The following is a 57,671-nucleotide window of genomic DNA, read 5'->3' on the forward strand; positions in this document are numbered from 1 at the left end:
TCGGAAATTTCTAGTGTGCAAGCACTTGCCACGATTGGAGCTCCAAGTAACCCTGTGCATGTGAAGAAACAATTTGGTACCCAAGCCGAAATTATCGAAAACGACGGACAAGCAAACGTAACACTTGCTGGACGTGATTTTACATTCAAAAAGCAATTTTTTGATGACCTCGACAAACAAAGTTGCGAAGCTGCCGCAGCAAAACTTGACGGAAAAGCATTGCTCATTTTACACTCCCCGCAAGACGCAACGGTTTCTATAAAAAATGCAGAGGAAATTTATCACGCGGCAAAACATCCCAAAAGTTTTGTAACGCTTGATGGCTCAGAGCACTTATTGATTGACAAAAAAAATGCCGCGTATGTAGGTAAAGTGATTGCAGGCTGGGCAGCCCGCTACATCCAAGTTCCTTTACCCGAAGTAATAAAATCAACGCATCAAGTAGTGGCAAGTCTAGATGACGAAGATGGATTCACCACATTACTCAAATTGGGATCCCATTACATTAAGGCAGATGAGCCCGTTCGAGTGGGTGGAAACGATTATGGCCCTACACCTTATGAATTAATGGCAGGAAGTCTTTCTGCATGTACTGCAATGACAATACAGATGTACGCAAAACGAAAAGGGTGGCTTATTGAAAATGTAGAAGTACACACAAGTTATTCCAGAGATTATGCAGTAGACTGTGAAAATTGCGAGGCAAATGAAACGAGTAAAATTGACACTTTTCACCGTGAAATAAAATTTATTGGTAACCTCGATGAAAAACAACGCAAACGTTTATTACAAATAGCCGACAAATGTCCCGTGCATAAAACACTAAATACCGAAACCCAAATTATTACCGCAATTATCTAAAGTTGCCTATGCTCAAATCAAAAAAATATGAAGTCACAAAAGATGGTAAATATTATCTTACCCTTCCAGAAGAGTTGGCTGAACAATTTTTAAATGCTGGACATAAACGTGCAAAAGTAGTAGTATCATTTAATGGTGAAGAAATTTATTTTCATGCCGCTATTAGAAAAATAAAAGGGTTGTACCGAATGATGTTTAGTAAGCAACATCAAAAACAGCTTGGTATGTATCCATCTGATTATTTTACGATTCAATTTTTTGAAGATACAACAAAATACGGTGTCGAAATGCCCGAAGAACTTGATGCTGTTTTAGAAAGCGACCCAGAATTTATGGACATTTTTAAATCGTTAACCGATGGCAAAAAAAGAAATTTGATTTACACCATTAAACGTTATAAAAATTCGCAGACTAAAATAGACAAGGCAATTCTTATTTCTGAAAATTTAAAGAGAGGGATTAAAGACCAAAGACAATGGTTGAAGGTTCATTAAATTGATTTAAAAAGTTTAATAAACACCCACTTATTCTCATTTGGGAGGTGGTAAAAACTTGTTATGTTTGTTGTTTATAATATATAACTATTTATGAAACATAAAATTATTGCCCTTGCACTTCTTTTGGGGATGACCCTAATTCAGGGATGTTGCTTTAGTGGCTGCCCAGATGATATTGGCGGTGAGCCAATTTTTGAATCACAGTACGAACCTATTTATTTAGAACGTTCGGTTTTTGAACAAAGCATCGCGAAGGAGTCAGCGAGACCTATTGAAAATTCGGGGAAGATTTATGTTTTTGGTGACTTACTTTTTGTGAATGAAAAGTATAAAGGCTTTCATATTTTCTCAAATACAAACCCAAGCAATCCGCAAGCTGTAGCATTTTTAAAAATTCCCGGAGTGACTGATATGGCAATTAGAAACAATGTCTATTTTTTTAACCAAGCAGTAGATTTAGTCGCTGTGGATTTCAATCCATTAACGACAACTCCACCCGCAGTTACAAAAAGAGTGATTGAAACCTTCCCTCCTATCCAATCGCCAGATGGCTTTCTGCCTTATGATATTCCAGAAAATAATATTGTCGTTGGATGGCAATTAAGAAATTAAAGAGATGAAAAAGTTATTATACATAGTATTTGCCATGATGCTCATTGTGGGATGTGATTCAGATAGTTCGAATGACAGTTTTATTGAATCCAATGGCAGCGACGGGCAAGGTGGCTCACTCGCTATCTTTGCGTTGGTAGGCGATTACTTATACGGAGTGGATTATGAAGGGTTGAATGTTTTTAATATTTCTGCACCCAATGACCCTGTAAAAGTGAACGAGGTGAATATCAGTTTTGATATTGAAACCCTCTTTAGCTATGGGGAATATTTGTACATAGGTTCGCAAAACGGAATGTATATCTATTCCATCGAAAACCCCGAATTTCCACAATTCGTGGCAGAGGCAACACATTTAACGGGATGCGACCCCGTTGTAGCTTCTCAAAATACTGCTTACGTTATTTTATGGTCAGATTTGGGCTGCGGAAATAATGCAAACCAATTAGAAATTTATGATGTTACCGAAATTACAAATCCAATACTCCTAAGTACAAGGGGATTAACATTTCCGAAGGGAATGGGACTTTATGGTGACTATCTTTTTGTTTGCGACGATGAAATCAAGGTTTTTAACGTGAGCGACCCAACAAACACGATATTGGTTCATAACATTAGCAGGCTTGCATTTGATGTTATAATAAGAGATAATCTTTTAATTGCAATAGGTGACAATGGTTTGTATCAGTACCGTCTTGATGCTTCAAACATTGAGAATACTACTTTTTTAAGCAGTCTCGAGTTTTAAACTTTTCATAATTTTTTGTCTGCGGAAATGTTAAACAGTATCTTAGTAGAACTATTAACCGAAATAAAAATTAAGACATGAAAAAAATAGCAATAGTTACACTTAGTATATTGGCAATATCATTTACTAGTTGTAAAAATGACAAGAAAGATTCAGAAAATTCTGAAATGGATAATACTAATGAAGAAATGGTTTCTTCAAACGAAGTTTCAAAAAAGGTAAGTTTTAAACTCGAATCAAAAAGCGACAGCCAAGCAACGGGTGACGTGGCTTTTTCACAAAAGGGAGATATGGTAATGTTTGAAGCTTCACTTTCAGGTTTAAAACCTGGAATGCACGCAATACACATTCATGAAAATGCAGACTGTTCTGCGGCTGACGGTAAATCGGCTGGTGGACACTGGAACCCAACCATGCAAGACCACGGTAAATGGGGAAGTCAATCTGGGTATCACAAGGGTGATATTGGAAATTTTAGAGTAGATGAAGATGGAACAGGAAGCGTGAGCATGCAAACCAATGAGTGGTGCATTGGCTGCGGTGACAACACAAAAGATATTTTAGGTAAATCGATTATCGTTCACGAAGGACAAGATGATTTTAAATCACAACCTTCTGGAGATGCTGGCGCAAGAATGAGCTGTGGTGGTATCATTGAATAATCACAATTTTATATATAGCAAAAACCGATTGAAATCTCAATCGGTTTTTTTACTATGGGGCTTTTTAGCGGCACTACAATCATCGTGCTTAAGTTTTGTTTCATAGCTACTTACTATATTCAAAAACAATACCATTATTTTAATAATGTATAATATTTCCGTAAGGGACGATTTAATTTTTTATTATCTTTCAAAAAAATCTCACAAATGCGACAACCAGATGAACTAATTCTTGAAATGCAAAACGGAAACGAAAAAGCATTTGCAAGAATTTACACTTTATACTCTGAAGCTCTTTATGGTATAATTTATAGCGTAGTGCGCGATAGCGACCTTGCTGAAGAAACTTTACAAGACGTTTTTATTAAAATATGGAGCAATTCTAAATCATACGACATAGAAAAAGGACGCTTTTTTACATGGGCATTGAACATTGCCAGAAACACTTCTATTGATGCCACACGGTCTAAAGCCTATAAAAATTCAAAGAAAAACCTATCTACAACAAATTTCGTAGATATTATATCGAGTACTGATAGCTTAAACAAAAAAACGAACGCCATTGGCATAACCAAATTTGTAGAACGGTTAAAACCCGTTTGTATCAAAATAATAGACTTGCTCTATTTTAAAGGATACACACAAGTTGATGCAGCCAAAGAACTGGAAATGCCTTTAGGAACTGTTAAAACAAGGAATAGAAATTGCATAAAAGAATTACAGATGCAAGTTTTAGGTTAATTCGATAATACACAAAAATGACAACAACGGAATTAATAGAATCAGGAACTTTAGAACTTTATGTTTGTGGCGCATTGCCAGAAGATGAAGCGCAAGAAGTGTTTGAAGAAATTCAAAAAAATAGCGACGTTCGCGGAGAGGTTCAAAGAATCGAGAACACATTGATGAATCTTTCATCAGAAATTGCTCCCGCACTTTCAGTAATGAATTGGAGTAGTATTTTAAATGCTATTTCTGGAACAAGAAGTATAGGAAATACAAACAACACAACAAATTGGGGTGCCATAACAGGTTGGGCAGCAGCTCTGGCTTGTGTGGGAGGTATTTTCTGGATGCTTAATCAAAACAATGAACTTGAAAACCAAGTTACTGAAGCTACGGAACAAAGAAATATATTGGAGGAAGAGTTGGATATCTCGACTGAAATGCTCGTTGCAAACGAGGAACTTCTTGACGTGATACGCTCAAAAGATTACAATGCATATACATTGCCGGGTAATCAAGCAGTTGCGCCTACGGCCTACAGTAAGGTGTATTTTAACGATGATACTAACGTTGCGTATATTGACGTCAAAGGACTTCCAAAAGCACCAGAAGGAAAAGTATATCAAGTATGGTCGCTCATGTTAGAGCCACTAACGCCTACCAGCGTAGGATTGATTGATGACAGTACGTTAGCTTCAAACGGAGTGTATAAATTTGAAAATTTGAAAGATGCTCCGCAAGCATTTGGAATCACGCTCGAGCCAGCTGGCGGAAGCGAATCCCCTACCCTTTCTCAATTATACACCTTAGGAACGACAGCTCCTTAAAAAATTTAAGAAAACTAATTCATATAAAAATGCCTCAGAAATTTCTGAGGCATTTTTTATTCTTCGGAAATGTGGCGGGGGTTAGATTATTAACCCCTAATTATCAGTTCTTCAATTCCTGTTCTTTTTGAAAACCTTAAACAGTATAAATATTCCAACGAAAAATCCAATTATAAAGATGATAAATGTATTGCTCATAACTAGCTTTTAGAAAATTTGTTAGTGCAGTAATGTCCTAATTCTATTTAAGTATTGGTTGCACGATTTAAACAAATTTAATAAATACAAAAATCAATAGAAAATTAGAGAGTTTTTTTCCTCTGTAATGTAACTGTATAAAAAACTGGATTATGCATTATTATTTCTTAAGATATTTTTCGGGGTTTAGTTCAAAACATAGAAAAGTTTTTAAAATATGTTCTAAATTTTAATGAAATTTAAGTAGGAATTAGTGAGTAATATCAGGTGTTAGTTGCTGGCTAATCTTTTAATAAAATAATTCAAATTAAGAATCTCTAGAATAAAATTTCCGTTTTCATCTAATTCGATAGATATGTTATGCTCAATAATTGTTCGTCCTCTCCACACCCCACTTAAGATTCTCATGTAATCAACACCAGTCCAATAATCATCTTTAATTTGGCAAATTTGCATGGCTGAATTTGTTACAAGTTTCATTTGGCTTTCATCTAATAAGTCAGAATGAGTACTGAATCTGGCCCTAATTATTTTAACGTCATTATCATCATCCAACACATATTCTCCATTATTTATTGCAATTTGAAAATTCAACAATTCAAAGGTGTCCAAGAACAAAGGATCTAAGTTAATTGTAAAATGAACTGACTCTACTCCTTTGTCAATTTTTCTAGTATCGATGTCGGCTAATTTTATTAGTGACGAAATATTTAAATCCGAATAGTTTGAATTCATTATTTTATTTTCAGAATTTATGTAAAGCTTGCACCTAACAAGTTATAAAATGCAATTTATGCATTATATACGGATATAAAATCCTGTTATCAACAGTTTGTTTTGCGCGTTTACAGTTTTTTTTATGAGCTAATTTGAGCTAGACCTCAACCTTATAAGTAGATAAAACAACAATTGAATAATTTATATCTCTTACAGATAAAATAAATAAACGGGGGAAATTTCTATTCGATTTACTTTTTTGAAGATTGAAACCCTTGACTTTCGGGTACAAAAAATGGCAAGCTACCTACATCACACCGCTACGACCGTCTACCCTTGCTGTGTTCCCACCCTGGGGGATTCAACAGGAGCTGGTTGTGTAGGACTTGCCGGTGCAAAGATACTTCTTTTCACATCTTTTCCAATAATTTTTTCAACTCATTTTTAATAAATATCTTGCATAAAAAATAGACCCGATATGAAATATGCTAACCTACTAATTACCTTTGTCTTACTACTTTTAATCACCAGCTGCGACGAGGAAATTAAAAACGCCAACCAGCATTTCTCTATAGAAATTAAAGACAACAAAAAGAGTTTTACAACTGCTGAAACGGTAGCTATAACACTAAAAAGTAAGCAAGGGAAACCCATTGATAATGTATCCTATTCGCTCAACGGAAAACCTTTTGATGGAAACACGAGTGGCGCAACCCTTAACATTTCCGCAGAAAAACTGGGAGAACGTACCATTGACGCTAAGATAACTTCCGGCGGAAATGAGTACACCGTTTCAAAATCGTTCGTTATTTTAGCTTCGGAAAAGCCAAAACTCTACGGCTACAAAATTCTCGAAGTATATCCGCATGATCAAAGCGCCTACACCCAAGGACTGGAATTTAACGGTGAAGATTTATATGAAAGTACCGGGCAACGCGGATTTTCAGATTTAAGAAAAACGGATTACAAAACGGGCGAAGTGCTCATGGACCAAGATTTACAACCGCAATTTTTTGGTGAAGGTTTAACGATTTTAAATGATAAATTATATCAACTTACATGGCAATCTGGGCAAGGTATAATTTATGATTTTCCTTCGTTGAAACAAGAAACTACCTTTAAATATAACCAAAGCAAAGAAGGTTGGGGACTTGCCAACGACGGTAAAAAGATTTACAAAAGCGACGGTACAGAGAAAATCTGGACACTCAATCCCACTACCCTAGCAGAAGAAGAGTATATTGAAATCTACACAAACACAAGCAAAGTAAAGAGTGTGAACGAACTGGAATGGATCGAAGGCAGACTCTTTGCAAATGTGTATCAAAGTGAGGCGATTGCTATCGTAAACCCTAATAATGGCGCGGTAACTGGAATTATAAACATGAAAGGTCTCAAAGAAAAAGTAAGTCAACACAACGAACTCGATGTTCTAAACGGAATTGCCTACAAAGGAGAACCCAACATCATTTATGTAACTGGAAAAAAATGGGACAAGCTTTTTAAGATTGAAATTTTTGAAAAATAAGAAATCTAGATTTTTTAAATTCTTTACCAAATATGCCGCAAATAGAAAAGACTGCCAAAATATATACTTTAGGCAGTCTTTTTTTTTGAAAATGGTATTTACAATTCTACGGCGGTATTTGCCATCGTCAATAAATCTTTCATGGTAAAAACACCATTGGTGCCCAACGAAGGTGACCAGTCTCTATTACTACCTAAGTAAGAGCGCTCATCTTTTTCTAGAATACCGATGATGGTTTCGGCAACTATGGTTGCTCCAACGGGACCCAAACCTTCTCCCGGAAGATTGTTGAGCGTATCCATTCTGCCTATTTTTTCTGCTTCGGCCAAAATATAAAACCATAATGGCGTACCACTGCCCATGTCCAGATTATGCGTTGATGATAAATTTTCAATCAAATCTTTAACGCTGTCAATTTCGCCAGCATCTCTTCCCATAAAAGTAGCGATACTTTCGCCAGAAGGTAATAAAAAGCTCTGCCCACGTCTTAAATTTCGAGTAGCTAACGATTTATCTCCTGGATTGCTGGAATTTATAAAGGGTAATTCTAATAGAATAGACGCCATTTTTGTGTTTAACTTTTCAGCTCTTTGGTAGTTTCCGTCAAAATCAAATAAACTTTCCCATTCAATAATCTGACCTACATTTTTAATCTTTTCAAATCCACGACCAAATTGCGGTGAAAATATATTATGCACGGGCCCCGAAGGTTGCAATTTAAATTCTTGATTGATCATGGAATGCCCAAAACGATACGCAGCTACAGAAAATTCAACTGGAATAAAAGGCTCGTTGCAAGGTTTATAAAAACGTCTTCCCGAACCCAAAACAGAATTTACAATCTTTGAACCACACATAAGCGGTAAGAACTCATTGACAACAATCCACTGATAATGCATGGTTGCATCATGCCTTGCTTCTTCATATAATTCTCCAGCACTTTTATGTGGATCATCTGTTTTCTTTTTGTGATAGAGCGCATTATAAAACCGAATAAATGCCAGTTGCATTTGTGAAATCACCCTATTTTCATCATTTCTTGGATCTCCTATTATTGCAGTTTCGGTTCCAGTTCTGGCTAAATCGTACTTTTCTAAAGCCGCACCTTGTCCTTGGTTTTGGTTTGTCTTTCCTGTTAACAAATAAAGACCTCTTCCATTTGGCTTATCATACAAAAAAGGCTCATCCTCGGGTCCGCCACCAAAAATACTGTCTAAATCCAATGTGGCTGTTCTTGTATTATCGATACTGTTGGGATTGTTAATACTGCTGAAACTTGAGCTCGTATCAAAAGTAATATCGTGATCAATAAATTGACCAAAAAATATCATCCCCAAGGGAACATTGGCAGTAAATTTTGGCGCCCCGTTGATATCCATTGCTCCTCCCTTTTCCCCAAGTTTATTTAATACTTGCGGATTATTATAAAGCGGTGAGACATTTCTGAACATCCTTCCAAATTTCCCGATCGACTCAACGTTGTAGGATTCTATTGTACACAGTAGATTTTTTCCAAAAAAACTGTGCATTCCATGGTTGCTTTTCATAATTAAAATATTTAGTTAGTAAAATGATTACAAAGTAATTCTGGGGAATCTATGATAAGGGGAAGTTTAGCGTAAAATGCTGATATAAAGATATTTATAAAAAACGAATTATTAGTGCTTTCGCTTTTAAAAAAATGGAAGAATTTTCCTAATGCTTTTTGAAACATTTACTTAATGTATTACACACATTATTTGAATGGTTGCGGTTTCTATTGTTTCAAAACGCCTGTTCCCTCACTCAAAACGTCTGTTCCCTCAAAAGTCATTTTATATATGGTATGCGGAATCCATCTTTGTGGTAATAAAACCATCAAAGATGAAAAAAGCGATACACGTACAGATTCCCGAACCTTGCCATGAAGATTGGGCAAAAATGACTCCAACTCAAAAAGGAAGACACTGCGCTTCTTGTGAAAAAGAGGTAACAGATTTCACTCAAAAAAGCGATGAGCAAATCGTAAAAATGCTCACGGCAAACCCCAATAGTTGTGGGAGATTCAAAAAAACGCAGTTGAAACGAGAGATTAAACTGGAGCGAAAATCTACAGCATCACTTGCTCCGTATGCTGCCAGTTTATTGTTGCCTTTGACGTTGCTTAGCAGTCTCAACACTAAAGCCTCTTCAAAGGAGACAAAGACCGAAAAGGTTTATAAATCTATAGGAGTTGGCAGATATAGCGAGGTAAATAATCTTTTAAAAGTGCGAACGATTACAATAGGTGTGGTTACAGATTCCCACGGAAATGTGCTGAACAAGGTAAAAATTACTTCGAATGAAACTGGCGTTGTAACTTATACAAACATTAAAGGCGAATATGAAATTAAATGCTTTCACGGTGAAACGCTCTGCTTCGAAAAACCCGATTATGAGCCTTTTGAATTTATGACAACTAGAAGTAAGAATGTAAAAAACATTTCGCTTTCAAAAATAGAGTTGCAAATTGAAAGAACAACAGGTAAAATAAAAATTGCTCCCCAAGAAACTCGAGAAGAAATCGGCGACGTCATTGTTGAAGAAGAAACAAAAGAAGAAATAGAGGAAAAGGTTGAAGAAAAAACAGACCAAGATAATACCCTGAAAAAAATTTCTGGTACAGTCACAGATAGCAGCGGATTACCATTACCGGGTGTAAATATCATTGTAAAAGGAACCACAAACGGGACACAAAGCGATTTTGACGGATTGTATAGTTTAACTGTTGAGGAAGGACAGACTTTAGTTTATAGTTATGTTGGATTTGATACAATTGAGAAACAAATAAACGAGTATAGTAATATATTAAATGTTTTTATGGAAGAAGGAGGAACTCTTGGAGGATTAATGGCTATTGGCGGATATTGGGCCAGTGAACCAAATCGAGTAACCGCAACAAGACCATTCGGCAATGTATCTTTTGCTAATGATTGGGAAAGAGAAGCTGAAAAAAGCAAACAAAGAAAAGCATATCAAAATGGTTTAAAATTTCAGTATAAAAAATTAAGAGAGCGAAGAGAAGCGCGACAGTTAAAGAGACAACAGAGAAAAGAAGAAAGAGCGCAAAGAAAATTAGAAAGACAGAAGTCAAAATAGAGATTAAAGCGCAATATCTTTTAAAATATAATTCTTAACGAGACCGCAGGGATTTGATATAAATTTCAAATCCCTGCGGTCTCACAATATTAGAGACAAATAAAAGTTATATTTTTACCTAAAATTTTCTTTGATGAAATATATCTATGGCTTGGCATTATTCTGCTGCATTATTCTTTGGAGCTCCTGCCGAAACGATTTTGAAACCGTTGCGAACACAGGAAATCTTGAATTTTCAAGAGATACTGTTTATTTGGACACCGTTTTTACAAACATTGGTTCAAGTACCTATAATTTAAAAGTGTACAATCGCAGTGATGAGGATATTACGATTCCCACCATTTCTCTTGGCGAAGGGCAATCTTCTAACTACAGATTAAATGTTGACGGGCTGCCGGGAAAAGTTTTTAATGACATCAATATCCTCGCAAACGATAGTATTTTCGTATTCGTGGAGACTACATTGGACATCGAAAATCTTCCGGGTAATGATTTGCAATTTTTATATACCGACCAAATTTTATTTGACACGGGCGCACTTCAGCAAAAGGTAGAATTGGTTACACTAGTGCAGGATGCAGTATTTCTATTTCCAGCAGACTTGGGCAATGGAATGATTGAAACCCTCAATTTAGGGCAAGATGCTGATGGAAACGATATTTTAATAGAGGGATTTTTCTTGGATGATACAGAGCTAAATTGGACCAACGAAAAACCTTATGTAATCTATGGCTATGCAGCCGTAAATTCAGGAAAAACATTAACTGTAGATGCAGGAGCACGCATTCATTTTCACAACAGTAGCGGACTTTTAATCAATGAAGGTGGTGTTATGAATGTCAATGGAGCACCTAGTACAGACCCCGAGTTATTAGAAAACGAAGTCATCTTTCAAGGTGACCGTTTAGAACCAGACTTTGAAAATGTACCGGGACAATGGGGTACCATTTGGTTTACAAATAACAGTGTGGGAAACACTTGGACAAATACGACGATAAAAAATTCGTTGATAGGATTACGAGTTGCAAATAGTCAAATTGATTTGGAAAACGTTCAAATTTACAACGCCGCGGTAAGCGGTTTGCAAACTTTTACAGGAAATGTAACGGGTCAAAACATGGTAATCAATAACTGTGGAAATTCCAGCTTGGAATTAAATCTTGGTGGTGATTATACATTTAATCAAAGTACGTTTGCAAATTATTGGAGCAATAGTTTTAGGTCATCACCTACGGTTTCCATTAATAATGCGATTGATACTGGTACCGAAATTTTAGCGTCATCATTGATTCAAGCAACGTTCAACAACTGTATTATATACGGAAGCGAAAATCTCGAACTCGGGCTTTTTGCAGTCGATGACGCATCGGTTTTATTTAACTACGAATTGAACAACACCCTACTCCGTTTCAATGATACGGGAGGAGATTTTACAGATAACCCTTTGTATCAATTTGGACAACCACCGTATAACAACGTAACGCTAAATGTTGATCCGGCGTTCTTTGATCCACAATTAAATGACTTTAATATTGAGATGAATGTTTCGGGAGCTGAAAATATTGGAGATTCTGCAATTAATAGTATTGTTCCAGTTGACCTTAACGGCACAACTCGCGCAACACCTCCAGATGCTGGAGCTTATGAAAGTATTATTTTTCCAGAAGGTTAGAAAACACATTTAAAAAGGTAAGGGTTAAAAGTGAATCATGATTTCGATTTACTTTTAACCCTTTTTATTTTGGAAAATACATTTTCCACTAAGATTTACAAAAACATCACTATTTCTGGTTGAGCCTTACTATAAAGCACAAAAAAAACCCATCCGTTGGGATGGGTTTTCTGTAAATTCAAAAAAGTATATATTAAAGTACTCTTACGTTTACTGCGTTTAGACCTTTGTTACCTTCTTTAAGGTCAAATTCTACTTCGTCTCCTTCTCTAATCTCGTCGATTAAACCTGAGATGTGTACGAAATGGTCTTTTTCTACTCCTTCTTCTGTGATAAATCCGAAACCTTTAGTGTCGTTGAAGAATTTTACTGTTCCTTTGTTCATTGTAATGAATTAAATTATTAAGCCACAAAGGTAAACTTAGTTATTGACTATACAATGCAAAACAGCTTTTATTTATAAATTACCCAAAATTCAACTATAGAGGGGCTTAACATTGTTTTTACCACTCATTCTTTCTTCTTCGGAAATATTAATCATTTAAAACAAGTCTTATTTCGGCAGATTCGGCAAGTATATCATCTCCAGTATGTTTGAGGCGATGGAAGTATTTTTCTCAATTCAGTATTGAAGTATTTAACAGAGAATAAAAGAAGTTCTTCTTCACTACCTTCATGTTGGTATGTCCCATTTTCGTCGAAATCTAATTTATCTAATAAATTGATGGACCGCGGATTTGTCCTCAAGGTAAAAGCGTAAAATTCCTTTACCTCAAAATTTAAAATAACATAATCCAACACAGCTCTGCTAGATTCGAAGCCATACCCCTTCCCCGTCTCGCTATCCAAAAATGCAAATCCTAAATCTGGATGTTCAAGATTTGGTCTCTTATAAACACCACAAGTGCCAATAGGCTTTTGACTATTTTTCTCTAAAACAATATAAAAGCCAAAACCATTTTCAGAATAACTAGGCAGATATTTTTCCTTTAATATTTTCTCAGCATCTTCAACCGATTTAATATTTCGGTCTCCGATAAACTCAATCCACCCTTTCGAATTAAAAAGCTCGACAAAAAATGGCGCATCGCTCATTTCTATCTTACGGATTATTAGTCGTTGTGTTTCTATTGGTAAAATCGTTCTCATTGGCCGAAAATAAAAAGGCTTCAAAAAAATTATTGAAGCCTTATAAAAATAAATTTAAAACTACATCTTAAATAAAGGCTTCCCTTCCATCATAGCATTCACTTTAACTGCAATTACTTCCAACTTTGCTTCATCTTCGTGGTTCATGATTACCTCATCAATTAAATCTACAATGCCCTGCATTTCATCTTCTCTCATTCCTCTTGTTGTGATTGCCGCAGTTCCTATTCTTATTCCGCTAGTAACAAAAGGAGATTTATCATCAAACGGAACCATATTTTTATTTACGGTAATATCTGCTTTTCCTAAGGCTTCTTCGGCTTGTTTACCTGTGATGTTTTTATTTCGAAGGTCTATAAGCATCATGTGATTGTCTGTCCCGCCGCTAATTATTTTATAATCTTTAGCTACAAAAGCCTGCGCCATTACTGATGCATTTTTTTTCACCTGAATCATATAATGTAAAAACTCATCTGTCAACGCTTCGCCAAAAGCAATTGCCTTTGCTGCGATAATGTGCTCCAAAGGCCCGCCTTGATTTCCAGGGAAAATACCGCTATCCAAAAGCGAAGACATCATTCTCTTCTTTCCGTTTTTTAAGGTTATTCCAAATGGATTCTCAAAATCTTTACCCATTAAAATCATTCCACCACGAGGTCCGCGTAACGTTTTGTGCGTTGTAGTAGTTACCACATGACAATGCGGAATTGGGTCTGCAATAATTCCTTTGGCTATTAAACCTGCTGGATGCGCGATATCTGCCAATAAAATAGCCCCCACTTTATCTGCAATTTCCCTAAAACGTTTATAATCAATTTCTCGAGAATAGGCAGAAGCACCAGCGATAATCATTTTAGGTTGTTCCTTGATTGCGATGGCTTCAATTTTATCATAATCGAGCATTCCTGTTGCTTCCTCTACACCGTAAAATACGGGCGAGTATAAACGCCCACTAAAGTTAACGGGCGATCCGTGCGTTAAATGACCTCCGTGCGATAAATCAAAACCTAAAAATTTATCCCCAGGCTTTAAACAAGCATGAAACACTGCTGTGTTTGCTTGCGAACCACTGTGAGGCTGTACGTTTGCATACGCTGCACCAAAAAGCGCCTTCGCTCTATCAATCGCAATTTGCTCTACCTCATCCACAATCTCGCAACCACCGTAGTAGCGCTTTCCCGGGTATCCTTCGGCATATTTATTTGTCAAGACTGAGCCTGCCGCTTCCATTACTTGGTCGCTCACAAAATTTTCGGAAGCGATTAATTCTAGTCCGTCGAGTTGGCGTTCGTGCTCTGCTTGGATTAATTCAAATATTTGTTCGTCACGTTTCATAGGGTGCGATAATTTTTAATTGTTCGATTTATTTTTGGGCACTTCGGAAATTTTAAGGTTCCAAGAATGTGCTTTTGCTTTATTTTTATGTTTCAGAAAAGCTTCGGAAATTCTAAAATTTAAAAATCCGTTGTCTCAAATTTTTCATGGTTTTTAATATCTCAAATGTTTAAAATTTCCGAAGAAAAACCCTTTGAATTTAAAATTTCAGAAACCAAAAAACGGTATAAAATTATGATACTGTTAATTTCTTCCAAAAATACCAAATCCATACGTGACCTATTCTTAAAATTATATATTTGATGTGTATTTTACTAACAGAAAATAAACACTATGCCCTTAATCGCTAACAACCCAAAAAGAGAAACGTGGATCGATGTTCCTGAGAACAGCGACTTCCCGATACAAAATATTCCGTTTGGTGTATTTTTAACCCGTGACGATATCATTACCATTGGTACCCGAATAGGCGATACTGCAATAGACCTTGCAGCGTTGCACCAATTGGGCTACTTCAAAGGAATTGATTTGACAGATGATATTTTTCTGCAAGACAGCCTCAACGACTTTATTGCAGATGGCCGTAAAACTTGGCGTTTGGTGAGAAATAGAATTAGTGATATTTTCCTAAAAGGAAATCATGAGCTACAAACCAATAGAGCGCATTGCAGTAAAATACTTTTTAAGCTCAATGAAATTGAAATGCAACTCCCTGTGGATGTTGGTGATTATACAGATTTTTATGCCAGTAAAGAACACGCAACCAACGTGGGGTCACTTTTTAGAGATCCAGAAAATGCATTGTTGCCCAATTGGCTTCGAATACCAATAGGGTATCACGGTAGAAGTTCATCGATAATCCCTAGTGGAACACCAGTTCGCAGACCAGTGGGACAGATGAAACCTGGAGATGATGGTGTGCCTGGATTTGGGCCTTCAAAATTGTTGGACTTTGAATTGGAAATGGCTTTTATCACAACGGCTGCCAATGACCTTGGAAAACGTGTTGACATTAGTGAAGCTGAGGATTATATTTTTGGATTGGTTCAATTTAACGACTGGAGTGCTAGAGACATACAAGCATGGGAATATGTACCATTAGGACCCTTTTTAGGAAAGAGTTTTGCATCCACGATTTCGCCTTGGATTGTAACACTGGATGCTCTTGAGCCTTTTAGAACGGAAGGTCCTGCGCAAGACCCAGCACCTTTACAGTATCTTGAACAACACGGAAAGATGAATTTTGATATTAATTTACAAGTTGGAATCAAACCTGAAGGCGGCGAAGAAACCGTGGTGGCAAATTCAAACTTTAAATATATGTATTGGTCGATGGCGCAACAATTAACACATCACACGGTAAATGGTTGCAACGTGCGCAGTGGCGATATGATGGGGAGCGGAACAATCTCGGGCCCCACAAAAGACAGCTACGGCTCAATGTTAGAATTAACTTGGAGAGGTCAAAATCCAATTAAACTTAGTGATGGCTCTGATCGCAAATTTGTAAATGATGGCGACACTGTTATCATGAGAGCATATTGTGAAAAAGACGGCTTGAGAATAGGTTTTGGAGAATGTGACGGAAAAGTTTTATCGGCATTGATGTAACATAAAGAAGCATTTTAAGCTGAAATATTTAGCACACAAAAATCTTGTTCTTTGTGTGCTATTTTTTTTGGCACACCAATTGAAATGTTAAAAACATAACCAATACCTTTGAGTTATGAGAAATTTTACGACAATAGTTATTGTTGCCTTTCTATTCGCTAGTTGCAATAGTACAAAGCGAAACATGCGATTACTTAATGAGGGTGAATACGAACAGGCCATAGAGCTTGCCGTAAAGAAACTTCAAAAAGATAGATCTGCTGAAAAAAACGACGCTCGTATTATTTTACTTGAACAAGCATTTGCAAAAGCCATTGATGAGGATACCCGAAGCATTTCTTTCCTAAAAAAACAAAACACGCCTCAAGCAGCAAGAAAGATTTATTACACCTATCAAAACATGGAGTATTATCAAAATACGATACGGCCATTACTTCCACTATACAGTTCTTCTTTAAATAGGAATGCCAACTTTAAAATGAAGGACTATAGCAACGATATACTACTTGCTAAAGAAAATTATTTAAAAGCTCTCTATCAAGAGGCTGACATTTACATGAACCGACAAACTATAGATGATTATAGAACGGCCTATAATATTTATTGTGATATCGCTGAAATTCAGTCCAATTATAAAGACGTTGCTCAATTAAGAGGCGATGCTCGTTTTTATGGAACCGATTTTGTCCACGTGCGACTCAATAATAGAAGCGGTCAAATAATCCCATTGCGATTAGAACGTGATTTGCTTGATTTCAACACCTACGGATTGGATGATTTCTGGACGCAATATCACGCTGTAAAGGAAAGAGATATTGATTATAATTTTGGGGTTGATTTTGATATTAGAGAAATTTCAGTCGCTCCAGAACGATTGAGTGAAGTTGAAGAACGAAGAAGCAAGCGCATAAAAGATGGATGGGAATATCTGTATGACCGAAACGGAAATGTTAGAAAAGACAGCCTTGGCAATGATATTAAAGTTGACAAATATATCACTGTAAATGCACGAGTGACTTATACCACACAAACTAAAGCTGCACTAATTGGCGGTGATGTAGTCTATAATGATTTGGTTAGCAATAGAATTTTGAATAGATACCCAATGGCAAGCGAATTTGTTTTTGAAAACTTATTCGCAAAATTTAGAGGCGATAAACGCGCCTTGACTTCAGAAGACCGAAAGTTTTTAAACAATAACTACATTCCGTTCCCATCGAGCGAACAAATGGTTTTTGATGTGGGTGAAGATTTAAAATTAAGATTGAAAGATATTTTGAAAAGCAATGGATTTCGATAAAAAAGCTCACATAAAAAAAAGACTCCAAGAAGGAGTCTTTTTTTATGCTTTCAAATATTAGACAAATCGTTCTAAATCTGCCGCTTGAATGGAATGGTGGGACTCATTAAAAACCGCTGTCTCATTTTTTATCACTATAAGTTGTGGGCTTTGATGAATCACTTGAAACCTAGAAGCCACTTCGTTCGAGACATCTCGGTTTGCTTTTAAATCCAAGAAATACAACTTAATTTGGTTATCATTTAAAGTATATCCTCTCTCAAAATTTCGTAAGACCATTCTGCTTATTCCGCAGGTGGTCGAATGTTTAAAAATGGCTACGGGAGTGGATTTTGATTCTTCTGTTATTTCATCAAGTTGTTTCATTTCAGAAAGAACATGCCACGGCACCTCAACGATTTCTTCTTTTGCGATGTCGCTTGCCGTCTTTTTAAATTTATCTAATAATCCCATTTTTCTTTTTTTACAAATATACAATCTACTGTCTTGATTTTTCTGAATGTTATATTAAAGTATCAATCCGTCATTTTGTCGGTTAAAAACAAAGTTTTTACAGACATTTTGTCTTTTTAATGGATTGGCTTGCCTTTTGAAAAATACCTTCTGAAATTAACAAGAACAAACACTGAGAGGGATTGAATCTGTTTCAGAAAAATATATAAAATATGAATTTTAACAATTATACCATAAAAAGTCAAGAGGCCATACAGCAGGCGCAACAGCTTGCGCAAGGGTATGGTCATCAGCAAATAGAAAATGAACACATTTTAAAAGCCATTTTTGAAGTGGACGAAAATGTAATTCCGTTTTTATTGAAAAAGCTAAATGTAAACGTACCAATATTGCAACAAATCTTGGACAAGCAACTAGAGAGTTTCCCAAAAGTTTCGGGTGGCGATATTATGCTATCACGTTCGGCTTCAAGTACTGTGAATGATGCGAGTATCATCGCTAAGAAAATGAATGATGAATACGTTTCCGTAGAACATTTATTGCTGGCAATTTTTAATTCAAAAAGTAACATAGCCCAGACATTAAAGGATCAGGGCGTCACTGAAAAAGGATTAAAAGCTGCTATTGAAGAACTTCGGAAAGGTGACCGCGTGACTTCTCAGAGTGCTGAAGAAACATACAACGCACTTAACAAATACGCAAGAAATTTAAACCAATTGGCGCGCGATGGAAAACTTGACCCTGTAATTGGTCGTGACGAAGAAATACGCAGAATCCTTCAAATTTTAACAAGACGAACCAAAAATAACCCAATGCTCGTAGGTGAACCTGGTACTGGTAAAACTGCCATCGCCGAAGGACTTGCGCACCGGATTGTGGATGGTGACGTGCCTGAAAATTTAAAGACAAAAGAAGTGTATTCTCTAGACATGGGAGCATTGATTGCCGGAGCAAAATACAAAGGAGAATTTGAAGAAAGATTAAAAGCGGTCATTAAAGAAGTGACTTCAAGCGATGGGGATATCGTATTATTTATTGACGAGATTCACACACTTGTAGGCGCAGGTGGCGGACAAGGAGCAATGGATGCAGCAAATATTTTAAAGCCTGCATTGGCGCGTGGAGAGTTGCGCGCAATAGGTGCGACTACACTTGATGAGTATCAAAAATATTTTGAAAAAGACAAAGCTTTGGAACGTCGTTTTCAAAAAGTAATTGTGGACGAACCCGATACAGAAAGCGCCATTTCAATTCTACGCGGAATCAAAGAAAAATATGAAGCGCACCACAAAGTACGCATCAAAGACGAAGCAATTATAGCTGCAGTTGAGTTGTCGCAACGTTATATTACCAATCGCTTTTTACCGGATAAGGCTATTGATTTGATGGATGAAGCCGCTAGTAAAATGCGAATGGAAATAAACAGTAAGCCAGAAGAATTAGATGTACTTGACCGCAAGGTAATGCAACTAGAAATTGAAATTGAGGCCATCAAACGTGAGAATGATGAAACAAAGTTGAAAAGTTTAAGAAGCGACCTAGCGAATCTAAAAGAAGAGCGTAATGAACTGAACGCAAAATGGAAAAGTGAAAAGGAAGTCGTTGAAAATGTTCAGAATTTAAAAACCGAAATTGAAAATTACAAACTCGAAGCAGAACGTGCGGAGCGTGATGGAGATTTTGGTAAAGTAGCCGAAATTAGATACGGAAAAATTAAAGAGACGCAAGAAAAACTTTCAGCTTTAGAAGAACAGCTTGCTGAAAAACAAACTGGGAACTCTTTAATCAAGGAAGAAGTTACCTACGAAGACATCGCCGAAGTTGTTGCAAAATGGACTGGAATACCAGTAACTAAAATGTTACAAAGTGACCGTGAAAAACTACTTAAACTTGAAACAGAACTTCACAAAAGAGTTGTGGGACAAGAAGAAGCTATAGTCGCTGTTAGTGACGCTGTACGAAGAAGCAGAGCTGGATTGCAAGACCCTAAAAAACCGTTGGGTAGTTTCCTGTTTTTAGGTACAACGGGAGTAGGTAAAACCGAACTCGCAAAAGCGCTGGCCGCTTATTTATTTGATGATGATAGTGCCATGACAAGGATAGATATGAGCGAATACCAAGAACGCCATAGCGTGAGTCGTTTGGTGGGCGCACCTCCAGGATATGTGGGGTATGATGAAGGCGGACAATTGACGGAAGCCGTTCGGAGAAAACCGTATTCAGTGGTCTTGTTAGATGAGATTGAAAAGGCGCATCCAGATACTTTTAATATTCTATTACAAGTACTTGATGAAGGTAGATTGACAGATAATAAAGGTCGTATTGCCGATTTCAAAAACACGATTATAATCATGACCAGTAACATGGGTAGTGAAATAATCCAGCAAAAATTTGAAACCATCAAAGACCCTGACATGGCAATGGAGGGTGCAAAAGTAGAAGTCCTCGGATTACTTAAACAAATGGTAAGACCAGAATTTTTAAACCGAATCGATGACATCATTATGTTTACTCCTTTAACCAAAGAAGACATTAAGAAAATCGTGGGACTTCAATTAAAAGGAGTTTCAAAAATGCTTTCAAAACAAGGAATTACACTGGATGCGACTGAGGAAGCTGTTAAGTATCTTTCTGAAAAAGGGTTTGACCCACAATTTGGCGCAAGACCTGTAAAAAGAGTGATTCAAAAAGAAGTTCTGAATGAACTTTCAAAGGAAATTCTTTCGGGAAAGGTGACTACAGATAGTATCATTCTACTGGATAGTTTTGATTCAAAGTTAGTTTTCAGAAATCAAAACGACCTAGTTAATAGTTAATAAAATGAGGTTTTGGGTGTACCTCTTTTCTGAAGCATGTCTCGACGTGCAAAGGAAAAAAAAACACTCGGTTTCATATTTGGTTGGTTGACCTCCAGTATTTTAAAATACTGGAGGTTTTTTATAGTAAATAAAAAAAGCCACTAAAATTATAATTTTAGTGGCTTTTCTAAATAGCATTTGGATTATTACCAACTTGCTATTTCTTTTTCAATGTCTTCTTTTACTTTTCCAGTTTTTTCTTGCATTTTTCCTACAAGCTTGTCATATTGACCTTCAGAAAATTCTTCATCATCATTAAAAGTCATACCATATTGTTCTTTGGCTTTTCCTTTAATTTGGTTCCATTTACCTTTTAATTCTAACTTATTCATAGCTATATTGTTTTAAATTATTAATAATATAAAGATATGATTGCTTGTATCGAAACTGTATTAACCAAATGCTAATAAATACTCTCCAATTGTTATAATTTTATTAAAACCTTTAGTCAACCTATTTATTGACTTCGACAAAAAATTTCTTGTATTTTTGAATTTCAGAAATTACAAATTCTGAAATATGAATCAAAAAATCTCACACATGAAAAATTGGGCATATATTTTATTATTAGCTTTTGTTAGCGTGTCTTGCCAAGAAAAAAAAGCGAATCAAAATGAGGGTGACGTAACTGCGGAAGCCATAAAAGAGGATTTAAAAATCCCAGAATCAACTGTTACCACATTTTACCTAATGAGACATGCAGATAAAGACACAATTAACGGTGATAAAAATGACCCACCTCTAACTGAAGAAGGAAAAAAACGTGCTGAAAATTGGGCAGAATACTTTAGTAATGAAACTGTTAACGCTATCTACACAACAAATTACGATAGAACGATGCACACCATATTTTATCTCGCACGTGATAAGGATATTTCAGCAGAAATCTATTATCCCGGCCAGCTTTTTGACAATGATTTTCTAAAAAAAGTACAAGGGCAAAATGTTGTTATTGTGGGTCACAGTAATACCATTCCGCAAATGGTAAATAAAATGATTGGAGAAGAAAAATATAGCGATATTGATGATGACGATTACAACAATTTATACGTCGTTACCTTCAAAGGAACAAAAGCCACGGCAGAAGTAAAAGAAGTTAACTAGAGGTTAATTAAGCGTTACACGCACATTTTCGGTTTCTATTTTTGAGAGGAGTTTGAGTTTGTTTTGCTCAAATAATGTATCAAGTTGCGTAAGCGAAACTTCAAGGCTTTCAGGTTTGTAATTATTGTAATCGACAAATCTAATTCCTTCAATGAAACGTGGATTATAGGCTTCTCTAAATCTAATTCCACCACCATTTACGGCGTAGCGGTACGCTAAATAATCGACCGTAAAATTTGTTTTGTGCACCCAGAACATAAACTCATCATCAAAATCTGTCCCGCCCCCTTCTTCCTTAAAAGTTACTTCAATTTTATAATACGGTGCACCTTTTATAACAACTTCTCCCACTAATTTTTTATTTACCGCTGGCGCATTTAAGCCATACGGCAACTGGGAAAAATAATGTACCGAGTTCACACCATCTGCTACTTTAACAACAGTATCGTTTATCGTTCTTCGGAAATTTGTATTTGTTAATACATCTTTTATTACCGAAACACTATCTTGGACAACTCTGCTATAGGTATAATTTCCTCCATCTCGAATACTTTGATATTTATTGTTTCTGAATTCAAAATCTACGGTGGCGCGCTCGCAATTTCCGTTGCAAGCAGTTTCAATTGCTTTGTCGATAATTTGTTGTGCGGTGAGTTTTTCTTCGGTAGTTGCACAAGATATAATGCCTGTAAAAAGGATAATGGATAAAAGGTATTTCATTGTTTTATATTTCGGCTAACATTTCAGCAGCCTAAAGTTATGTTAGTTTTTTAGCATTATAAACTATTAGTTCTATTTTTGTGCTATGGCATTACAGAAAAATGTAAAGATAAAAAATAGGAAAGCTCGTTTTGAGTATGAAATACTCGATAAATACGTCGCAGGTATTGTGCTTGCTGGAACTGAAATAAAAGCTATTCGCGAAGGAAAAGCTTCTATTGCTGAGAGTTTTTGCGAATTTAATGAAAAAGGCGAACTGTTCGTCATTAATATGACTGTGCAGGAATACTCGCACGCTACGCATTTTAACCATAATCCAAAAAGCGAACGCAAATTGTTGCTCAATCGCTCCGAACTTAAAAAACTTGAAAAATCTGTAAAGGCATCTGGACTTACGATTGTGCCTTTGCTCCTTTTCACAAACGATAAAGGACTTGCCAAAGTGCAAATCGCGCTCTGCCGTGGTAAACGTGAATTTGATAAAAGAGATTCCATAAAAGATAGAGATAGCAAGCGTAATCTGGATAGAATTAAAAAGAGTTTTAATAATTAAAAGTTAGATGTAAGACCGCTGCGCTGAAGGACGTAGAATTAGACTAAGATTTTGTTTTAATAATCCCACTAGTTAAAACTATTTTAAAAATTTTTCAAAAGCAACTTGCTGTGTGTATCTTCGTTATGCCATAGATATGCTTATGAAAAGATTATTTTTTGTTTTACTGTTTCTCGTTAGTCTCGTTTCCGAAGCCCAAATCGTTGGTAAGGTGACCGACACTTCAAAAGCACCGCTAGCCAACGTTAATGTCTATGTGCAAAATACATACACCGGCACAACTACAAACGATGACGGAAATTTTGAACTCAACGTGGGACGCGAAGGCAAGTACATTATAATTGTTCAATATCTTGGCTATACAAAAGTGACCAAAGAGGTCAACATAGAGTCTTTTCCATATATTTTAAACATTACGCTGAAAGAAGAAACCACAAGCCTTGACGAGGTTGTAATAAACAGCAGTGAAGACCCTGCGTATCGTATTATTAGAGCAACCATTGCACAACGAAAAGAGAATCTTGAAAAAATAAGCGAATACACAGCAGATTTCTATTCGCGAGGATTATGGAAAGTAAAAGATGTCCCCGAAAAAATTCTTGGACAGGAAGTGGGCAATCTCGAAGGCGCGCTCGATTCTACACGTAGTGGGATTATTTATCTTTCTGAAACGATTTCAAAAATATCCTACCAGCAACCCAATGACTTCAACGAGAGAATCATTGCCAGTAAAGTAAGCGGAAGGGATAATGGTTTCAGTTTTAATAGTGCACAGGAATCTACATTTTCGTTTTACGAAAACACCATTGATTTAAGAGCAGCTATTGTATCTCCTATTGCCAATAATGCACTGAGTTATTATGATTACAAGTTGGATGGCGTTTTTTACGAAAATGGGAAGCTCATCAATAAAATTATCGTTATCCCAAAAAGACCAAAAGACCGCGTTTTTAGTGGGCAAATTTATATCGTGGAAGATGATTGGCAGCTCTATGGTGTGGAAATAAAAACTACCGGAAGCGCTATTCAAGTCCCCTTTATTAAAGAGATTGTCTTTAAACAGAATTTTAAATACGATAAGGATTATGACTTTTGGGTAAAATTATCGCAAACGATTGATTTTGGTTTTGGATTTATGGGTCTCAATGGCGAAGGCCACTACATCTGTAATTACAGCAATTACGATTTCGAACCCAATTTTGATAAAGACAGTTTTAGCAACGAAGTACTTTCGTTTGAACCTGAAGCCAATAAAAAAGATAGCCTTTTCTGGAAAGGAACGCGCCCTGTCCCTTTGACAAATGAGGAATTGAATGACTATATTAAAAAAGACAGTCTGCAAACCCTGCGACGCTCAAAACCTTATTTAGATTCGATAGATAATATGTCGAATAAATTTAGTTTCACTGCGCCTTTATTGGGATATACCTATACAGAAAGTTACGAAAAATGGAGATTGAGCTATGAAGGCCCTGTTCCGGGAATTGCCTTTAATACTGTTCAAGGATACAATAGTAACGCTGGATTGAGTTTCTTTAAATGGTACAATGAAAACCAAACCAATTGGATTGCAGCATCATTAAATGCAACCTACGGAATTGATGAAGACAAATTGAGGTTTCAAGGCCGAATCACAAAAAACTTTAATCGAAAAAACAATCTTCGATTTTCACTTTCCGGCGGAAGTAAATTAGAACAGTTTAATTCCAGTGAACCCATTTCGCCTTTAATCAACAGTATTTCTACGCTATTTTTTGAACGTAATTATATGAAACTATACAAACTTGATTTTGCTCGCTTAGAGTATCAGCAAGAATTATTTAACGGACTTGAAACACGTGTGCGCGTAGGCCATGAAAACAGAAGTCCCGTATTCAACAATTCAGACCACTATTATATAAACAATGGCAGCGACGTGAGTTACACCTCAAATAACCCGCTGGCACCTACAGATTTCACAAATCCCGCGATTGAGGAGCACTCAATATTAAAAAGTGACATTGCATTTCGGATTACATTTGGACAAAAGTATTTTTCAAATCCAGATATGAAATTTAATATAGGCAACGAATTGTATCCAAGACTCACAATACGATTTGAAAATGGATTAGGCGCTTCAGATAGCGATTATAATTTCAGTCAGTTGAGCGGCGAATTGTATCAGGATTTTGGCCTCGGAAATAAAGGAGAATTTTACTATCGCGTTAAAGGAGGAACTTTTTTTAATGGCGATGATATATCTTTTGTGGATTATCAACATTTCAACGGAAACCAAACTAGAGTTGGAACTTCACCGAATTACACAAACACTTTCAACCTCTTGCCCTATTATGATTTAAGTACCAACAAAAGCTATTTAGAAGGACACATGGAGCACGATTTTAGAGGTTGGATTTTAGGAAAAATTCCTGGCATCAATCAGCTAAACTTTAATCTTGTTGTAGGCGCTCATGTTCTAGCAACACAAGACAGAAAACCCTACTCCGAATTTTCGGTAGGTGTTGACAATCTAGGTTTTGGGGTGTATCGCTTACTACGTGTGGACTATGTGCGCTCCAACTACAACGGAGTGCAAGACGGCGCATTTGTTTTTGGTTTGAAATTTTTGGATTTGTTGGGATTGTAAATTGAAACTTTAAAAATCGTCTGGTTGAGCGCAATCGAAACCTCCGCTACGGAGAAAACCCTCAATTCTTATTCTCCAATAAAGGCACAAACCTAAACTCACCAAATTCCTCTTTACTAAACTCAGTGGGTGATGTACGTGTGTAAACTTCCATGATTTGTACTTTATCTCCCACGGGAATAACAAGTTTCGCTCCCACTTTTAATTGGGACAACAAAGGTTTTGGAACAAAAGGGGCTCCCGCAGTTACAATGATTCCGTCAAAAGGAGCTTGGCTCTCTAACCCTTTGTAGCCATCTCCAAAGATTAATTTTTTAGGCCGATAGCCCAATTTTGGGAGGAACAGTTTTGTTTTTTTGAAGAGTTCATTTTGGCGTTCTATGCTATACACGGTCGCTCCTACTTCCAATAATACAGCTGTTTGATAGCCACTCCCCGTGCCTATTTCAAGAATTTTATCACCTCTTTTTACTTCCAGTAATTCTGTTTGTCGTGCTACGGTATAGGGTTGTGAGATAGTTTGGTCTGCTGCAATGGGGAACGCTTTATCCACATACGCGTGACCAATAAAACTACTATCCATAAATAAATGACGGGGAATTTTATTTACCGCAGCCAGCACATCTGGATTGGTAATTCCTTTCTTCTTAAGTGTTTCCACCAGCCGCTTTCGCATGCCTTGATGAGTAAAAGTGTCTTTCAATTTGGGAGGTTTTGAGTGATTGCAAAATAATAGAAAAAACAAACTAATTCAAGATTTTTTCTAAATTGTAAAATAGAAAATATAAAATCCTAGATAATATAAATCTTTAATTAAATAAAAAAACTTCAAACATCAACCATTACTTTCAGTCTTAAAAGTTCCGAAGAAAGAACTCATCTCTACTTTTCACTCTTTAAAATAAATGCATTATGGAATTGTAATATTTCTAACAAATCCTCCTTTTAAACTCCCTCGCATTCTCGTACATTTGTAGAAAACACGAGCGCATGTTAAAAGCAGGAGTCTTGGGTGCAGGGCACTTAGGCAAAATTCATTTAAAGTTATTAAAGCAGTCCACGAACTACGAATTGGTGGGCTTTTATGATGCAAATCAAGAGGCAGCGAAAATCATTGAGGCCGAGTTGGGTTACAAAAGTTTCCCCACTATGGAAGCGCTCATCGATGCCTGCAATATGGTGGATGTTGTAACCCCCACTATACAGCACTTTAAGTGTGCCGAAAAGGTCATAAAAGCCGGTAAACATCTCTTTATAGAAAAGCCGATAACAAACACGGTTGCCGAGGCAGATGCTATTAGAGATTTAGCTAAAAAGCACGGCGTGCGCGGACAAGTGGGACAGGTGGAACGCTTTAATCCTGCGTTTATGGCGGTAAATCATATGATTGAAAACCCCATGTTTATTGAGGCACACCGGTTGTCAGATTTTAATCCTCGCGGAACAGATGTTTCGGTAGTTTTGGATTTGATGATTCACGATATTGATGCCATTTTAAGCGTAGTAAAAAGCAAGGTTAAAAATGTGCATGCGAGTGGTGTTTCGGTCATTAGCGATACGCCAGATATTGCAAACGCACGTATTGAGTTTGAAAACGGTTGTGTTGCGAATTTAACGGCGAGCAGAATTTCGATGAAGAAAATGCGCAAGGCACGTTTCTTTCAAAAGGATGCCTATATTTCGGTGGACTTTTTAGAGAAGAAATGTGAAGTGGTGAAGATGAAAGATGCCCCCAAAAATCCAGACGATTTTGCAATGGTGCTCACCAATGCCGAAGGTATAAAAAAACAAATCTATTTTGATAATCCGGAAGTTGCCGGAAACAATGCTATTCTTGACGAACTTGACAGTTTTGCCGAAGCAATTAAACATAATAGAGTTCCAGAAGTTTCATTAACACAAGGTGCTGAAGCTTTACGCGTAGCAATGTTGGTGATTGAGAATTTTAGTGAGATTTAACACCCTCACCCTTGAGAGAGAGGGGTTAAAAAATTAATAATTTAAAAATATCCCGATTCAAAAATCGGGAGAATGAATATGAAAAACATTGCAGTTATAGGTGCGGGAACAATGGGTAACGGGATTGCTCACACATTTGCACAAAAAGGATATAAAGTTAATTTGATTGATATTTCGCAAGCATCACTTGACAGAGGATTGGACACTGTAGCCAAAAATCTAGACAGAATGGTAGCAAAAGAAAAAATAACCGAAGCTGGCAAAGCCGAAACGTTACAAAACATTTCAACGTTTACAGATATGAAAGCTGGCGTGGAAAAAGCCGATTTAGTCGTAGAAGCTGCCACCGAAAATCTTGACCTTAAATTAAAAATATTTAGAAGTCTTGAAGAATTTTGCCCAGCAGAAACAATTCTTGCGAGTAATACATCGTCAATATCCATTACACAAATTGCTGCAGTTACGTCACGTCCAGAAATGGTGATTGGAATGCATTTTATGAATCCAGTGCCGATTATGAAATTGGTTGAAATCATTAAGGGCTATAGCACCAGTGACAAAACGTACAAAACAGTTGAGGAACTTTCTAAGAAATTAGACAAAGTCCCTGTTGAAGTAAACGACTACCCCGGCTTTGTTGCCAATCGTATTTTGATGCCCATGATCAATGAAGCTATCGAAACGTTATACAATGGTGTTGCAGGCGTAAAGGAAATTGACACAGTAATGATGCTAGGAATGGCACACCCAATGGGCCCACTCGCTTTGGCAGATTTTATAGGACTTGACGTATGTCTTTCTATTTTGAACGTGATGTACGATGGTTTTAAAAACCCAAAATATGCTCCTTGCCCTCTCCTTGTAAATATGGTAATGGCAGGAAAAAAAGGAGCTAAAAGTGGTAAAGGTTTTTATGATTACTCAGAAAACAGAAAAGCAGAAGTTGTTGCTAAGATGTTTATTTGATAGTCTTTAGCTTTACAATTATAGGCGCATAAGTCGTACATTTACCTATAATTATAAACTCTAAAAACCTAATTATGAACAAGTTAAAATTACTACTCGTATTTGCTATAGGATTAATATTTCAGCAATCAATTGCATGTACTTGTGCTGAAGAATCTAATTCTTTGAAAGAAAAAGTTGCCGAGAGTTTTGAAAGAGGCTCTTATATTTTTTCTGGTCTCGTTGTCAACATAGAAAAGGAAAATAATTCTGAAATACGCTCTTCATTTGAAGAAATCAATTACACATTTGAGGTTGTAAAACAATATAAAGGTGTGCCTGATACAAAAACGATTAAGGTAAAATCTTATGCAGATAGTGCGAGCTGTGGTTATGAGTTTACTTTAGGGCAAACATACCTCGTATATGCAAACGGATTAGGAGATAACATCTCAACAACTTTATGCAACAGAAATAATCCAATCGCTGGCGTTGAAAAAAAAGAACTTAAATATTTAAAAAAGTATTATAGAAAACATAAAAAGAAATAACAACATTTGGCAAAAATAATTCCATTTAGAGCAGTACGTCCCACGCGAGATAAGGTAAGTCTTATTGCTGCGAGGTCTTATGACAGCTATAGGCCAGAACAAGTAGAAGCTAGGCTCCGGGACAATCCGTTTTCATTTTTGCACATTGTGAATCCGGGATATAAATATCAGCAAGTAACAAGTGGTGCGCAGCGTTATAAGTTGGTTCGTAATCGATATCAAGAATTTAAAGAGGACGAATATTTCATACAAGATGAAACACCTTGCTTTTATATTTATAAAATTGTCAATCGCGACGGACTCGAATTCAACGGTATTGTTGCCGCGGCGAGCGCGCAGGATTATGAAGATGACATCATTAAAAAACACGAAGACACTTTAGAATATAAAGAGACTATTTTTGTGGAGTATCTCAAAACAGTGGGATTTAATGCTGAACCCGTACTCCTCACCTATCCCGATAATGACACGTTGGAAAAGATTATCTCAAAAGTGATGGAAACAAGAGCTGAGTACGAATTCACTACCACCTACCGCGACACCCACTATTTATGGCCCGTAGCAGATAAAGGTTTGATTTCTGAAATTTCTGCCCTTTTTTCTGAAATGAAAATATTATACATCGCAGATGGCCATCACCGCAGTTCATCATCTTATTTGTTGGCGAAAAAATTAAAAGAAGAAAATAAAAAACACACAGGCGAAGAAGCATATAACTTTTTTATGAGTTATTTAATTCCCGAAAGTGATTTAAAAATCTATGAATTTAACAGACTCATTTCAGATTTAAACGGACTTAAAAAAGAAGAATTTTTAATACAGTTGGACACGATTTTCCGAATTGAAAATAGAGGTCAGGAATATTACAAACCTTCAAAAAAACATCATTTCAGCATGTATCTTGACGGCGATTTTTATTCGTTGTATCTCAGGAAAGATTCGTATAAAATAGACAATGCCCTGGACGCGCTGGACACACACATTTTATACACTACCGTCCTAAAACCCATTTTGGGTATCCACGATGTTCGCAACGACAAACGCATTGATTATGCACATGGAAAAAACGATTTGGCTTTCATAAAAAGTGCTGTTGACAAGGGAGAATTTGCCGTCGGATTTGGATTACTCCCCGTCACAACTTCGGAAATGAGACAGATTGCAGACCAAGGATTAAAAATGCCACCAAAAAGCACCTACATAGAACCAAAACTAAGAAGCGGCGTGACTATTTATGAGTTTTGAGTGAAATAGTTGGTAGTCTTTAAACGGTAGCAAAGTATAAAATTGATTAAAAAAAGAGCGTGCTTTCCCATTAGATTTGGGCAATGTGCGGAACAATAAAACAAAAACTTAATGTCTGAAATTTCAGAAAACATAAAAAAATACAACACTGAATTGCCTGAAGATGTAACGCTTGTTGCAGTTTCAAAAACCAAACCCATTGAAGACTTGATGGAAGCTTATAAAGCTGGACAGAGGGTATTTGGTGAGAATAAGATTCAGGAAATGGAATCGAAATGGGAGCAAATGCCCAAGGATATTGAGTGGCACATGATTGGCCACGTGCAACGTAACAAGGTAAAATATATGGCGCCTTTTGTAAGTTTAATTCATGCCGTGGATAGTTTAAAACTGCTCAAAGAAATCAATAAACAAGCAAAGAAAAACGACCGCACCATTGCGTGTTTACTTCAAATAAAAATTGCCGAAGAGGATAGCAAGTTTGGAATGGAATCTTCCATGGCTTCGGAAATATTAGCTTCGGAAGAATTTAAGAAATTAGAAAATGTTTCGGTCGTAGGACTCATGGGAATGGCTACATTTACAGATGATGAAAGTCAGGTAGCTTCAGAATTTAAAAGATTAAAAACATTTTTTGATAATTTCCGAAGTGAATATCCAGCATTAAAAATATTGAGCATGGGAATGAGCGGCGATTATAAGCTCGCCATTGAAAACGGAAGTACGATGGTGCGTATAGGAAGTTCCATTTTTGGAGAACGAAATTAAAATTTAGATTAGGAGGAATACTATTGGAATACGCAATTTTAGATATAGAAACCACGGGAGGGAAATTTAATGAAGAGGGCATTACCGAAATCGCCATTTATCGTTTTGACGGTACAAAAGTGGTCGACCAATTTGCAAGTTTGATAAACCCAGAGCGGTCCATACAACCTTTTGTGGTCAATCTCACAGGAATCAATAGTGAGATGCTACGCAATGCACCCAAGTTTTATGAAGTTGCAAAACGCATAATTGAAATTACGGATGGTGCTGTTCTTGTTGCACACAACGCCAAATTTGACAACCGTATTTTAACGACAGAGTTTGACAGATTGGGTTACAATTTTGAAAAAGACACGCTGTGTACGGTAGAGTTGGCAAAAAATTTAATTCCAGATATGCCGTCCTATAGTTTAGGTAAATTAGTACGGTCGTTGGGAATACCATTGAGCGATAGACATCGCGCCCAAGGCGATGCAAAGGCTACTGTTGAGTTATTTAAAATGCTCTTGGTAAAAGACACGAATAAAGAAATCGTGAAGCAATTTGTAAAGAAAGACCCCAAGAAACAGATTGACACAAAACTTTTAGACATTATCCAAAAAACCCCTTCTGAAATTGGTGTGTATTATATGCACAATGATGAGGGAGATATCATCTACATAGGCAAGAGTAAAAATATAAAGAAAAGACTAACGCAGCATTTTACCAGCGATAATAGAAAGTCAAAAGCCATGCAACTGGCCGTGAGTGCTGTTACTTTTGAAAAAACGGGAAACGAACTTATTGCACTATTACAAGAAAGTGACGAAATAAAAAAACACAGACCAAAGTACAACCGTGCGTTACGGAAGACGGTATTTAATTATCAGTTGGGGTCTTTTGTGGATGAATTGGGCTATATAAATTTAAAGATTGAAAAGGCAGACGCTCGTAAAAAAGCAATCACTACATTTTCTAATTATCAATCTGCGAAAAACAATCTTGAAAATATTATCAACAAATACAGGCTTTGCCAAAGACTCGGTGGTTTTCATTCTACCACTGGAAGTTGTTTTAACTACGGAATCAAAGAATGCGAAGGGGCTTGTGTTCAAGAAGAGTCTCCAGAGCATTACAATGTACGCGTTCAAGAATTTCTTGATGAATACAGTTATGCTGATAAGCACATGCTCATTATTGATAGAGGGCGTGATATTGAGGAACGTTCTGTAATCTTAATAGAGGATGGAAAGTTTAAAGGTTTTGGTTTTTATAATCTGAATTATCAAATAAACAACCCTGAAATCTTGAAATCTATCATCCGCCCTATGCAAAATAATCGCGACTCACAGCATATTATTCAAACGTATCTAAGAAAAAATAAGGTGATAAAAACTGTAAATTTGAAACCTGACACTGCCAAATAGTATTAACTTGAGTACATTTAACTCTAAATAAATTTTGTGGGTAAAAGAATAAATAACGGTTGGCGTAATAAACTATACACCATCATCTATGAGGCTGACACTCCGTTGGGCAAATTATTTGATGTTGTATTGCTTATACTCATTGTTGTTAGCGTTATTTTTGTGATGGTCGAAAGCGTCAAAGGCCTCCCACCCTATTTATACGATTGGCTATATTATGGCGAGTGGGTAATCACTATCTTTTTCACTTTTGAATATATTGCACGTATCATTACCGTTAAAAAACCGTCGATTTATATTTTTAGTTTTTACGGTATTATAGATTTCCTATCTACAATTCCTTTGTATTTATCGTTCATTTTAGTTGGTTCAAACGTATTATTAGCTGTGCGAGCTTTGCGATTGCTTAGAGTTTTTAGGATTTTAAAAATTACGCGTTACATAGGTGAAGCCAATAAATTAACCAAAGCGTTAAAGGATAGTCGCCCAAAAATACTTGTTTTCTTATTTGCCGTATTAATTATTGCTATCATCGCGGGTACACTCATGTATCTGGTTGAAGGAGAAGAAAGCGGTTTTGTAAGCATTCCCGTTAGCGTTTATTGGTGTATTGTTACCCTAACCACCGTAGGTTTTGGAGACATCGCACCTATTACTCCCTTAGGCCAATTTATCGCTGCAGTTATTATGATTATGGGGTACGGCATTATCGCGGTTCCAACGGGAATAGTGAGTGCCGAATATGTAAAAAGCACAAAGAAAGAGGATTTAAATGATCCAAACTATGTGCATGTAAACACCCAACTTTGTAGAAATTGTGGCGCACAAAAGCACAGAGACGATGCAGATTACTGTCATCGCTGCGGAAATCATTTGCACCCGGAAGATATTACTGAGGAATGAAAAAAAGACCATTATTAGTCTGCGTTGTGGGTGCGACAGCAATAGGTAAAACAGCACTCGCCATTGAGATTGCAAAGGCTTTTTCTACTGAAATTTTAAGTGCCGATTCCAGGCAATTTTATAAAGAAATGAGAATTGGAACAGCAGTTCCTTCTACCGAAGAGCTTAGCGAAGTGCCGCACCATTTCATTCAACATAAAAGTATTTTTGAAACCTATACCGTAGGTGATTTTGAAAGAGAGGCATTGCTCAAACTATCCGAATTATTTAAAGAGCATTCCGTCGTAGTAATGGTAGGAGGCTCAGGTTTGTATGTAGATGCATTGGTGAAAGGTCTTGATACATTTCCGAAGATAAATAAAGAAGTACGAGACGCGCTCAATGCAGAGCTCACAGAGAATGGCCTTAAAAAATTACAAACCGAATTAGAACACGTTGACCCCTCCCAATTTAACTCCATCGATATTCATAATCCTAGACGTGTTATTAGAGCTTTAGAAGTCTACAGAAGCTCTGGAAAACCCTACTCGTCATTTTTAAATCAAAATAAAAATAATAGAGATTTCGATACTATTTTTATCGGTTTAAATGCTGAAAGATCTATAATATATGACCGTATCAATCGCAGGGTAGATTTGATGATTGATGGTGGATTGATTGATGAAGCAAAAAGTCTATTAGAGCATAAAGACTTGAATGCGCTACAAACTGTTGGTTATAGAGAGTTGTTTCAGTTTTTCGACGGAAATTTAACAAAAGAAAAAGCCATTGAAGAAATCAAAAAAAACACGCGCAGATTCGCCAAACGGCAAGGTACTTGGTTTAAAAAAAATCAAGAAATAGAATGGTTTGATTATGAGGTAGATATTTCAGAAGTAATTGCAACAATACATAAAAAAACGCCCTAAAAAGGGCGTTATCTACACTAAATATCTTCGCTTTTAGTTATCTACCTCGCTCTTCACGACGAGACGGAATCCTTCACCATGAATATTGATAATCTCAACATCATCATCAAGGCTCAAATATTTTCTTAGTTTGGCGATATAAACGTCCATACTACGTGATGTAAAATAGTTGTCATCTCTCCAAATTTTGGTAAGTGCCAACTCTCTTGGCATTAAATCGTTTTTATGAAGTGCAAGTAAACGTAATAATTCGTTTTCTTTTGGTGATAATTTTACCGGATCTTCTTTTTTGTAAGACAAGAAACGTAGCTTAGAATTCAAGAAGAAATTACCCACTTCAAATTCAAATTGCTTGCTATCAGCTATTGAATCTGTTGCTTTTCTTTGAATAATTGCTTTAATTTTCATCAATAGCACTTCGCTGTCAAATGGTTTATTTAGGTAATCATCTGCACCTACTTTATAGCCCTTTAATACATCTTCTTTCATTGCTTTTGCAGTTAAGAAAATGATAGGAACTTCTTCGTTTTTTTCTCGTATTTCCTTAGCGAGCGTGAAACCATCTTTGTAAGGCATCATTACATCAAGAATACACAAGTCATAATCGTCTTTCTTGAATTTTTCAAAACCTTCCATACCATTTTTTGCATGCGTGACATTGTAGTCGTTCATAGCAAGGTAATCTTTTAGGACAGTTCCAAAATTGGGATCATCTTCTACTAACAGAATTTTTTTGTTTTCAGTTTCCATATATTATGATATTAAGTGTAATTTAATTATAAATGTGCTTCCTTTTCCTTGATCGCTTTCAACGCTCACTTGGGCGTCGTGGTCATCAAGAATTCTTTTAACGTAAGATAACCCTAATCCGTGACCTTTTACGTTATGAATATCCCCTGTGGGTACTCTATAAAATTTTTCAAATATTTTCTTTACCGCAGATTTTGACATTCCCATTCCTTGATCTCTTATTTTGAGAACTACAAAATTATTAACATTTTCAGTATAAATATCAATCTTTGGTGCATCCTCTGAATATTTCACTGCGTTATCAAGTATATTCACAATCACATTTGTCATGTGCGATTCATTCACAAGAATATTTGTCTGCAACGCCCCTAAATGAGAATTTATATACCCTCCCCTATCTTCAACAATCAATTCAATATGAGATATTGAATCTTCAATCAAATCGTGTAGGTCGTATCGCTCTTTAGGCAAATCAAGCTCATTTTTATCAAGCTTAGATATTCTTAGAACATTTTCAACCTGCTCATGCATTCTCTGATTTTCATCACGTATCATTCTCAAATACTTACTCGTAAACTCTTCACTAGCCTTAACTTTAGGATTGTTTATCGCATCTAAAGCTAAATTAATCGTGGCTATAGGCGTTTTAAACTCATGAGTCATATTATTAATGAAATCATTTTTAATCTGCGAAATCTGTCTCTGCTTAAACAATTGTGAAAGCGCTGAATAAAATGCCACAAAAATAACACCTGTAAAAAGAAGCGATAAAATTGTCATCCCTATTAAAGAACCAAAAATATCTTTTTCCTGCTCGTAAAAATTAACGTAAAGTTGATACCCTACATTTAAATCTTCATTTTCGAAAAGCGAAACCTTAAATGTCGTTTCTGGATTCAAGTCAAAACGCTGTGTTCTTACTTTAGTAGCTAAATCATTACTATAAACTGCAAATTGAAAATCTGAATTTATGCCTCTCAGTGCTAATTCGTCCTTTATAATAGATTTTATGTCGTTAGCAGTAACTCTCCTATGAATAGGGATTTTTGCTGAAATATTTGAAAAAGCATTCTCAAAACGAGCTCTTTCATAAGGCTTTAAGCGACTAAATGTTTCAGTCTTTGCAATTTTATTCTTTACTCCATCAATCCCTTTGGTAACTCTGGTTTTAATTTTTTTAGTAGTAATCTTTTTAAAAAGAATACTATCTACATCGGTATCCAAAAAACTAGATGACAACTTGAAATCTTCTTCGAGAATTCCATCTGAAAATAAATGTGCATCATTCCCCTTTCCGTTTCCTATTCTATAAATTAATTCACTAAAGGTGATACTTTCAGGATTTTCAGATTCTTTCAATAAGTCATTATACAGCTCAAAATATTTTTCTGCTTCACGTAATTCAATCTCATCTGCGGTATCTAAGAGAACTTGGTGCACTGTTGTAACGAATTGACTCTCTTTACTTTTGTAAGAATTAGATATCCAATACCACTGAACGAAAATAATCCCCAGTAATGCCAGGGTCATCAGTGCTATTAGTAAGCCAAAAAGCTTTTTATCCATACCCAAAAGTAAGATTTTAACATTTAGGGACTTAGCTGTTTAACCAAATGTTAACAAAACAAATTAGTAATCTTTTTATGAAGATTGTAAACGAGTTTTTTAGTCATTTCAATATCAATATTTTCAATAACGAAGTTGGCAAGTTTTAGTTTTTTTTCGTCTTCCCATTGGTTTTTCATCCTTTCAAGAACTTGCTCTTTAGCAACACCATCCCTTGCCATGACACGCTGTATGCGTAGTTTTTCTGGCGCAGTTACTAAAATAGTAGCATCACATTTTTTATAACCATCATTTTCAAAAAGCACCGCGGCCTCTTTAATACAATACCTCCCCTTTTGTTTTGAAACCCAGCGCTTAAAATGTGTAGCAACTTTGGGGTGAATGATACCATTCATTTCTGCTAACAAATGAGAGTCATTAAAAATCTTTGAAGCAATATAAGGTTTGTTAGGGCCATCTTTAGTGTAGGCATCATCACCCAGCAATGCAATCACTTTTCGTTTAATGACTTTTGATTTTGCCAATAATTTTTTTGCTTCATCATCAGCAATATAAATGGGCACGCCTAAAGACTTAAACATTTTTACAACGGTAGATTTACCGCTCCCAATCCCACCTGTAAGTCCAATGATTTTCATTTGAATATCAAAAAATCGATTTTTTTTGTCGTAAGAACTGCATCTTTTATTCCCTCAGGAGATTTAACAATCTCAGGAATCATAAAATTTTCATCAGCATTTCGCTTTGCATAATCACAAATCACTTCAAAGTCATTTGCTGAAATATCATTGAAAAGACTAAGCGAAACCGCGAAGTCTATTTCAACTTTATTAGGTATTAATTTTATTGTTTCTGTTGCAGGTGCATTGATTAGTTTAACCGGAAGTGTCACGATTTTTTGGGAAAACTCTTCCACTTTCAATGAATAAATCACCTCTGTATCCACCATTTGGATATCTCTAGAAGGTATTCCAATTAAAGGAATTTTTACTTTCAACGATTTTTCGATTTCATCTCGTTTAAATTCAATGGTAGAAATTTCAGAAATACTATCCAGCAATTTTCTTGGCCCTCTCAACAAAATAGAATCTGGTTTAATTATTGGCTCTCCCACTTCATCAAATCCATTTTTAAAGGTTAGAGAGGTACTAGCGATTACGGGCACTTTTTTGCTATCAACATTAACCAATTTAATTTCAAGTTGATTGACCGACACATTTCGCACAGTTAAATTTTTATTGACTTGATTGGATATCAACCCTGTCAAACTCGCCTTATCAACAATAGATTTGTTTTTCGAACCATTTAAATAAGCAGCGACATCAACACTAATTATTGGCGTTTTCACATTGTAATAAAGCGCCTCAAACCTATTTGCTTGTAATTCAAACGTGAGTGATTTTAGATTGTCTTCGGCAAGTATTTTATTGCTCGGTACATTTACATACGCAATGTTTGCCTCTATCTCAGAAACATCTTTTCTTGAAAATTTTGTGAGTACCCAAAAAATAGTGGATAATAGCAAAAAGAACAAGAATGCCTTAATTTTTGTATTTCTGAAATATGATTTGATATTGCTATAGTTTTATTTGAAAAATAACTGCGGAAATTTTTTTTCTGGATCCCGCTTGAGCCATCCAATATAGTATGTTGAAATTAAAAAACCGCGCCCATACCCAAAAAACTGAACAAACAAAGCACGTATTGTCAATAACCCTATATAAAGACTTTTATTTTTAACTGCTGAATCCATAAATACAATCAAAATATATAATAGCAAAGGTGCTATCAATATATAATGAAATAAAATTAAAGAAATAACTGAAGCAATTACAAAGACTATAAATAAGGTGGGAAACCAGAATGTAAGTTTCGCTGCCTTAGGGTGCCACATATTAAGGATAGGTCTCACCAAACCAAATTTATTTACTTGAGTGTAAAATTTATCCCAAGAAATACGGCGTTTATGGTACACAAATGCATTTGGGATAAATGCAGTTTTAAATCCTAATTTTTTAATTCTTTGTGATAAGTCTGGGTCTTCACCTGGATGAATTTTTGCAAATCCATTAGTCGCTTTAAAAACATCTTTTGAAATTCCCATATTGAAACTTCTGGGTTCAAATTTTTGTACAGCCATTTTACTACCTCTTATTCCTCCTGTCGTAAGGAATGATGTCATTACATAATTAATCGCCTTTTGAAGTGGAGAAAATTCGTTATGTGCGGCGTCCGCACCTCCATAGCAATCAACATAATCGCTATTCAAAAATGAATCTACAACTTGAAGATATTCTTTAGGCACAATACAATCTGAATCTAGAATAATAAAGTAACTACCTTTTGCGATTTGCATTCCTACATTTCTAGAATCTCCCGGTCCTGTATTTTGTTTTTGATGATAATTTATGTTTAAAGAATCTTCAAACGACTTTACAACTTTATGAGAGTCAATGGTGGAACCATCTTCGACAATAACAACTTCAAAAGGTATTTTAGTTGACATTTCAGCAAAACTCATCAATAACTCTTGTATTTCTTGAGGTCTATTGAATACTGGAATTATAAATGAATAGTCACGTTGCATCTCACAAATTTACATAAAAAAACCGCCTCAATATTACTTGAGACGGTCTTTCACTAGGTATGAAAAAAAATTACTGTTTAATCACTTTATAAGTTCCTATTACACCGTCAACTGATACTTTCATTACATAAGTACCTGTTGATAATGAAGAAACATCTAATTGTGAAGATGTTGCTCCCACATTTTGATTAAGAACTGTTTGCCCTAATATATTGTATAGACTTACGCTATCAATTGTATTTTGAGCATTAATGTTCAATTTATCATTTGCTGGGTTAGGATAAAATACAAATCCTTCGATTGCATTCTCATCTGTTCCAAGTAATGTTCCATCAATTACGATGTCTGTTACAGCTCCACTATTAACAACAAATAAGTAATACGCTTGACCTGCAGTAGTGGCAATAGTAGCACTTGTTCCACCAAGACATTGGTTATCAAATTGATCAACATGAACTAGGTCAGTTTCAGAAGCATTCTCATCTGGAGCGCTATAGAAAATTACTGCGCTTGCACCACTTGGAGATGTAATAGAAGCAGTTGCAGTTCCATTACCCGCTGATACGAAGTTATACCAAACTCCAGCTGAACCATTAATTGAACAATCTGCTGGATCACCTGCTTCTAGCGTTGCTGCTGGCATCGCTACTGCTGGGTCCGTGTAAGGGAAACCTATTTCATCAACGTCAATTGAATTTGCAATCATATCGTTTGGTGGAGGCGTTGGCATACACGTTACATCTAAAGTAAAGTTTCCTGTACCAGCTCCAAAACCATGTACTAAAATATAAAATGTAGTAGCTCCATCCGTTGGGAATGTTACTGTAGATTGTAATCCACAATCATCATCATTTCCATCTAAACAAACTAATGCATTACAATCACCTGTGAATACAGATATTTTACTATCAAAGTCAGTTCCATTACATAAAGTAGCCGTAATGTCACCTGAAAGACCACTTGTATCATCAAAAACATACCATACACCTGGTGACGTAATCGTTGTTCCACAGTCTACGCCTGCAACATCATTATCAGGAAGTGCTCCTGTAGTAGTTCCAGTTACTGAATCCCCACATTCAAGAGAGATAGCATTTTCACAAAGGTCATTCTCTACTAAAGATGCGCAAGTAACTGCTAAGCTAAATGCTCCAGAGTTATTTCCAAATCCTTCAATCATGATATAATAGGTAGAAACACCATCAGATTCAAATTCTAATTCTGATTGTAAACCACAACTATCATCATTATTTGCAACCTCAGTAGCTAATGTACAGTCAGTGAAAACTCTAATTAAAGAGTCATACGCTGTTCCGCCATCACATAAAGATAAAGTAACATTTAAAGGAATACCATCTCCAGTATATTTATAGAATTCATCCGGAGCAGCATTTCCACCAGAATCTGTGTCATCACTAGTATCACCAGCAATTACATCACCACATGCCACCTCAATAGCATTTTCACAAAAATCATTAGATGGTACTACAACACCACTACATTCTAAACCAGGTGTTGTCGATGTCTCTCCACCGGCAAGAGTTCCTGTTATAATAACATTTCCGCTACATGAAACTGTATAAGTAGGTGTATTATTACCAAAGGCTCCTTCAGATTCAATGAAAAATTCTAATGGCTCGTTCATTGTATCTACCATTTGAGTGTCATCATAAGCAACAGCACCATAAGGCCCTCCTGATAATATAACAGCTCCTGTATTGTCTCTCAACTCCCATGATACTTCATCTCCAAAAGGAGGTCCTTGTACATTAACTGTCCATTGGTTTAACATACCTCCACCAGTATTTTCTCCAAGAATCGCTACAACTCCAAGTTCGGCACAATCCATATTTACTGACCCAAGTTGTGTTGCTAGACCAGTAGTTGTATCAATGGACGACCATTGATTTGTTCCACCACCTGTATAAACACCAGCATATAGGACACCCGTCTCAGGATCAAAATCTGCATCTTGCGCAAAGTTGATATTAGGAGTAAAGCCAAGAGAGCCAATTAAAGCCGACGAGGCATCCGCTAAATCAATAGAATATAAACTGTCTGACACTAAGTCGAGAGCATAAGCATTACCATCATTGTCAATAGCCAACCAAGCAAATAACTCATCTCCATTCGGTGTCAGTGCATTAGCCACTACTGTTAATTCTCCAGTCGCCAAGTCTACTGTATAAACTGTAGCTGAATTTGGTCCACCTGTAGGTGTATTCATGGTCATGGCATACATAGTAGTATCTGACTCATTCCAACCTAATGCTGTAAGTGCTTCACCATTATTATTAAGTGTTGGACCTACATCAGTACCCATACCGGTTGCTGGGTCGATTGTAATTAAATTTTGCGTTGTATTGTCAAAAGCATACAAAACGTCGTTATTATCAAAATCACCCGCAAAAATTGAATTTGCATTGATACCTGCTGATGCAATTGTATAAGGTCCATCAACACCAAAAGTTCCAAAATCATTAGTACAAGAAGCTCTTAAGTTCAAAACATTTGCTATTGAAGCACCAGCTGGTGGTGGTGGTCCGCCATCAGAAATAACTTCTACATCCCAACCACCATAATCTACAACAGCAGAAGCTCTAAATTCGAAAGTCATACTTCCAGAAGTTCCAACAAAAGAGGCAGAACCATTAGAAGCAATCATATCGGCCAAGGTAATATCACCTTGATTTGCACCCCCTGTAAAATTGTTATATAATTCTGGTCCAGTAGTATCTGTACCATCATAAATAATTAACCAATCAAAAGTAGCAAAAACGCTAAAGTCTAAAAATTGGATTTCAGTTGGCCCATTTAAAGTAGTAGTCGTAATACAACCACAGTTAGGATAATTTCCTGGAGTACCTCCAGTAGAACTTCCTCCTGGCCCACCTGGATCGAAAAAGTGATCCCCAACAGCTAAATTAAATGTTTCAGTCGCTCCTGCAGTTGGAATAAAGTCAGCTAAAACCGACCTATTCGTATTTTTTAGATACGACTTCAGCATTGCTTGTTCTTCTTGATTCAAAAGCGCATCAGAATAATCATGACCACTCTTATCCATACCATCATAAATAGACAGTATTTCTTGAATACTCCTCGAGTTGTTAATGGCCTGCGAGTTTTGATAGGCGGTAATCTCAGCCATCTCGCTAGGAGTTTGTGCATACATCATCCCCATAACGGAAAACAATGCGCACCATAATAATGTAATTTTTTTCATAATAGTTTACAATTAGTTAATAATTTCTTAAATGTATCTAAAATAATACATCCAAAAAATGTTTTTCGATGATTTACATCTTTTAACGACAATTAATGTTCATTGTATAAAAAAACCCCGATAATCTTAATAGACTATCGGGGTTTTTAAGAAATTTAAGATATATCTATTCATTAACAAATGCGCTCATTACTGCATCACTTACGCCCATATTTGAAAAACCGCCGTCATTATATAAATTTTGAAGAGTCACTCTTTTTGTTAAATCGCTAAACATTGCTATGGTGTAATTTGCACAGTCTTCTGCAGTTGCATTTCCCAAAGGACTCATCTTTTCAGCATAGGCTATAAACCCATCAAACCCTTTTACTCCTTGACCGGCAGTCGTAGGTGTGGGTGACTGCGAAATTGTATTCACTCGTACTTTTTTGTCCTTTCCGAAGAAATAACCAAAACTTCTAGCAATTGACTCTAAATAGGCCTTATTATCTGCCATATCATTGTAATCTGGAAAAACACGTTGCGCTGCCATATAGGTCAAGGCTATAATACTTCCCCACTCTGTCATCGCATCTTTGTTATAAAGAACGCTCATGGTTTTATGAAATGAAACGGCTGAAACATCCCAACCTTTATGCGTATAGTCATAATTTTGACTCGTGTAATGGTTTCCTTTTCTTACGTTAACAGACATCCCAATAGAGTGTAAAACGAAATCAATTTTACCTCCTAAAACTTCCATTGCCTTTTCTACTAAATTCTCTAAATCTTCCATTGAGGTAGCATCAGCTGGAATAACTTGTGAACCGGTTTTTTCTGCTAATTCGTTAATTGTCCCCATTCTTAAAGCAATAGGCGCATTTGTCAAAACAAAAGTACCGCCTTCTTCGTGAACACGCTCGGCTGTTTTCCAAGCGATGGATTGAGAATCCAATGCTCCAAAAATAATTCCTCTTTTTCCTTTTAGTAAGTTATATGACATGGTTGATTGATTTTAATTTATGGTAAGGTTATCGTTTATTGTACTGTAAATATACTATTACTTTTAATTAATTGAGTAACTCGCGTGCATTCGCTAATGCTGTATCTGTAATTTTATTTCCGCTAATCATTTGAGCAATTTCCACAATGCGCTCTTCATCGGTAAGTTGTTTCATTTGAGTTACCGTTTTATTATTAATATCTTCTTTAAAAACTTTAATATGTTGCGCTCCTTTTGAAGCTATCTGCGGAAGGTGAGTAATACTGATCAATTGCATTTCTTTGCTCATTTCACCCATAATCGCAGCCATTTTTAATGCGATTTCTCCTGAAACACCTGTGTCAATTTCATCAAAAACTAAGGTGGGCAATTTTTTATACTTTGCAAGCACAGCCTTTACCGAAAGCATAATTCTACTCATTTCTCCACCCGAAGCCACCTTTTTAATTGCCCCTAAAGAACTTCCTTTATTTGCTGTAAAATTAACTTGCAAAGAATCCGCACCATTAAATCTAAAATTACCGACTTTTTTAATATCAAATTCAAATTGTGCATTGGGTAATCCAAGCATGTCAAGATATACTTTTAGCTTTTCCAATAACTTCGAAACCGCTTTTTTTCTGGCAGTATGTAATTGTTCAGCTAGGGTTTTAAGTTCATTGTAAAGAGACTCTTTTTTGATTGTCAACTTCTCGATAATTGTATCAAGGTGTAATGTTGTATCTATTTTTGAAGACAGCTCGGTTTCAATAGCAATAAGATCTTCAACAGTGTTAACATTATGCTTTTGTTGAAGTTTATAAAGCACTTGCAATCTATCATTAATAGTAGCCAACTCGCTAGGGTCTGCTTCCACTTTTTGCGAAGCACGTTCGGCGGCTTCATAAATATCTTCAAGTTCTATGACAACACTATTAAGGCGCTCATAAATTTCTTTATAATTTTCTGTGAATGCTGAAATTTTATTAATAAAACTCCTCGCCTCCTTTGCAGTCTCGATGGTCCCAATTTCTTCATGAGAAAAAAGTTGCATCAATGATGCGAAAGATGCCTCAATAGTTTCAGCATTATCAAGTGTATTGAAGGTGTCTTCCAATTCTTCTTGATTGAGTTTTGAAAGATTTGCTTCGGCGAGTTCGTTTTGTAAAAATGTATTGTAGTCCAGCTCTTTTAAAGCTTCATTTTTAAGTTGGATTTGCGCGTCAAGTACTTTTGAGACATCATTATATTCAGATAGCACATTTTCGTAGTTCTTCAAAACCGGGAAGTTACCACCAAGCGCATCGAGCACTTCAAGCTGAAATTCCTCACTCGCAAATGACCGTGTCTCATTTTGACTGTGGATGTCCACAAGATGCTCACCAAGCGCTTGCAGTTGCGCCAAACTTACTGGAGTATCGTTCACAAATGCGCGAGATTTACCACTTGGTAAAATTTCTCTACGTATAATAGTGTTGTCGTCGTAATCCAAATCGTTTTCGGAAAAAACATTGGATAAATCATAATTCTTCAATGCAAATTCGCCCTCAACAACGCATTTTAAAGTTGCGTCTTTTACGCTCGTACTGTCTGCACGTTTCCCCATTAATAGGGCAAGTGCTCCAAGTAAAATTGATTTTCCAGCACCGGTTTCGCCTGTGATAATCGTCAAACCGTCATCAAGTCCAACACGAATGTCCTCAATTAATGCGTAGTTTTTTATGGAAAGACTTAAAATCACAAAAAGAATTTTTAAGATAAAAATGCCGTGATACTATGAAATTTATTGTAGAACAGATTATCTAATTTCTGCCCAAGAAGAACGTCTCGTTGGCGCCATTCTGTTAAGAGATTCAACAATATCAACTGTATCCATTGCAGGGCCACCACTATATATTGTTTTAATCTCATCTACTTTTGCATCAAAAAACGTACGTAGTAAGTATGAATTAGGACGCCTATCATTAATGCTTTTTAGAGTTTGCAGCGCCTTTGCAATACTTGTTTTTGCCGCTAATGGATCCTCTGCCATTTCATCCATTCCCAATCTGTGATATTCGTACATAGCCGTGTGGAATTCTTTATAGACAGGACTTACCATTGCATCGTTAAATCTATAACGGGATTGTGTCCCATCCGTAGATTTCCAACCAGCAAAACTACTTGAAGAAGCGGTGTTAATAATTTGCTTTGCCACTTCGTGATAAGGGTCTCCGCCATTTAACTCAAACGTACTAGCATCAAGACCAATAATGGTGTAGATGTGATAGGTTATAATCGAAATTAAGTTTGAATTAAACTGATTGATATTGAAAACCAACGGCTCAAATTCTTTATAATTAAAACTAACCTGTTTGTCATTATAATTATAGGTTGATGTATTATATGTGGAGTTAAAAACCGGTCGAGAAGCCTGTACTTGCAATGAACCACTAAATGAATCACCATCATACGAAGTAACAATCAACGTAAAATTACAGTCAATACGCTCTTGGTTTTTATATTCCTCCGTAGTCCATTGTTGTGTATTGATAAACTCTGTTAACTGTTGCTGTAATGTTCTAAAAATTTGAAGATTTGTATTTCCCCCTGCTTGTTCTGAGTTTACCGTTACAACTGCATTTAACTCTTGAGCCATACTCGTTGAAACCGTTACTAACAATCCTATGAAATATAAAAATTTACGCATCTATCTTTGTCCTAATATGTTCTAAAATGTCTTTTGCAACTTCTTGCTTTGATTTAACATCAAAAGAGGTCACTTTATTGCCTTTTTCTATAAATGTCACTTTGTTGGTGTCGGCTTTAAAACCTGCACCTTTGTCTCTTAGCGAATTTAATACAATTAAGTCTAAATTCTTTTTTTCAAGTTTCTTTTTTGCATTTTCAATTTCATTCTGCGTTTCAAGGGCAAAACCAACTAAAAATTGAGAGGTTTTTATTTTTCCTACGGAAGCTAAAATATCCTGCGTTCGTTCTAACTCGATGGTCATTCCCTCACCTTCTTTCTTCTTTATTTTTTCTTCGGAAATATGAATGGGGCGATAATCTGCCACTGCTGCACTAAAAATAGCAACATCACTATCTGCCACATCATTATGGACTGCCTCATACATTTCAGCAGCCGAAGTCACTCTAACAACTTTCATCAAATTTTCATCAACAGCAACAGAAGAGGGCCCTAATACCAAAACAACCTCAGCACCTATTTTTGCAGCTTCGGCAGCAATGGCACATCCCATTTTTCCGCTAGAATGATTGCCAATAAACCTTACAGGATCAATTGCTTCAAAAGTGGGACCTGCAGTGATGAGTATTTTTTTTCCTCTTAAAGGTAAATTTTTAGAAATTTCGGCTTCTATAAAACTTACGATAGTTTCGGGTTCTGCCATTCTCCCTTGTCCTATCAATCCGCTAGCCAATTCACCGTGAGTAGCTTCTATTCTAATATTTCCGTAGCCATCTAACGTATCAAACGTATTTTTAGTGGAAGGGTGTTTGTACATATCCAAGTCCATCGCAGGAGCATAATACACGGGACATTTTGCAGAAAGATACACGGCTAACAGAATGTTATCGCAGGTGCCGTGTGCCATTTTTGAAAGCGTATTCGCTGTCGCAGGAGCGATAATAAACAAGTCTGCCCAAAGGGCTAACTCAACATGGTTATTCCATTGGGCAGTATCATCTTCTTCATTGGTGAACGAAGAAAAAACTTCATTTTTTGAAAGCGCGGAAAGCGTTAATGGGGTAACAAAATCTTTTGCCGTTGGGGTCATTACAACCTTTACGTCTGCCCCTGCTTTTACCAACAATCGCACTAAAAAACTAGCCTTGTAAGCGGCAATACCGGCTGTAACGCCAAGCAATATGTTTTTTCCGCTTAAGACTGACATTTTTTTATTGTGCTATATCTTCGTCTGCAGTATTTCTGTAGTAGATTTTATCATCTAACCATTCTTGTACTGCAAGAGAGTGTGGCTTAGGTAATTTTTCGTAGAATTTTGAAACTTCGATTTGCTCTTTGTTTTCAAAAATCTCTTCAAGACTTTCGTTGTAAGTAGCAAATTCGTCAAGTTTCTCCAAAAGCTCTTTTTTAATGTCGCCATTAATTTGATTTGCTCTTTTTGAGATAATTGAAATTGCCTCATAAATGTTGTTCGTAGCCGCATCAACTTTGTTTTTGTCAATGGTTGTAGTACTTAACGGTGCTTCGCTATTTTTTATATCTGCCATAATCTTAATTTTCTGAAGTTGTTGTTGTATCGTATGTGCTCAAAAGCTTATCAACTTCTGCTAAAATTGCATCAGCCTCCGCTTTCATTTCACCTTCCTTGTAATATTTTAAATATTGTGTATAATATCCTTTTGCTGTAATCAAACGCTCTTCAACTACTGATGGAATACTATTGATTGCTCTATTATATGCTGCTTCAAATCTACCTAGAAATGCCTGTTCTCTATAAATTGAACCTGGATGGTCACTTATAAAATTTTCGTAAGCATCGATGGCAGGTTTAAAACTACCTATTTGCTTTCCAATCAATAAATACTGGTCGGCTGTTTCAATATCTTTCTTTTCTAATTTTTCACGCAACTCCTTTACAAGAGCATTTGACTCCTCTCTAAAATTTGAATTGGGATATTTATTGACATACGCCTGTAACTTTTCAAGAGCTTTTCTAGTGTCTTTTTGATCCAACGAATACCGTGGTGATAACTCGTAGTAGCTTTTCGCACTTTTATATGCTGCTCTTTCTACACTATCACTTTGAGGATATGAAGTCTCAAAACGTTCAAATTGATACCCTGCCACAAAATAATCCTCTAAAACATAAAATGTATTTGCATACATATACATCAACTTTTCTGCTTGGGGTTTCCCACGATACAATGGCACAATCTGCTCCATCAATCGTAAGGATTTTTTATATTTTCCTGTCTTACCAATTTGATAAAGCGAGTCTGCCATTTCAAATTTTGCAGTGGTATCATCACCCTTTAAAACGTTTTGATATTCACTACATGATGCAAAAAATAGCACCGTGAAAAGTAAGGGCAAAAAGTATAATTTCATTTGTCTAAAAAACATCGTGCAAAAGTAGTTAAATTAAAGAGATTACAAAAACATATTATTGGCTTCTATTGTTGTGCTCAAAGCGGAAATACAACATAAAAATCAAGATAGCTTTTGTTTAAAATTTCAGTATTAAGATTGAGAGAGAACAAAGGCCTCAATATCTTTCCTCAATTGCTCGCCAACCCCCACTAACGGGAGCCTTACAGTGTCTCCACAAATGTCTTTTGACTTAAAAACACTTTTAATCCCAGCAGGATTACCCTCCGCAAAAATATAGTTGATGCATGGCGCCATGTCATAATGTATTTTATAGGCAGCATCCACATCACGTTGTAACCCTAAACGAATCATGTTTGAAAACTGCTCTGGAAAACCTTCCCCAATCACCGAAATCACTCCCGCACCTCCCGCAAGAACCATGGGCAAAGCAATCATATCGTCTCCACTAATAACCAGAAAATCATCGGGTGTTTGATGTATCATTTCCATCGCTTGTACCAAGTCGCCTTTCGCTTCTTTTATGGCAATAATATTATCAAAATCGTTTGCCAATCTAGCTACCGTGCGCGGCTCCATATTGCTTGAAGTTCTTCCTGGAACATTATATAAAATAATAGGCTTTGAAGATGAGTTCGCGATTGCCGCAAAATGCTGATAAATCCCTTCCTGCGTTGGCTTATTATACATTGGAGAAACCGAAAGAACAGCAGCAAAAGCATCTAAATTTGTACTTTTAAACTCTTCTAAAACGGCCGCAGTATTGTTGCCGCCAATTCCCAAAACCAAAGGTAATTTTCCAGCATTGGTTTCAACAACCGTGTCAATAACGAGTTGCTTTTCTTGCTTGCTTAACGTAACGCTTTCTCCCGTAGTGCCCAGCACCACAAGATACTCTATACCGTTGTCTATTTGATACTGAACCACTCGCTTTAATCCTTCAACATCCACTTCAAAATTTGAAGTAAATGGGGTAATCAATGCAACTCCTGTCCCTATTAATTCTTTCATATTACTATCCGCAATCGCGGTTTTTAATTCAACTTAATTTCCCTAAAATTTTAAGGTACTTTTTAATTTCTTGAGCGACTTTGTCACCATCTTTTGTTTCCACAGAAACCATCAAATCATAAACGCGCTCATCACTATTTGTAAGTCCTATTTTAAATTTCGCACTACTTTTTGCTGCTACAACATCTATAAATTCATGACTCCCATTTTGAAAACAAATCAATGCGTCAAAACTCGAATTTACAAAATCTTTGACTTCCTTTCGTTTTAATTCTCCCCGCCACGTAAAATCTTTATTCGTGAATTGTTCACGCGTCAATGACGAATTTTTTTTATCAAACGTTACAAAAGATAAATAAGTAATGTTTTCTTCGGAAATTTTAAGCGCACTTCCAATCTTTTTCATTTCAGAAACATCCTTTACTCTATCGCCATTGTATAAAAAAGCCAACGTTTTAATTTTTCCGTTACGTTCTGAAGCATCTCTACTTAAGACTGGCTTGTCAATTTGCTTTTTTAAATTTTTAAGGCGTAGATTTTTGAACATTCGCTGGATTAAATGGTTTACAAAATTAAGATTTTTCTTGAGGGAATTTCTGAAATTTTATAAAACACATTTCTACAGCCCCACCATTGTTAAAAATTCATCTTCACTAATGATTGAAATTCCTAACGTTTCGGCTTTTGCCAATTTGCTTGGCCCCATATTTTCACCAGCAACTACATAATTTGTCTTCCCAGAAATACTCCCGGAAACCTTACCGCCATTATCTTCAATCAACTTTTTTAATTCTGTACGGGAAACTTTTGCAAATACACCTGAAACCACAAAAATATTACCGCCCAAAGTATCTGTTTGATTTGCCAATTCGGCTTCGCTAATTTGTAATTGAACGCCGGCATTTCTTAATCTTTCGACAATTTTTCTATTAATTTCTCCTGTTTTGGAAGCTTCGGTAAATAAATCGGAGCTCTTTTCCGAAGTAAAAAAAGCAACCACACTTTGCGCAATGCGCTCCCCTATTTCATCTACGGCGATAAGTTGTTCCTCAGTCGCAGCCATCAATACGTCAATACTTTTAAAGTGTTTGGCCAATTTTTTTGCCACAGTTTCTCCCACAAAGCGAATTCCCAAAGCAAAAAGAACACGCTCAAAAGGCACTTCTTTTGAAGCAGCAACTCCCGCAACTAAGTTCTCGGCACTTTTTTGCGCCATTCGTTCTAAAGGCAAAAGCTGCTCTACTTTTAAATCGTATAAATCCGCATAATTTGAAATTAAATTATTCTCCACTAACAAAGCAACTGTTTCCCCACCAAGGCCTTCAATATCCATCGCTTTTCTTGAAATAAAATGCTGAATGCGACCAATAATCTGCGGTGGACATCCCTCTTCATTCGGGCAATAATGCTTGGCATCGCCTTCTGTTCTCACCAATGCAGTCGCACATTCGGGACACTGTTCAATGTATTTTGTAGGTGTAGAATTTGCAGGACGCTCTTCAAATTCTACACCAATAATTTTAGGAATAATCTCCCCTCCTTTTTCAACATATACGGTATCTCCTTCGCGGATGTCCAATTTCTCAATTTGGTCTGCATTGTATAATGAAGCACGTTTTACGGTGGTACCGGCCAGCTCAACGGGTTCTAAATTGGCAACGGGTGTAATGGCTCCCGTACGCCCCACTTGATAGGTTATTTCATTTAAAACGGTACTCACTTGCTCCGCCTTAAACTTATAAGCCATCGCCCAACGCGGCGATTTTGCTGTATAACCGAGTTCCTCTTGTTGCTGTAAATTGTTTACTTTAACAACGACGCCGTCAGTTTCATAAGGCAATTCGTGACGATGGATATCCCAATAATTTACAAATTTTAGAACCTCATCAACGCTTCTGGCAAGTTTAGCAATTGGTGGGACTTTAAAACCCCATTCGGTTGCTTTTTTAAGGCCTTCCATTTGGGTTTTTACCGGTAATTTTTCACCAACCAAACTATACATCAAACATTCTAAAGGTCGTCGAGCCACCTCACTACTATCCTGTAATTTTAAACTTCCGGAAGCTGTGTTTCGGGGGTTTCTGTAGGGTTCTTCTCCAGCGGCTTCTCGCTCCTCGTTCATTTTTATAAATCCGTCAAATGGTAGTACGATTTCGCCACGTATTTCAAATTTCGGAGGAAAATCTCCTTTTAATTTTAAGGGGACAGATTTGATTGTTTTTATATTGGTCGTAACATTATCTCCTTGAAAACCGTCACCGCGCGTAACGGCTTTTACTAACGTTCCTTCTTCATAAGTCAAACTCATCGACGCCCCGTCGTATTTGAGTTCACAAGCAAATTCTACAACACCATCCACTTGTTTTTTGATTCTATTTTCCCAGTCTTCGAGGTCTTCTTTTGAATAGCTGTTATCCAAAGAATACATGCGGTATTCGTGCTTTATAGTATCAAAATTCTTTGTCACTTCACCGCCTACGCGCAAGGTGGGAGAATTGGCATCATAAAATTCCGGGTGTGCTGTTTCGAGCGCCTGTAGTTCCTTTAATTTTATATCAAAATCATAATCCTCGATGGTGGGATTATCGAGCACATAATAGTTGTAATTATGTTCGCGAAGTTCATTGCGAAGTGTCTTTATTTTTTCTTCCGTAGTCATACTTGATCTATGATAAAGATTTTATTATTAACTCAATGACCTCTTTAATATCCACTCCTATATATTCTGCAAACTTGAGCAATGTATCTTTACCCTTAACAAAACTCTCTAGGGCCTCATTAGTCCATTTCATACGTTCAAAGCCTCTTTTAAGACTTGAAAAAAAACGTCTAAATTTGTTTTTAAATTTCCCATTTTTTGCCTCTTCAATATTCTCCTCCGAAAAAGTATCTAACTCATTTTGTATTATCTCAGCCTCTCTACGTAGGTCTATGTCTGTAATACTTTTTTTTATGTCATCAAAAGCATCTTGAATGTCACAAATTTCTTTTTCCTCGAAAGCGAATAGAACTTCTATTTCCTGTTCTTGATGTTGCTCCTGATTTTGAGTTAAACTTATATTTATTGGAACCATATACGGGGATAAAAACAAGGTTCTCAATTCTCTATTTACATCCTCTAAATATGAATTTTTAAAGTCAGCAATTTCTAGGTCAGTTCTGAATTGGCTAACCTGAGCATTGTATTTAACTTCTAAAAAAGCAATTTCTTTCTTCAATTCTTTAATGACAATTTTATCTTTCAAATTGATTTCATCATGCTTAGCTAAGTCAATATATTCATCAAGATATCCCTTTATACTTTCAATATCGGAATCACCATAAAGAGTCATTTCGAAATCGATACCTTCTTGAGTTTTGATGATTCTAAAATCGATAGACGGCCCTTTAGTTTCTTTCACGTAGTCATCAAAACTAATTAGATATTTTAAAAATGCATTCCTCAAAATCTTGGGCATTTTAATTGAATCATGAAATATTCTTTCAGAATTTTTTACATAATTATCTATTACTTTTTTTGCTAAATTTATAGTAATTTCTCTTTTGTTGAACGATGAATGAGCAATCAATGAAATAATGGCACCTTCTAATTCACGAATATTTGTCTTGATGTTATTCGCTAAAAACTCAACGATATCATCTGGCACTTCAACACCATCACGATATAATTTATTTTTTATAATCGCTACGCGGGTTTCATAATCTGGATGATTTAATTCAGCAGACAACCCCCATTTAAAGCGTGATAAAAGTCGTTGCTCTATATCAATCATATCAACTGGCGACTTATCACTAGTTATGATAATTTGACGGCCATTTTGATGTAAATGGTTGAAAATATGGAAAAATACATCTTGCGTTCCCGCTTTTCCAGACAACAATTGAATATCATCCATAATCAACACGTCAATCACTTGATAGAAATGTATAAAGTCGTTACGATTGTTCTTTTGAACAGACTCGCTATATTGTTGAACAAATTTCTCTGCGGAAATGTATAACACCGTTTTCTCCGGATATTTATCTTTAATATTTACACCAATCGCATGGGCTAAATGTGTCTTACCTAATCCAACGCCACCGAATACAAATAACGGATTGAAAGAAGTTCCTCCTGGCTTATTTGACACCGCAATACCTGCAGAACGGGCCAAGCGGTTAGATTCTCCTTCAAGAAAACTCTCAAAGTTATAATTGGGATTAAGTTGTGATTCTATTTTCAGGTTACGGATTCCAGCAATAATAAAAGGGTTTTTTAAATCTAGAGACTTATTCTCAATTGGAGTTTGTGTGTTTTGAGATAACCCTACATTCGTTCTATTAGAACTTGGTATTCGTTCTGTAAATGGTTGCTTATTTCCATAGGTATTTTCCATACGAATAACATATACCAATTTTCCTTCATCACCAAGTTCTTTGGTTAATGCAACTTTTAATAATTTCGAGTAATGCTCCTCAATCCATTCATAAAAAAATTTACTTGGTACCTGAATAGTTAAAGTTTTTTCATGGATTTTTACCGCTTTAATGGGCTCAAACCATGTATTGTAGGCTTGAGAAGAAATGTTCTCTTTGATAAACTCTAAGCAACTATTCCAAACAGTATTTGCAGTTTTACTCATAAAAACAAAGATAAATAACAAAATGGTACAAGGATTTTAGTCCCGTGCCATTTCATTGCATTTTTATTAACAAGTGTTAATGAAGAATACCGTTTTAAGTCCTATCTGGCTTTAACCATTGTGGAACTTCGGGTGCTTTGAAGTTGCGCATTTTTTGGAGTAATCTATCCACATCATCATCGACTTGTAACAGCTCATAATTAGTCATACTTAGAAATCCGCGCTTGACCATCGTTTCTAAAAGTCTAATCATATCTTCATAAAAACCATTGATATTGAGCAGACCAATGGGCTTTGAATGTAATCCCAATTGCCCCCACGTAATGACCTCAAATAATTCTTCAAGTGTTCCAAAGCCGCCGGGCAATGTGATAAACCCATCACTCATTTCCTGCATCATCATTTTTCTTTCGTGCATATTTTGAGTGGTATGCAACTCGGTCAACCCAAGATGGACGACTTCTTTTAATTTTAAAAATTCTGGGATGATACCAATTACTTTTCCGTTAGCATCCAAACAATTTTGAGCGATTGTGCCCATCACTCCTATCTTTGCCGCACCGTACACCAACGCGATATTTTGCTCGGCAAATGATTTCCCCAATTGGGCGGCAACTTTTGTGATTTGGGTGTCATTCCCATCACTACTTCCGCAGAAAACACAGATATTTTTTAAATCATTCATAACCTTAATTTTTAATGGAACATCGCAACATGCGGTCTTTGCCAAATATATCTTTTTTAATTTCAACGCTCTCAAAACCCTCATTTTCAATCATCTTCCGCGTCTCTTTTCCAAGATACTCATTTATCTCAAAATAAAGTTGACCATTTTCGGTCAAATGTGTTTTTGCCAAGCTAGCGATAACACGGTAAAAAACGAGCGGGTCTTCGTTGGTCACGAATAATGCACCCTCGGGTTCGTAACGCAGCACATTGTCCTGCATCATTTCTTTTTCTAAATTTCGCACATACGGCGGATTGGAAACAATCACATCATATCTCTGCGGAAATGAGCCAGTTTTAAGAATATCCATTTGCATAAAATCTACTTTGACCTTATTTAAAACAGAATTAGATTCCGCAATTTTCAGTGCTTCTTCTGAAATATCAATTGCCGAAACCTTTCCAAATTCTAAATTCTTCGCCAATGAAATTGCAATACAGCCTGAGCCAGTTCCGATATCTAAAATTTCGATTGAAGTTGGATTTGTAGAAATTTCAGAAGTAAGAATCCACTCGACGAGTTCTTCGGTTTCCGGTCTTGGGATGAGGGTGTGTTTATTCACTTTAAAAGGTAGCCCGTAAAATTCGGTGTGTCCTATTATATATTGTATGGGCGTGTTTTCTTTTAACTTCAAAAGTGCATCTTCAAAAGCAAGCAGCTTTTCTTCTGGAATAACTTCCATTTTTTTCAATGAAACCTCAAAGCGTGAATAGTTTAAAATTTCCGAAGAAAGCCAAGAGAAAAAACTCTGTATTTCTTCATCGGGATATTGTCCCGCGAGGTTTTTTTTAAAATGTATTTGAAGTTCTTGTAATTTCATTTTAAAGATTTCGAAGCATTTGGACGGGGCACGAAAAATGACCTGTATCCCCCAATGGCCCATCAAGATATTCAAAGCCGCTGCGTTTGTATAATTTTTGTGCGGCTTCCATATACGTCATCGTTTCGAGATAGCATTTTTCAAAACCAAGATCCTTTGCTGTTTGTAAACATAGCCTCATCATTTTCGTTCCAATGCCTCTGCCACGCGCTTCTTCGAGATAATACATTTTTTGAAGTTCGCAAACATTCCCGTCATAATTATCGAGTTGCGCCACGCCTGCCCCGCCAATAATTTTACCCGCTTCTTCCACGACAAAATAGGCCGCGCGCTCCTTTTTATAGGTTTCAAACATGCAATCTAAGGCAGCATCTGAATACGCAGTTCCCACTTTGGGCACCCCTAAATCCACGAGCACCTTGCGTATCACCTTTGCTATGTGGGGATTATCTTTTTTTTGAATTGGTCGTATGATAGCATCTGCCATAAGCCTAAATCATTGTATTTTTGAACTGTGAAAATACACGAAAAATACATGTCCCGTTGCATCCAACTTGCTAAAAATGGATTGGGAACAACGTACCCCAACCCGTTAGTTGGAAGCGTGATTGTTCACAACAATGTCATCATTGGCGAGGGCTGGCACTATAAAGCCGGGAGTCCTCATGCCGAGGTACATGCTATAAAGAATGCTGAAATGAGGTTGACTTCGGAAAAGAGCAGTCTCGAAAACATTTTTAGTGAAGCCACCATATATGTGAGTTTGGAGCCTTGTAGCCATTTTGGAAAAACGCCACCTTGCGCCGATTTAATCATTGCCAAAGGGATTAAAAAAGTGGTCATTGGAAGTACGGATCCAAATCCGAAAGTTGCCGGTCGTGGCATTAAAAAATTAATCGAAGCAGGTTGCGAAGTAATTATAGGGATTCTAGAAACCGAATGTGATGAACTTAATAAACGGTTTTTCACATTTCAGAATAAAAAAAGACCTTTTATTATTTTAAAATGGGCGGAAACGGCAGATGGTTTTATAGCACCAGTTTCGCGAAAAGAGCAAGCACCTGTTTGGATTACAAATGAGCTGTCGAGACAATTAACCCACAAAATGCGTACAGAGGAGCAATCCATTTTAGTGGGCACCACAACCGTTTTAGAAGACAATCCAAGTTTGACAGCACGCGATTGGAAAGGGTACTCTCCTGTGCGAGTGGTCATAGACACCGAATTAAAAATTCCAGAAACGGCTTCAATTTATGATGGAACTATAAAAACCATCGTACTCTGCGAAAAGCCTAAAAAGCATGATGGACATCTATTGTACGAACCTATTAAAATTTCAGAAGATATTCCTAGTCAAATTTGCACTATTCTTTACAAACATGAAATTCAAAGTGTGATTATCGAAGGCGGCATGAGAACGATTCAATCTTTTATTGATGTCAATCTCTGGGATGAAGCATTTGTTTTTAAAGGAAAAAGCATCTTTAAAAATGGAACTCCTGCACCCATATTACAAGGAAAGGTTATTGAGAAAATGAATATTAAAAATGATGAATTGATACATTTTAAAAATCACAGTCTATGATATATTTAGCTTTAAGCATCCTCGCATCGACTTTGATTTTTGTGATATTCAAACTTTTTGCGCGTTTTAAAATTAACACGTTACACGCAATCGTAGTCAATTATATAGTCGCATGTACTTGCGGAATTGTCGCTTACGGAAAAGCAATTCCGATTACCGAAATCCCAAACTATGACTGGTTTT

The 57,671-nt window shown here is 36.3% G+C and carries 54 protein-coding genes and 1 other RNA gene (2 of these 55 running past the window's edge); 26 read left to right on the forward strand and 29 right to left on the reverse strand.

The window, feature by feature from the left end; all coding sequences use genetic code 11:
- The 7 genes from ACSHW7_RS08245 to ACSHW7_RS08275 form a co-directional block, all read left to right on the forward strand.
- On the forward strand, positions 1 to 861 hold the 3' portion of the coding sequence (locus ACSHW7_RS08245; protein WP_435678866.1) for a bifunctional alpha/beta hydrolase/OsmC family protein. Its footprint begins 357 nt before the window's first position; only the last 861 of its 1,218 coding nucleotides appear in the window; its start codon lies off the left edge, out of view; the stop codon is at positions 859 to 861.
- Between the two features lie 8 nt (positions 862 to 869).
- The gene (locus ACSHW7_RS08250; RefSeq protein ID WP_435678867.1) at positions 870 to 1,355 is read left to right on the forward strand and encodes a YdeI/OmpD-associated family protein; all 486 of its coding nucleotides are present in this window, start codon (positions 870 to 872) and stop codon (positions 1,353 to 1,355) included.
- A gap of 93 nt (positions 1,356 to 1,448) precedes the next feature.
- Positions 1,449 to 1,970: a hypothetical protein gene (locus ACSHW7_RS08255; protein ID WP_435678868.1), complete on the forward strand. Its 522-nt coding sequence runs from the start codon at positions 1,449 to 1,451 to the stop codon at positions 1,968 to 1,970.
- Positions 1,971 to 1,974: 4 nt separating this feature from the next.
- Positions 1,975 to 2,718 carry an LVIVD repeat-containing protein gene (locus ACSHW7_RS08260; RefSeq protein WP_435678869.1) on the forward strand — a complete coding sequence of 248 codons (744 nt, stop codon included), beginning with the start codon at positions 1,975 to 1,977 and terminating at the stop codon, positions 2,716 to 2,718.
- A gap of 77 nt (positions 2,719 to 2,795) precedes the next feature.
- Positions 2,796 to 3,380: a superoxide dismutase family protein gene (locus ACSHW7_RS08265; RefSeq protein ID WP_435678870.1), complete on the forward strand. Its 585-nt coding sequence runs from the start codon at positions 2,796 to 2,798 to the stop codon at positions 3,378 to 3,380.
- Between the two features lie 207 nt (positions 3,381 to 3,587).
- Positions 3,588 to 4,121, forward strand: coding sequence for an RNA polymerase sigma factor (locus tag ACSHW7_RS08270; protein ID WP_435678871.1), 534 nt, complete (start codon positions 3,588 to 3,590; stop codon positions 4,119 to 4,121).
- A gap of 17 nt (positions 4,122 to 4,138) precedes the next feature.
- Positions 4,139 to 4,933 carry an anti-sigma factor gene (locus ACSHW7_RS08275; RefSeq protein ID WP_435678872.1) on the forward strand — a complete coding sequence of 265 codons (795 nt, stop codon included), beginning with the start codon at positions 4,139 to 4,141 and terminating at the stop codon, positions 4,931 to 4,933.
- A 468-nt stretch (positions 4,934 to 5,401) separates the two neighbouring features.
- Here the strand turns inward: ACSHW7_RS08275 and ACSHW7_RS08280 are convergent, their stop codons facing one another.
- Both ACSHW7_RS08280 and ffs read right to left on the reverse strand, forming a co-directional pair.
- The gene (locus tag ACSHW7_RS08280; protein WP_435678873.1) at positions 5,402 to 5,866 is read right to left on the reverse strand and encodes a hypothetical protein; all 465 of its coding nucleotides are present in this window, start codon (positions 5,864 to 5,866) and stop codon (positions 5,402 to 5,404) included.
- A 275-nt stretch (positions 5,867 to 6,141) separates the two neighbouring features.
- Positions 6,142 to 6,240, reverse strand: an RNA gene (gene ffs / locus ACSHW7_RS08285) — signal recognition particle sRNA small type.
- An 86-nt stretch (positions 6,241 to 6,326) separates the two neighbouring features.
- Between ffs and ACSHW7_RS08290 the strand changes: the two genes are divergently transcribed.
- A complete protein-coding gene (locus ACSHW7_RS08290; protein ID WP_435678874.1) occupies positions 6,327 to 7,376 on the forward strand; it encodes a glutaminyl-peptide cyclotransferase in 1,050 nt (349 codons plus the stop codon).
- Between the two features lie 98 nt (positions 7,377 to 7,474).
- Here ACSHW7_RS08290 and ACSHW7_RS08295 read toward each other — a convergent pair whose 3' ends face one another.
- A complete protein-coding gene (locus ACSHW7_RS08295; protein ID WP_435678875.1) occupies positions 7,475 to 8,923 on the reverse strand; it encodes a peroxidase family protein in 1,449 nt (482 codons plus the stop codon).
- 316 nt (positions 8,924 to 9,239) lie between these two features.
- On the opposite strand from ACSHW7_RS08295, the gene ACSHW7_RS08300 reads away from it, so the two are divergent.
- Together ACSHW7_RS08300 and ACSHW7_RS08305 are read left to right on the forward strand one after the other, a co-directional pair.
- A complete protein-coding gene (locus ACSHW7_RS08300; RefSeq protein WP_435678876.1) occupies positions 9,240 to 10,493 on the forward strand; it encodes a carboxypeptidase-like regulatory domain-containing protein in 1,254 nt (417 codons plus the stop codon).
- Between the two features lie 133 nt (positions 10,494 to 10,626).
- Positions 10,627 to 12,165 carry a hypothetical protein gene (locus ACSHW7_RS08305; protein ID WP_435678877.1) on the forward strand — a complete coding sequence of 513 codons (1,539 nt, stop codon included), beginning with the start codon at positions 10,627 to 10,629 and terminating at the stop codon, positions 12,163 to 12,165.
- Between the two features lie 193 nt (positions 12,166 to 12,358).
- On the opposite strand, the gene ACSHW7_RS08310 is transcribed toward ACSHW7_RS08305, so the two are convergent.
- The 3 genes from ACSHW7_RS08310 to glyA all read right to left on the reverse strand — a co-directional run bounded on the left by ACSHW7_RS08310 (position 12,359) and on the right by glyA (position 14,649).
- Positions 12,359 to 12,550: a cold-shock protein gene (locus ACSHW7_RS08310; protein WP_151894554.1), complete on the reverse strand. Its 192-nt coding sequence runs from the start codon at positions 12,548 to 12,550 to the stop codon at positions 12,359 to 12,361.
- 194 nt (positions 12,551 to 12,744) lie between these two features.
- The gene (locus ACSHW7_RS08315) at positions 12,745 to 13,314 is read right to left on the reverse strand and encodes a GNAT family N-acetyltransferase (RefSeq protein ID WP_435678878.1); all 570 of its coding nucleotides are present in this window, start codon (positions 13,312 to 13,314) and stop codon (positions 12,745 to 12,747) included.
- 60 nt (positions 13,315 to 13,374) lie between these two features.
- Positions 13,375 to 14,649, reverse strand: a complete 1,275-nt coding sequence (gene glyA / locus ACSHW7_RS08320) for a serine hydroxymethyltransferase (RefSeq protein ID WP_435678879.1) — start codon at positions 14,647 to 14,649, stop codon at positions 13,375 to 13,377.
- 333 nt (positions 14,650 to 14,982) lie between these two features.
- Between glyA and fahA the strand changes: the two genes are divergently transcribed.
- Positions 14,983 to 16,260, forward strand: a complete 1,278-nt coding sequence (fahA, locus tag ACSHW7_RS08325) for a fumarylacetoacetase (RefSeq protein ID WP_435678880.1) — start codon at positions 14,983 to 14,985, stop codon at positions 16,258 to 16,260.
- A gap of 115 nt (positions 16,261 to 16,375) precedes the next feature.
- A complete protein-coding gene (locus ACSHW7_RS08330; protein WP_435678881.1) occupies positions 16,376 to 17,560 on the forward strand; it encodes a hypothetical protein in 1,185 nt (394 codons plus the stop codon).
- 57 nt (positions 17,561 to 17,617) lie between these two features.
- On the opposite strand, the gene ytxJ is transcribed toward ACSHW7_RS08330, so the two are convergent.
- Complete coding sequence (ytxJ, locus tag ACSHW7_RS08335) at positions 17,618 to 18,013, reverse strand: bacillithiol system redox-active protein YtxJ (protein WP_435678882.1); 396 nt, start codon at positions 18,011 to 18,013, stop codon at positions 17,618 to 17,620.
- Positions 18,014 to 18,225: 212 nt separating this feature from the next.
- Here ytxJ and clpB point away from each other — a divergent pair, with 212 nt between their 5' ends.
- Positions 18,226 to 20,829, forward strand: coding sequence for an ATP-dependent chaperone ClpB (gene clpB / locus ACSHW7_RS08340; protein WP_435678883.1), 2,604 nt, complete (start codon positions 18,226 to 18,228; stop codon positions 20,827 to 20,829).
- 188 nt (positions 20,830 to 21,017) lie between these two features.
- On the opposite strand, the gene ACSHW7_RS08345 is transcribed toward clpB, so the two are convergent.
- Positions 21,018 to 21,203, reverse strand: a complete 186-nt coding sequence (locus tag ACSHW7_RS08345) for a CsbD family protein (protein ID WP_435678884.1) — start codon at positions 21,201 to 21,203, stop codon at positions 21,018 to 21,020.
- 208 nt (positions 21,204 to 21,411) lie between these two features.
- Between ACSHW7_RS08345 and ACSHW7_RS08350 the strand changes: the two genes are divergently transcribed.
- Positions 21,412 to 21,975 (forward strand): SixA phosphatase family protein, encoded by a 564-nt coding sequence (locus tag ACSHW7_RS08350; protein WP_435678885.1) that lies wholly within the window; start codon positions 21,412 to 21,414, stop codon positions 21,973 to 21,975.
- 3 nt (positions 21,976 to 21,978) lie between these two features.
- On the opposite strand, the gene ACSHW7_RS08355 is transcribed toward ACSHW7_RS08350, so the two are convergent.
- Complete coding sequence (locus tag ACSHW7_RS08355) at positions 21,979 to 22,695, reverse strand: DUF6503 family protein (protein WP_435678886.1); 717 nt, start codon at positions 22,693 to 22,695, stop codon at positions 21,979 to 21,981.
- A gap of 85 nt (positions 22,696 to 22,780) precedes the next feature.
- Between ACSHW7_RS08355 and smpB the strand changes: the two genes are divergently transcribed.
- A complete protein-coding gene (gene smpB / locus ACSHW7_RS08360) occupies positions 22,781 to 23,248 on the forward strand; it encodes an SsrA-binding protein SmpB (RefSeq protein WP_435678887.1) in 468 nt (155 codons plus the stop codon).
- Between the two features lie 142 nt (positions 23,249 to 23,390).
- Positions 23,391 to 25,874, forward strand: a complete 2,484-nt coding sequence (locus ACSHW7_RS08365; protein ID WP_435678888.1) for a DUF5686 and carboxypeptidase regulatory-like domain-containing protein — start codon at positions 23,391 to 23,393, stop codon at positions 25,872 to 25,874.
- A 61-nt stretch (positions 25,875 to 25,935) separates the two neighbouring features.
- Here ACSHW7_RS08365 and ACSHW7_RS08370 read toward each other — a convergent pair whose 3' ends face one another.
- Positions 25,936 to 26,577: a protein-L-isoaspartate(D-aspartate) O-methyltransferase gene (locus tag ACSHW7_RS08370; RefSeq protein WP_435678889.1), complete on the reverse strand. Its 642-nt coding sequence runs from the start codon at positions 26,575 to 26,577 to the stop codon at positions 25,936 to 25,938.
- Positions 26,578 to 26,864: 287 nt separating this feature from the next.
- Between ACSHW7_RS08370 and ACSHW7_RS08375 the strand changes: the two genes are divergently transcribed.
- The 8 genes from ACSHW7_RS08375 to miaA all read left to right on the forward strand — a co-directional run bounded on the left by ACSHW7_RS08375 (position 26,865) and on the right by miaA (position 34,559).
- A complete protein-coding gene (locus tag ACSHW7_RS08375; protein WP_435678890.1) occupies positions 26,865 to 27,833 on the forward strand; it encodes a Gfo/Idh/MocA family protein in 969 nt (322 codons plus the stop codon).
- A gap of 78 nt (positions 27,834 to 27,911) precedes the next feature.
- Positions 27,912 to 28,799: a 3-hydroxybutyryl-CoA dehydrogenase gene (locus ACSHW7_RS08380; protein ID WP_435678891.1), complete on the forward strand. Its 888-nt coding sequence runs from the start codon at positions 27,912 to 27,914 to the stop codon at positions 28,797 to 28,799.
- Positions 28,800 to 28,873: 74 nt separating this feature from the next.
- Complete coding sequence (locus ACSHW7_RS08385; protein ID WP_435678892.1) at positions 28,874 to 29,329, forward strand: hypothetical protein; 456 nt, start codon at positions 28,874 to 28,876, stop codon at positions 29,327 to 29,329.
- Positions 29,330 to 29,335: 6 nt separating this feature from the next.
- Positions 29,336 to 30,574 carry a DUF1015 domain-containing protein gene (locus tag ACSHW7_RS08390; RefSeq protein WP_435678893.1) on the forward strand — a complete coding sequence of 413 codons (1,239 nt, stop codon included), beginning with the start codon at positions 29,336 to 29,338 and terminating at the stop codon, positions 30,572 to 30,574.
- 111 nt (positions 30,575 to 30,685) lie between these two features.
- Positions 30,686 to 31,342, forward strand: a complete 657-nt coding sequence (locus ACSHW7_RS08395; RefSeq protein ID WP_435678894.1) for a YggS family pyridoxal phosphate-dependent enzyme — start codon at positions 30,686 to 30,688, stop codon at positions 31,340 to 31,342.
- A 23-nt stretch (positions 31,343 to 31,365) separates the two neighbouring features.
- The gene (locus ACSHW7_RS08400; protein WP_435678895.1) at positions 31,366 to 32,748 is read left to right on the forward strand and encodes an exonuclease domain-containing protein; all 1,383 of its coding nucleotides are present in this window, start codon (positions 31,366 to 31,368) and stop codon (positions 32,746 to 32,748) included.
- Between the two features lie 36 nt (positions 32,749 to 32,784).
- On the forward strand, positions 32,785 to 33,651 hold the full coding sequence (locus ACSHW7_RS08405) for an ion transporter (protein ID WP_435678896.1): 867 nt from the start codon (positions 32,785 to 32,787) through the stop codon (positions 33,649 to 33,651).
- Complete coding sequence (gene miaA / locus ACSHW7_RS08410; protein WP_435678897.1) at positions 33,648 to 34,559, forward strand: tRNA (adenosine(37)-N6)-dimethylallyltransferase MiaA; 912 nt, start codon at positions 33,648 to 33,650, stop codon at positions 34,557 to 34,559. Before ACSHW7_RS08405 ends, miaA begins: the two co-directional genes overlap by 4 nt.
- Before the next feature lie 33 nt (positions 34,560 to 34,592).
- Here the strand turns inward: miaA and ACSHW7_RS08415 are convergent, their stop codons facing one another.
- From ACSHW7_RS08415 to ACSHW7_RS08505, 19 genes are all read right to left on the reverse strand, one after another.
- Positions 34,593 to 35,309, reverse strand: a complete 717-nt coding sequence (locus ACSHW7_RS08415) for a response regulator transcription factor (RefSeq protein ID WP_151894574.1) — start codon at positions 35,307 to 35,309, stop codon at positions 34,593 to 34,595.
- A 3-nt stretch (positions 35,310 to 35,312) separates the two neighbouring features.
- On the reverse strand, positions 35,313 to 36,875 hold the full coding sequence (locus ACSHW7_RS08420) for a sensor histidine kinase (RefSeq protein WP_435678898.1): 1,563 nt from the start codon (positions 36,873 to 36,875) through the stop codon (positions 35,313 to 35,315).
- A gap of 50 nt (positions 36,876 to 36,925) precedes the next feature.
- Positions 36,926 to 37,513 (reverse strand): dephospho-CoA kinase, encoded by a 588-nt coding sequence (gene coaE, locus ACSHW7_RS08425; RefSeq protein WP_435678899.1) that lies wholly within the window; start codon positions 37,511 to 37,513, stop codon positions 36,926 to 36,928.
- Entirely contained in the window at positions 37,510 to 38,409 is a 900-nt protein-coding gene (locus ACSHW7_RS08430; RefSeq protein WP_435678900.1) for a hypothetical protein, read from the reverse strand. Before ACSHW7_RS08430 ends, coaE begins: the two co-directional genes overlap by 4 nt.
- Before the next feature lie 51 nt (positions 38,410 to 38,460).
- The gene (locus ACSHW7_RS08435; RefSeq protein ID WP_435678901.1) at positions 38,461 to 39,462 is read right to left on the reverse strand and encodes a glycosyltransferase; all 1,002 of its coding nucleotides are present in this window, start codon (positions 39,460 to 39,462) and stop codon (positions 38,461 to 38,463) included.
- A gap of 70 nt (positions 39,463 to 39,532) precedes the next feature.
- Entirely contained in the window at positions 39,533 to 42,685 is a 3,153-nt protein-coding gene (locus ACSHW7_RS08440; RefSeq protein ID WP_435678902.1) for a T9SS type A sorting domain-containing protein, read from the reverse strand.
- A gap of 166 nt (positions 42,686 to 42,851) precedes the next feature.
- Positions 42,852 to 43,667, reverse strand: a complete 816-nt coding sequence (locus tag ACSHW7_RS08445) for an enoyl-ACP reductase FabI (RefSeq protein WP_435678903.1) — start codon at positions 43,665 to 43,667, stop codon at positions 42,852 to 42,854.
- A gap of 67 nt (positions 43,668 to 43,734) precedes the next feature.
- Entirely contained in the window at positions 43,735 to 45,387 is a 1,653-nt protein-coding gene (gene recN, locus ACSHW7_RS08450) for a DNA repair protein RecN (RefSeq protein ID WP_435678904.1), read from the reverse strand.
- Positions 45,388 to 45,444: 57 nt separating this feature from the next.
- Positions 45,445 to 46,335 (reverse strand): DUF4835 family protein, encoded by an 891-nt coding sequence (locus tag ACSHW7_RS08455; protein WP_435678905.1) that lies wholly within the window; start codon positions 46,333 to 46,335, stop codon positions 45,445 to 45,447.
- Positions 46,328 to 47,542 (reverse strand): bifunctional phosphopantothenoylcysteine decarboxylase/phosphopantothenate--cysteine ligase CoaBC, encoded by a 1,215-nt coding sequence (gene coaBC, locus ACSHW7_RS08460; RefSeq protein WP_435678906.1) that lies wholly within the window; start codon positions 47,540 to 47,542, stop codon positions 46,328 to 46,330. The genes ACSHW7_RS08455 and coaBC overlap by 8 nt, the downstream gene beginning before the upstream one ends.
- 4 nt (positions 47,543 to 47,546) lie before the next feature.
- Positions 47,547 to 47,882 (reverse strand): DNA-directed RNA polymerase subunit omega, encoded by a 336-nt coding sequence (locus tag ACSHW7_RS08465; protein ID WP_435678907.1) that lies wholly within the window; start codon positions 47,880 to 47,882, stop codon positions 47,547 to 47,549.
- A gap of 4 nt (positions 47,883 to 47,886) precedes the next feature.
- Positions 47,887 to 48,723 (reverse strand): outer membrane protein assembly factor BamD, encoded by an 837-nt coding sequence (locus tag ACSHW7_RS08470; RefSeq protein ID WP_435678908.1) that lies wholly within the window; start codon positions 48,721 to 48,723, stop codon positions 47,887 to 47,889.
- Between the two features lie 132 nt (positions 48,724 to 48,855).
- A complete protein-coding gene (dapA, locus tag ACSHW7_RS08475; protein WP_435678909.1) occupies positions 48,856 to 49,734 on the reverse strand; it encodes a 4-hydroxy-tetrahydrodipicolinate synthase in 879 nt (292 codons plus the stop codon).
- A 28-nt stretch (positions 49,735 to 49,762) separates the two neighbouring features.
- Positions 49,763 to 50,281 (reverse strand): DUF6913 domain-containing protein, encoded by a 519-nt coding sequence (locus ACSHW7_RS08480; protein WP_435678910.1) that lies wholly within the window; start codon positions 50,279 to 50,281, stop codon positions 49,763 to 49,765.
- A 72-nt stretch (positions 50,282 to 50,353) separates the two neighbouring features.
- Positions 50,354 to 52,393 (reverse strand): NAD-dependent DNA ligase LigA, encoded by a 2,040-nt coding sequence (ligA, locus tag ACSHW7_RS08485; RefSeq protein WP_435678911.1) that lies wholly within the window; start codon positions 52,391 to 52,393, stop codon positions 50,354 to 50,356.
- A 7-nt stretch (positions 52,394 to 52,400) separates the two neighbouring features.
- Positions 52,401 to 54,356, reverse strand: coding sequence for a chromosomal replication initiator protein DnaA (gene dnaA, locus ACSHW7_RS08490; protein WP_435678912.1), 1,956 nt, complete (start codon positions 54,354 to 54,356; stop codon positions 52,401 to 52,403).
- A 94-nt stretch (positions 54,357 to 54,450) separates the two neighbouring features.
- Positions 54,451 to 55,041: a TIGR00730 family Rossman fold protein gene (locus ACSHW7_RS08495; RefSeq protein ID WP_435678913.1), complete on the reverse strand. Its 591-nt coding sequence runs from the start codon at positions 55,039 to 55,041 to the stop codon at positions 54,451 to 54,453.
- Positions 55,042 to 55,045: 4 nt separating this feature from the next.
- A complete protein-coding gene (gene prmC / locus ACSHW7_RS08500; RefSeq protein ID WP_435678914.1) occupies positions 55,046 to 55,903 on the reverse strand; it encodes a peptide chain release factor N(5)-glutamine methyltransferase in 858 nt (285 codons plus the stop codon).
- 1 nt (position 55,904) lies between these two features.
- The gene (locus ACSHW7_RS08505; protein WP_435678915.1) at positions 55,905 to 56,390 is read right to left on the reverse strand and encodes a GNAT family N-acetyltransferase; all 486 of its coding nucleotides are present in this window, start codon (positions 56,388 to 56,390) and stop codon (positions 55,905 to 55,907) included.
- A 27-nt stretch (positions 56,391 to 56,417) separates the two neighbouring features.
- Here ACSHW7_RS08505 and ribD point away from each other — a divergent pair, with 27 nt between their 5' ends.
- Together ribD and ACSHW7_RS08515 are read left to right on the forward strand one after the other, a co-directional pair.
- Complete coding sequence (gene ribD, locus ACSHW7_RS08510) at positions 56,418 to 57,488, forward strand: bifunctional diaminohydroxyphosphoribosylaminopyrimidine deaminase/5-amino-6-(5-phosphoribosylamino)uracil reductase RibD (protein WP_435678916.1); 1,071 nt, start codon at positions 56,418 to 56,420, stop codon at positions 57,486 to 57,488.
- Positions 57,485 to 57,671: the 5' end (the start) of an EamA/RhaT family transporter gene (locus ACSHW7_RS08515; protein WP_435678917.1), read on the forward strand. The gene runs 689 nt beyond the window's last position; the window shows 187 of its 876 coding nt (coding positions 1–187); its start codon is at positions 57,485 to 57,487; the stop codon falls past the right edge of the window. Before ribD ends, ACSHW7_RS08515 begins: the two co-directional genes overlap by 4 nt.

Source organism: Patiriisocius sp. (genome assembly GCF_051252435.1).
Classification (GTDB): Bacteria; Bacteroidota; Bacteroidia; order Flavobacteriales; family Flavobacteriaceae; genus Patiriisocius.

Coding starts and splice junctions, on each gene's coding strand:
- ACSHW7_RS08310 (WP_151894554.1), bottom strand. CDS start 12,550: ATGAACAAAGGAACAGTAAAATTCTTCAACGACACTAAAGGTTTCGGA.
- coaE (WP_435678899.1), bottom strand. CDS start 37,513: ATGAAAATCATTGGACTTACAGGTGGGATTGGGAGCGGTAAATCTACC.
- ACSHW7_RS08440 (WP_435678902.1), bottom strand. CDS start 42,685: ATGAAAAAAATTACATTATTATGGTGCGCATTGTTTTCCGTTATGGGG.
- coaBC (WP_435678906.1), bottom strand. CDS start 47,542: ATGTCAGTCTTAAGCGGAAAAAACATATTGCTTGGCGTTACAGCCGGT.
- ACSHW7_RS08300 (WP_435678876.1), top strand. CDS start 9,240: ATGAAAAAAGCGATACACGTACAGATTCCCGAACCTTGCCATGAAGAT.
- ACSHW7_RS08435 (WP_435678901.1), bottom strand. CDS start 39,462: ATGCAACGTGACTATTCATTTATAATTCCAGTATTCAATAGACCTCAA.
- ACSHW7_RS08415 (WP_151894574.1), bottom strand. CDS start 35,309: ATGGAAACTGAAAACAAAAAAATTCTGTTAGTAGAAGATGATCCCAAT.
- ACSHW7_RS08365 (WP_435678888.1), top strand. CDS start 23,391: ATGAAAAGATTATTTTTTGTTTTACTGTTTCTCGTTAGTCTCGTTTCC.
- ACSHW7_RS08255 (WP_435678868.1), top strand. CDS start 1,449: ATGAAACATAAAATTATTGCCCTTGCACTTCTTTTGGGGATGACCCTA.
- ACSHW7_RS08465 (WP_435678907.1), bottom strand. CDS start 47,882: ATGGCAGATATAAAAAATAGCGAAGCACCGTTAAGTACTACAACCATT.
- ACSHW7_RS08505 (WP_435678915.1), bottom strand. CDS start 56,390: ATGGCAGATGCTATCATACGACCAATTCAAAAAAAAGATAATCCCCAC.
- ACSHW7_RS08355 (WP_435678886.1), bottom strand. CDS start 22,695: ATGAAATACCTTTTATCCATTATCCTTTTTACAGGCATTATATCTTGT.
- ACSHW7_RS08330 (WP_435678881.1), top strand. CDS start 16,376: ATGAGAAATTTTACGACAATAGTTATTGTTGCCTTTCTATTCGCTAGT.
- ACSHW7_RS08385 (WP_435678892.1), top strand. CDS start 28,874: ATGAACAAGTTAAAATTACTACTCGTATTTGCTATAGGATTAATATTT.
- clpB (WP_435678883.1), top strand. CDS start 18,226: ATGAATTTTAACAATTATACCATAAAAAGTCAAGAGGCCATACAGCAG.
- ACSHW7_RS08350 (WP_435678885.1), top strand. CDS start 21,412: ATGAAAAATTGGGCATATATTTTATTATTAGCTTTTGTTAGCGTGTCT.
- ACSHW7_RS08470 (WP_435678908.1), bottom strand. CDS start 48,723: ATGAAATTATACTTTTTGCCCTTACTTTTCACGGTGCTATTTTTTGCA.
- ACSHW7_RS08260 (WP_435678869.1), top strand. CDS start 1,975: ATGAAAAAGTTATTATACATAGTATTTGCCATGATGCTCATTGTGGGA.
- ACSHW7_RS08315 (WP_435678878.1), bottom strand. CDS start 13,314: ATGAGAACGATTTTACCAATAGAAACACAACGACTAATAATCCGTAAG.
- ACSHW7_RS08455 (WP_435678905.1), bottom strand. CDS start 46,335: ATGCGTAAATTTTTATATTTCATAGGATTGTTAGTAACGGTTTCAACG.
- ytxJ (WP_435678882.1), bottom strand. CDS start 18,013: ATGGGATTATTAGATAAATTTAAAAAGACGGCAAGCGACATCGCAAAA.
- ACSHW7_RS08395 (WP_435678894.1), top strand. CDS start 30,686: ATGTCTGAAATTTCAGAAAACATAAAAAAATACAACACTGAATTGCCT.
- ACSHW7_RS08290 (WP_435678874.1), top strand. CDS start 6,327: ATGAAATATGCTAACCTACTAATTACCTTTGTCTTACTACTTTTAATC.
- ACSHW7_RS08305 (WP_435678877.1), top strand. CDS start 10,627: ATGAAATATATCTATGGCTTGGCATTATTCTGCTGCATTATTCTTTGG.
- ACSHW7_RS08295 (WP_435678875.1), bottom strand. CDS start 8,923: ATGAAAAGCAACCATGGAATGCACAGTTTTTTTGGAAAAAATCTACTG.
- miaA (WP_435678897.1), top strand. CDS start 33,648: ATGAAAAAAAGACCATTATTAGTCTGCGTTGTGGGTGCGACAGCAATA.
- ACSHW7_RS08280 (WP_435678873.1), bottom strand. CDS start 5,866: ATGAATTCAAACTATTCGGATTTAAATATTTCGTCACTAATAAAATTA.
- prmC (WP_435678914.1), bottom strand. CDS start 55,903: ATGAAATTACAAGAACTTCAAATACATTTTAAAAAAAACCTCGCGGGA.
- ACSHW7_RS08265 (WP_435678870.1), top strand. CDS start 2,796: ATGAAAAAAATAGCAATAGTTACACTTAGTATATTGGCAATATCATTT.
- ligA (WP_435678911.1), bottom strand. CDS start 52,393: ATGACTACGGAAGAAAAAATAAAGACACTTCGCAATGAACTTCGCGAA.
- ACSHW7_RS08445 (WP_435678903.1), bottom strand. CDS start 43,667: ATGTCATATAACTTACTAAAAGGAAAAAGAGGAATTATTTTTGGAGCA.
- fahA (WP_435678880.1), top strand. CDS start 14,983: ATGCCCTTAATCGCTAACAACCCAAAAAGAGAAACGTGGATCGATGTT.
- ACSHW7_RS08375 (WP_435678890.1), top strand. CDS start 26,865: ATGTTAAAAGCAGGAGTCTTGGGTGCAGGGCACTTAGGCAAAATTCAT.
- ACSHW7_RS08420 (WP_435678898.1), bottom strand. CDS start 36,875: ATGGATAAAAAGCTTTTTGGCTTACTAATAGCACTGATGACCCTGGCA.
- ACSHW7_RS08480 (WP_435678910.1), bottom strand. CDS start 50,281: ATGTTCAAAAATCTACGCCTTAAAAATTTAAAAAAGCAAATTGACAAG.
- ACSHW7_RS08345 (WP_435678884.1), bottom strand. CDS start 21,203: ATGAATAAGTTAGAATTAAAAGGTAAATGGAACCAAATTAAAGGAAAA.
- glyA (WP_435678879.1), bottom strand. CDS start 14,649: ATGAAACGTGACGAACAAATATTTGAATTAATCCAAGCAGAGCACGAA.
- dnaA (WP_435678912.1), bottom strand. CDS start 54,356: ATGAGTAAAACTGCAAATACTGTTTGGAATAGTTGCTTAGAGTTTATC.
- ACSHW7_RS08275 (WP_435678872.1), top strand. CDS start 4,139: ATGACAACAACGGAATTAATAGAATCAGGAACTTTAGAACTTTATGTT.
- dapA (WP_435678909.1), bottom strand. CDS start 49,734: ATGAAAGAATTAATAGGGACAGGAGTTGCATTGATTACCCCATTTACT.
- ACSHW7_RS08250 (WP_435678867.1), top strand. CDS start 870: ATGCTCAAATCAAAAAAATATGAAGTCACAAAAGATGGTAAATATTAT.
- ACSHW7_RS08270 (WP_435678871.1), top strand. CDS start 3,588: ATGCGACAACCAGATGAACTAATTCTTGAAATGCAAAACGGAAACGAA.
- ACSHW7_RS08495 (WP_435678913.1), bottom strand. CDS start 55,041: ATGAATGATTTAAAAAATATCTGTGTTTTCTGCGGAAGTAGTGATGGG.
- smpB (WP_435678887.1), top strand. CDS start 22,781: ATGGCATTACAGAAAAATGTAAAGATAAAAAATAGGAAAGCTCGTTTT.
- ACSHW7_RS08380 (WP_435678891.1), top strand. CDS start 27,912: ATGAAAAACATTGCAGTTATAGGTGCGGGAACAATGGGTAACGGGATT.